Source organism: Petrimonas mucosa (assembly GCF_900095795.1).
In the GTDB taxonomy this organism is placed as follows: domain Bacteria; phylum Bacteroidota; class Bacteroidia; order Bacteroidales; family Dysgonomonadaceae; genus Petrimonas; species Petrimonas mucosa.
The window spans coordinates 230,687-288,357 of sequence record NZ_LT608328.1 but is presented as its reverse complement, the minus strand read 5'-3'; the positions used below and the strand labels follow the sequence as shown (position 1 = coordinate 288,357).

Annotated in this window: 48 protein-coding genes and 1 tRNA gene (1 of these 49 cut by a window edge); 14 read left to right on the top strand and 35 right to left on the bottom strand. The window is 46.5% G+C overall.

Annotated features, from left to right (window positions below; translation table 11 throughout):
* The 7 genes from dtd to ING2E5A_RS01185 form a co-directional block, all read right to left on the bottom strand.
* Positions 1-149 carry the beginning of a D-aminoacyl-tRNA deacylase gene (gene dtd / locus ING2E5A_RS01215; RefSeq protein ID WP_071135841.1) on the bottom strand. 304 nt of this gene lie to the left of the window's left edge, so 149 of the gene's 453 nt are visible here — the first part of the coding sequence; it begins with the start codon at positions 147-149; its stop codon lies beyond the left edge, outside the window.
* Positions 150-152: 3 nt separating this feature from the next.
* Complete coding sequence (gene uvrC / locus ING2E5A_RS01210) at positions 153-1,964, bottom strand: excinuclease ABC subunit UvrC (protein WP_071135840.1); 1,812 nt, start codon at positions 1,962-1,964, stop codon at positions 153-155.
* Positions 1,961-2,491 carry an adenine phosphoribosyltransferase gene (locus ING2E5A_RS01205; RefSeq protein ID WP_071135839.1) on the bottom strand — a complete coding sequence of 177 codons (531 nt, stop codon included), beginning with the start codon at positions 2,489-2,491 and terminating at the stop codon, positions 1,961-1,963. Before ING2E5A_RS01205 ends, uvrC begins: the two co-directional genes overlap by 4 nt.
* Before the next feature lie 61 nt (positions 2,492-2,552).
* Positions 2,553-4,427 (bottom strand): tRNA uridine-5-carboxymethylaminomethyl(34) synthesis enzyme MnmG, encoded by a 1,875-nt coding sequence (mnmG, locus tag ING2E5A_RS01200; protein ID WP_071135838.1) that lies wholly within the window; start codon positions 4,425-4,427, stop codon positions 2,553-2,555.
* Between the two features lie 74 nt (positions 4,428-4,501).
* Positions 4,502-5,458, bottom strand: a complete 957-nt coding sequence (locus tag ING2E5A_RS01195) for an endonuclease/exonuclease/phosphatase family protein (protein WP_071135837.1) — start codon at positions 5,456-5,458, stop codon at positions 4,502-4,504.
* Positions 5,459-5,514: 56 nt separating this feature from the next.
* Complete coding sequence (gene ybeY, locus ING2E5A_RS01190; protein ID WP_071135836.1) at positions 5,515-5,934, bottom strand: rRNA maturation RNase YbeY; 420 nt, start codon at positions 5,932-5,934, stop codon at positions 5,515-5,517.
* Between the two features lie 42 nt (positions 5,935-5,976).
* Positions 5,977-7,209 (bottom strand): nucleoside recognition domain-containing protein, encoded by a 1,233-nt coding sequence (locus ING2E5A_RS01185; protein WP_071135835.1) that lies wholly within the window; start codon positions 7,207-7,209, stop codon positions 5,977-5,979.
* A 140-nt stretch (positions 7,210-7,349) separates the two neighbouring features.
* Here ING2E5A_RS01185 and ING2E5A_RS01180 point away from each other — a divergent pair, with 140 nt between their 5' ends.
* The 3 genes from ING2E5A_RS01180 to pbpC all read left to right on the top strand — a co-directional run bounded on the left by ING2E5A_RS01180 (position 7,350) and on the right by pbpC (position 15,970).
* Positions 7,350-8,027, top strand: a complete 678-nt coding sequence (locus ING2E5A_RS01180) for a helix-hairpin-helix domain-containing protein (protein ID WP_161941921.1) — start codon at positions 7,350-7,352, stop codon at positions 8,025-8,027.
* A gap of 78 nt (positions 8,028-8,105) precedes the next feature.
* Positions 8,106-13,649: an alpha-2-macroglobulin family protein gene (locus ING2E5A_RS01175; RefSeq protein ID WP_071138116.1), complete on the top strand. Its 5,544-nt coding sequence runs from the start codon at positions 8,106-8,108 to the stop codon at positions 13,647-13,649.
* Positions 13,646-15,970 carry a penicillin-binding protein 1C gene (pbpC, locus tag ING2E5A_RS01170; RefSeq protein WP_071135833.1) on the top strand — a complete coding sequence of 775 codons (2,325 nt, stop codon included), beginning with the start codon at positions 13,646-13,648 and terminating at the stop codon, positions 15,968-15,970. Before ING2E5A_RS01175 ends, pbpC begins: the two co-directional genes overlap by 4 nt.
* A 5-nt stretch (positions 15,971-15,975) precedes the next feature.
* On the opposite strand, the gene ING2E5A_RS01165 is transcribed toward pbpC, so the two are convergent.
* Together ING2E5A_RS01165 and ING2E5A_RS01160 are read right to left on the bottom strand one after the other, a co-directional pair.
* Positions 15,976-16,833 (bottom strand): fructosamine kinase family protein, encoded by an 858-nt coding sequence (locus tag ING2E5A_RS01165; protein WP_071135832.1) that lies wholly within the window; start codon positions 16,831-16,833, stop codon positions 15,976-15,978.
* 428 nt (positions 16,834-17,261) lie between these two features.
* The gene (locus tag ING2E5A_RS01160) at positions 17,262-19,880 is read right to left on the bottom strand and encodes a valine--tRNA ligase (RefSeq protein WP_071135831.1); all 2,619 of its coding nucleotides are present in this window, start codon (positions 19,878-19,880) and stop codon (positions 17,262-17,264) included.
* A gap of 120 nt (positions 19,881-20,000) precedes the next feature.
* On the opposite strand from ING2E5A_RS01160, the gene ING2E5A_RS01155 reads away from it, so the two are divergent.
* Positions 20,001-20,372 carry a nuclear transport factor 2 family protein gene (locus tag ING2E5A_RS01155; protein ID WP_071138115.1) on the top strand — a complete coding sequence of 124 codons (372 nt, stop codon included), beginning with the start codon at positions 20,001-20,003 and terminating at the stop codon, positions 20,370-20,372.
* A gap of 17 nt (positions 20,373-20,389) precedes the next feature.
* On the opposite strand, the gene ING2E5A_RS01150 is transcribed toward ING2E5A_RS01155, so the two are convergent.
* The 6 genes from ING2E5A_RS01150 to ING2E5A_RS01125 all read right to left on the bottom strand — a co-directional run bounded on the left by ING2E5A_RS01150 (position 20,390) and on the right by ING2E5A_RS01125 (position 30,154).
* Positions 20,390-21,538: a TlpA disulfide reductase family protein gene (locus ING2E5A_RS01150; RefSeq protein WP_071135830.1), complete on the bottom strand. Its 1,149-nt coding sequence runs from the start codon at positions 21,536-21,538 to the stop codon at positions 20,390-20,392.
* 1 nt (position 21,539) lies between these two features.
* A complete protein-coding gene (locus ING2E5A_RS01145; RefSeq protein ID WP_071135829.1) occupies positions 21,540-23,093 on the bottom strand; it encodes a RagB/SusD family nutrient uptake outer membrane protein in 1,554 nt (517 codons plus the stop codon).
* Between the two features lie 23 nt (positions 23,094-23,116).
* The gene (locus ING2E5A_RS01140) at positions 23,117-26,704 is read right to left on the bottom strand and encodes a SusC/RagA family TonB-linked outer membrane protein (protein ID WP_161941920.1); all 3,588 of its coding nucleotides are present in this window, start codon (positions 26,702-26,704) and stop codon (positions 23,117-23,119) included.
* 26 nt (positions 26,705-26,730) lie between these two features.
* Complete coding sequence (locus ING2E5A_RS01135) at positions 26,731-27,657, bottom strand: FecR family protein (RefSeq protein ID WP_071135827.1); 927 nt, start codon at positions 27,655-27,657, stop codon at positions 26,731-26,733.
* A 95-nt stretch (positions 27,658-27,752) separates the two neighbouring features.
* Complete coding sequence (locus ING2E5A_RS01130; protein ID WP_161941919.1) at positions 27,753-28,304, bottom strand: RNA polymerase sigma-70 factor; 552 nt, start codon at positions 28,302-28,304, stop codon at positions 27,753-27,755.
* A gap of 686 nt (positions 28,305-28,990) precedes the next feature.
* Positions 28,991-30,154, bottom strand: a complete 1,164-nt coding sequence (locus tag ING2E5A_RS01125) for an IS4 family transposase (RefSeq protein WP_071135825.1) — start codon at positions 30,152-30,154, stop codon at positions 28,991-28,993.
* 150 nt (positions 30,155-30,304) lie between these two features.
* On the opposite strand from ING2E5A_RS01125, the gene ING2E5A_RS01120 reads away from it, so the two are divergent.
* The gene (locus ING2E5A_RS01120; protein ID WP_154670015.1) at positions 30,305-31,633 is read left to right on the top strand and encodes an IS5 family transposase; all 1,329 of its coding nucleotides are present in this window, start codon (positions 30,305-30,307) and stop codon (positions 31,631-31,633) included.
* Between the two features lie 261 nt (positions 31,634-31,894).
* Here ING2E5A_RS01120 and ING2E5A_RS01115 read toward each other — a convergent pair whose 3' ends face one another.
* Together ING2E5A_RS01115 and ING2E5A_RS15170 are read right to left on the bottom strand one after the other, a co-directional pair.
* The gene (locus tag ING2E5A_RS01115) at positions 31,895-32,386 is read right to left on the bottom strand and encodes a 3'-5' exonuclease (protein WP_071135823.1); all 492 of its coding nucleotides are present in this window, start codon (positions 32,384-32,386) and stop codon (positions 31,895-31,897) included.
* Between the two features lie 91 nt (positions 32,387-32,477).
* Positions 32,478-32,547 (bottom strand) — tRNA-Ser (locus ING2E5A_RS15170).
* Between the two features lie 496 nt (positions 32,548-33,043).
* Here ING2E5A_RS15170 and ING2E5A_RS01110 point away from each other — a divergent pair.
* Both ING2E5A_RS01110 and ING2E5A_RS01105 read left to right on the top strand, forming a co-directional pair.
* Complete coding sequence (locus tag ING2E5A_RS01110) at positions 33,044-34,117, top strand: tyrosine-type recombinase/integrase (RefSeq protein ID WP_161941918.1); 1,074 nt, start codon at positions 33,044-33,046, stop codon at positions 34,115-34,117.
* Between the two features lie 316 nt (positions 34,118-34,433).
* On the top strand, positions 34,434-35,297 hold the full coding sequence (locus ING2E5A_RS01105; RefSeq protein ID WP_071135821.1) for a restriction endonuclease: 864 nt from the start codon (positions 34,434-34,436) through the stop codon (positions 35,295-35,297).
* Positions 35,298-35,438: 141 nt separating this feature from the next.
* Here the strand turns inward: ING2E5A_RS01105 and ING2E5A_RS01100 are convergent, their stop codons facing one another.
* The 5 genes from ING2E5A_RS01100 to ING2E5A_RS01080 all read right to left on the bottom strand — a co-directional run bounded on the left by ING2E5A_RS01100 (position 35,439) and on the right by ING2E5A_RS01080 (position 39,830).
* On the bottom strand, positions 35,439-36,137 hold the full coding sequence (locus tag ING2E5A_RS01100; RefSeq protein ID WP_154670000.1) for a hypothetical protein: 699 nt from the start codon (positions 36,135-36,137) through the stop codon (positions 35,439-35,441).
* Complete coding sequence (locus ING2E5A_RS01095) at positions 36,134-36,721, bottom strand: glycoside hydrolase family 19 protein (protein ID WP_071135819.1); 588 nt, start codon at positions 36,719-36,721, stop codon at positions 36,134-36,136. The genes ING2E5A_RS01100 and ING2E5A_RS01095 overlap by 4 nt, the downstream gene beginning before the upstream one ends.
* 26 nt (positions 36,722-36,747) lie before the next feature.
* Positions 36,748-37,245, bottom strand: a complete 498-nt coding sequence (locus ING2E5A_RS01090) for a hypothetical protein (RefSeq protein WP_154669999.1) — start codon at positions 37,243-37,245, stop codon at positions 36,748-36,750.
* Positions 37,246-37,335: 90 nt separating this feature from the next.
* Positions 37,336-37,980 (bottom strand): DUF6266 family protein, encoded by a 645-nt coding sequence (locus ING2E5A_RS01085; RefSeq protein ID WP_071135817.1) that lies wholly within the window; start codon positions 37,978-37,980, stop codon positions 37,336-37,338.
* 899 nt (positions 37,981-38,879) lie between these two features.
* The gene (locus tag ING2E5A_RS01080; protein ID WP_071135816.1) at positions 38,880-39,830 is read right to left on the bottom strand and encodes a hypothetical protein; all 951 of its coding nucleotides are present in this window, start codon (positions 39,828-39,830) and stop codon (positions 38,880-38,882) included.
* Positions 39,831-39,999: 169 nt separating this feature from the next.
* Between ING2E5A_RS01080 and ING2E5A_RS01075 the strand changes: the two genes are divergently transcribed.
* On the top strand, positions 40,000-40,941 hold the full coding sequence (locus ING2E5A_RS01075; RefSeq protein ID WP_071135815.1) for a helix-turn-helix transcriptional regulator: 942 nt from the start codon (positions 40,000-40,002) through the stop codon (positions 40,939-40,941).
* 41 nt (positions 40,942-40,982) lie between these two features.
* Here ING2E5A_RS01075 and ING2E5A_RS01070 read toward each other — a convergent pair whose 3' ends face one another.
* The 3 genes from ING2E5A_RS01070 to ING2E5A_RS01060 all read right to left on the bottom strand — a co-directional run bounded on the left by ING2E5A_RS01070 (position 40,983) and on the right by ING2E5A_RS01060 (position 42,987).
* Entirely contained in the window at positions 40,983-42,125 is a 1,143-nt protein-coding gene (locus tag ING2E5A_RS01070) for a PDDEXK-like family protein (protein WP_071135814.1), read from the bottom strand.
* 42 nt (positions 42,126-42,167) lie between these two features.
* Complete coding sequence (locus tag ING2E5A_RS01065; RefSeq protein WP_071135813.1) at positions 42,168-42,389, bottom strand: DUF6140 family protein; 222 nt, start codon at positions 42,387-42,389, stop codon at positions 42,168-42,170.
* Between the two features lie 157 nt (positions 42,390-42,546).
* Complete coding sequence (locus ING2E5A_RS01060) at positions 42,547-42,987, bottom strand: hypothetical protein (RefSeq protein WP_071135812.1); 441 nt, start codon at positions 42,985-42,987, stop codon at positions 42,547-42,549.
* A 165-nt stretch (positions 42,988-43,152) separates the two neighbouring features.
* Here ING2E5A_RS01060 and ING2E5A_RS01055 point away from each other — a divergent pair, with 165 nt between their 5' ends.
* Positions 43,153-44,481: an IS1380 family transposase gene (locus tag ING2E5A_RS01055; protein ID WP_071135811.1), complete on the top strand. Its 1,329-nt coding sequence runs from the start codon at positions 43,153-43,155 to the stop codon at positions 44,479-44,481.
* A gap of 281 nt (positions 44,482-44,762) precedes the next feature.
* On the opposite strand, the gene ING2E5A_RS01050 is transcribed toward ING2E5A_RS01055, so the two are convergent.
* Positions 44,763-45,977 (bottom strand): IS4 family transposase, encoded by a 1,215-nt coding sequence (locus tag ING2E5A_RS01050; RefSeq protein WP_071135810.1) that lies wholly within the window; start codon positions 45,975-45,977, stop codon positions 44,763-44,765.
* Positions 45,978-45,994: 17 nt separating this feature from the next.
* Between ING2E5A_RS01050 and ING2E5A_RS15440 the strand changes: the two genes are divergently transcribed.
* Together ING2E5A_RS15440 and ING2E5A_RS01045 are read left to right on the top strand one after the other, a co-directional pair.
* Positions 45,995-46,219 carry a hypothetical protein gene (locus tag ING2E5A_RS15440; protein ID WP_161941917.1) on the top strand — a complete coding sequence of 75 codons (225 nt, stop codon included), beginning with the start codon at positions 45,995-45,997 and terminating at the stop codon, positions 46,217-46,219.
* 127 nt (positions 46,220-46,346) lie between these two features.
* Positions 46,347-46,697, top strand: a complete 351-nt coding sequence (locus ING2E5A_RS01045) for a hypothetical protein (RefSeq protein WP_071135809.1) — start codon at positions 46,347-46,349, stop codon at positions 46,695-46,697.
* Between the two features lie 135 nt (positions 46,698-46,832).
* Here the strand turns inward: ING2E5A_RS01045 and ING2E5A_RS01040 are convergent, their stop codons facing one another.
* The 3 genes from ING2E5A_RS01040 to ING2E5A_RS01030 form a co-directional block, all read right to left on the bottom strand.
* The gene (locus ING2E5A_RS01040) at positions 46,833-47,426 is read right to left on the bottom strand and encodes a metallophosphatase domain-containing protein (protein WP_071135808.1); all 594 of its coding nucleotides are present in this window, start codon (positions 47,424-47,426) and stop codon (positions 46,833-46,835) included.
* 188 nt (positions 47,427-47,614) lie between these two features.
* Positions 47,615-48,193, bottom strand: coding sequence for an acyl carrier protein phosphodiesterase (locus ING2E5A_RS01035; RefSeq protein ID WP_071135807.1), 579 nt, complete (start codon positions 48,191-48,193; stop codon positions 47,615-47,617).
* A 21-nt stretch (positions 48,194-48,214) separates the two neighbouring features.
* Positions 48,215-48,958, bottom strand: coding sequence for a dienelactone hydrolase family protein (locus ING2E5A_RS01030; protein ID WP_071135806.1), 744 nt, complete (start codon positions 48,956-48,958; stop codon positions 48,215-48,217).
* Between the two features lie 770 nt (positions 48,959-49,728).
* On the opposite strand from ING2E5A_RS01030, the gene ING2E5A_RS15165 reads away from it, so the two are divergent.
* Positions 49,729-49,938, top strand: coding sequence for a hypothetical protein (locus tag ING2E5A_RS15165; RefSeq protein WP_154669998.1), 210 nt, complete (start codon positions 49,729-49,731; stop codon positions 49,936-49,938).
* Between the two features lie 591 nt (positions 49,939-50,529).
* On the opposite strand, the gene ING2E5A_RS15160 is transcribed toward ING2E5A_RS15165, so the two are convergent.
* A complete protein-coding gene (locus tag ING2E5A_RS15160; RefSeq protein WP_154669997.1) occupies positions 50,530-50,673 on the bottom strand; it encodes a hypothetical protein in 144 nt (47 codons plus the stop codon).
* A 465-nt stretch (positions 50,674-51,138) separates the two neighbouring features.
* Here ING2E5A_RS15160 and ING2E5A_RS01020 point away from each other — a divergent pair, with 465 nt between their 5' ends.
* A complete protein-coding gene (locus tag ING2E5A_RS01020) occupies positions 51,139-52,353 on the top strand; it encodes an ISL3 family transposase (RefSeq protein ID WP_071135804.1) in 1,215 nt (404 codons plus the stop codon).
* A gap of 677 nt (positions 52,354-53,030) precedes the next feature.
* On the opposite strand, the gene ING2E5A_RS15815 is transcribed toward ING2E5A_RS01020, so the two are convergent.
* Positions 53,031-53,156 carry a hypothetical protein gene (locus ING2E5A_RS15815; RefSeq protein ID WP_262502191.1) on the bottom strand — a complete coding sequence of 42 codons (126 nt, stop codon included), beginning with the start codon at positions 53,154-53,156 and terminating at the stop codon, positions 53,031-53,033.
* 476 nt (positions 53,157-53,632) lie between these two features.
* On the opposite strand from ING2E5A_RS15815, the gene ING2E5A_RS01010 reads away from it, so the two are divergent.
* Positions 53,633-54,190, top strand: a complete 558-nt coding sequence (locus ING2E5A_RS01010) for a hypothetical protein (protein ID WP_071135803.1) — start codon at positions 53,633-53,635, stop codon at positions 54,188-54,190.
* A 221-nt stretch (positions 54,191-54,411) separates the two neighbouring features.
* On the opposite strand, the gene ING2E5A_RS01005 is transcribed toward ING2E5A_RS01010, so the two are convergent.
* The 4 genes from ING2E5A_RS01005 to ING2E5A_RS00985 all read right to left on the bottom strand — a co-directional run bounded on the left by ING2E5A_RS01005 (position 54,412) and on the right by ING2E5A_RS00985 (position 57,585).
* Positions 54,412-55,524 carry a DUF6371 domain-containing protein gene (locus tag ING2E5A_RS01005; protein WP_154669996.1) on the bottom strand — a complete coding sequence of 371 codons (1,113 nt, stop codon included), beginning with the start codon at positions 55,522-55,524 and terminating at the stop codon, positions 54,412-54,414.
* Positions 55,525-55,753: 229 nt separating this feature from the next.
* A complete protein-coding gene (locus tag ING2E5A_RS00995; RefSeq protein ID WP_071135800.1) occupies positions 55,754-56,971 on the bottom strand; it encodes an AAA family ATPase in 1,218 nt (405 codons plus the stop codon).
* 15 nt (positions 56,972-56,986) lie between these two features.
* Positions 56,987-57,244 (bottom strand): helix-turn-helix domain-containing protein, encoded by a 258-nt coding sequence (locus ING2E5A_RS00990; RefSeq protein WP_024994747.1) that lies wholly within the window; start codon positions 57,242-57,244, stop codon positions 56,987-56,989.
* On the bottom strand, positions 57,241-57,585 hold the full coding sequence (locus ING2E5A_RS00985; protein WP_071135799.1) for a helix-turn-helix domain-containing protein: 345 nt from the start codon (positions 57,583-57,585) through the stop codon (positions 57,241-57,243). The genes ING2E5A_RS00990 and ING2E5A_RS00985 overlap by 4 nt, the downstream gene beginning before the upstream one ends.
* Positions 57,586-57,671 lie beyond the last annotated feature (86 nt).

The window sequence follows — 57,671 nt, the reverse complement described above, 5'->3', positions numbered from 1 at the left end:
ATGGTCTTTTTACACATAAAATCGATATCTTCCTTCTCGTCTGTCTCTTCAAAGCCAACCAAAAGCAACAATCCCTGCGAGATGGAGCTCTTTACCCGGCCATCAATGGTGACTGACGCTGCTGAAACACGTTGAATCAAGAGTCGCATGGTTTACTGGTTATAATTATCCTGTTTGTCGCTGAAATGTTCGATGATCAGTTTTGCCTTGCTTTTTCCAATAACCGATATGATCTCCTCTTCACTTGCCTCCTTGATACGCTTAACACTTTTAAAGTGGGTGAGGAGTCTCTTCTTGCTCTCTTTCCCTACTCCTTTAATCTGGTCGAGTTCGGAAGTAACTTGAGATTTGCTCCTCCGGTTTCGATGATGGGTGATACCGAAACGGTGAGCTTCGTCGCGGAGCTGTTGAATGAGTTTTAAAGTTTCGGAATTTTTGTCGATGTAGATCGGAACGGAGTCTTCAGGGAAAAAAATCTCTTCCAGTCGCTTCGCAATTCCGATAATGGCAATTTTGCCATAAAGACCAATTTTCTGAAGCGATTTTGCTGCAGCGTGTAATTGGCCTTTACCACCGTCAATAACAATAAGTTGCGGCAAAGATTCACCCTCGTTAACTACGCGAGAATAGCGTCTATGAATTATCTCGGCCATTGATGCGTAATCATCGGGTCCTACGACGGTTTTAATATTGAAATGGCGATAATCTTTTTTGGATGGTTTTGCCTTTTTGAAGACTACACAGGCGGCAACCGGATTTGTTCCTTGAATGTTTGAATTGTCGAAGCACTCGATATGCCAGGGGATCTCCTTCAAGCCAAGATCTTTTTGAACCGTTTTTAAAATACGGGTGGTTCGTTGTTCAGGATTTAACATCTCTGCCTTCTTCAGTTTGTCGACCTTGAACTGTTTGACATTCTTTTCCGAGAGATCGAGGAGTTTTCGTTTGTCACCACGCTGAGGAACCGTAAATTCCACTCCAGTAAGCGTAAGGTCGGGGAGAAAGGGGACAATGATCTCTTTCGATTCACTGCCAAATCGTTGACGCATTTCAACTATTCCCAGACCGAGTAGCTCTTCCGGAGTTTCGTCGAGCCTCTTTTTATACTCGAACGTGTATGCCTGGATGATGCCACCGTTTACCACATGCAGGTAGTTGATGTAGGCAGCGCCATCGTCGTCGGTAAATCCATACACATCGAGGTTGTAGTTTATATTGCTGACAACCTGCGATTTTTCCCTGAAATTACGGATCAGTAGCAGCTTCTCCTTGAGGCGATGCGCCTCTTCAAAACGGAGATTATCGGCACAATGCTGCATCTCTGTCATTATCTGCTTCTCAATGAGGGAGATGTTACCCTTCAATATCTCGATGATCTCTGAAATATTCCTGTTGTAATTTTCCAACGTCTGGTTACCTACACAGGGACCTTCGCAACGTTTGATATGGTATTCCAGGCAAACCTTAAATTTTCCGGCCTTAATATTTTCAGGAGTTAGGTTAAGTCTGCAGCTTCTTACCTTGTAGATTTTCCGGAAAATTTCAATCAGGGCTTCAACTGCGGCAACAGAGGTATAAGGTCCAAAATATTTTGATCCGTCTTTTACAATATTTCTTGTTTTGAAGACCCTAGGAAAAAATTCATTTTTCACAACGATGGAAGGGTAGGATTTATCATCCTTCAGCATCACGTTGTACCGTGGCTTAAGCTCCTTGATAAGGTTGTTCTCGAGCAGGAAAGTATCCTCTTCAGAGTTCACCACAATATACTTTATCTGGCGAATCTTGCGAACAAGGATACGGGTTTTGGGATTCTCCTGTTGTTTGTTGAAATACGAGGATACCCTTTTCTTCAGGTTTTTGGCTTTACCGACATAGATTATTTTGCCTTTTTCGTCTAAAAACTGGTAGCAACCAGGTCCCTGAGGAAGTATTTTAAGCGTATCCCGTATCTCCTGTATCATATTTCGAATTTAAGAATAGTCTCCAGTTCCACCTCTTCTGGAAACAATGAACGTCCATTCAGTGCTTCCAGTTCGATAAGGAAATTGATGTATACTTTCTTAACTCCCATTTTTTTTACCAATTTGTGTGCAGCCACCATTGTTCCTCCAGTTGCCAACAGATCGTCATGAATCAGCACAACGTCATCCTCTGTCAAGGCATCTTCGTGAATTTGGATTGCATCCTCACCATACTCCTTCGTGTATCGCTCCTCAATAACCTTGTAGGGGAGTTTTCCCGGTTTACGGATAGGCACAAAACCGGCGTTTAACCGAACTGCCAGCTGCGGACCCAAAAAAAACCCCCTCGACTCGATGCCTACAACCTTGGTGATCCCTTTATTTTTATACTTTTCATAAAGAATGTCAGACAACTCTTTCAAGTGAGATGGTGACTGGAACAAGGTGGTGATGTCTTTGAATTGAATCCCCTTGATCGGAAAGTCAGGAATATTCCTGACGGCAGCGGTTAGTGTTTCAATACTCATTGTTTTCTATTTAAATAAAATATCTATAATTTTTGTATGTTCCACGTGGAACATACCTGTTTTATCTTCCCAAAAGCACAAGCAGTACAGAAATGTCATTTGGAGAAACTCCGGGAATCCTGCTAGCCTGAGCAATGGTTTCGGGATTGATGGCGGTCAGTTTCTGCCTGGCTTCGGTAGAGAGCGACTGTATTGCGTTATAGTTGAATCTATCCTTGATGCGGATGTCTTCCAGCCGGTTTATCTTGTCGGCCATCATTTTTTCGCGTTTGATATAGCCTTCGTACTTAATTTTTATCTCTGCAGACTCGATAATCTCCTCTTTCCTGTTCTTGATGCTATCCAGCACTTCCCTTAAAGGAGCAATTGCATGTGACATTGTTTCGAGATCGATATGTGGCCGGGTGAGCAGTTCGATAAGTTTTACACCATGTTTTAGCGGAGCCGTTTGCAAGGTTTCCAGGTAGGGATTTATCCGGTCTGCCTTGACGGAAAAATTGCGTGCGAAATCGATAATCCTTTCCACCTCCCGCTGTTTTTCCTCCAGGAGGTTCATTCGTTCAGAAGTGGCAAGGCCGAGTCTGTAGGCCCGTTGTGTGAGGCGTTCATCCGCATTGTCCTGGCGGAGAAGAATGCGGTATTCGGCACGCGAGGTAAACATCCGGTATGGCTCATCCACCCCTTTTGTGATCAGATCGTCGATGAGTACTCCAATATATGCTTCATCCCTGCGGAGGGTGAAAGGAGCACCTCCATGACAATTGATGTGGGCATTTATTCCAGCAACAATTCCTTGCCCCCCCGCCTCCTCGTAGCCGGTGGTCCCATTGATCTGTCCGGCAAAGAAGAGGTTCCTTACCAGTTTTGTTTCGAGAGTGGGATTGAGTTGGCGTGGATCGAAAAAGTCGTATTCAATGGCGTATCCCGGACGGAAAATATGGACATTTCGGAAAGCCGGAATGGCTTGCAGGGCATTTAACTGGATCTGGAGGGGTAGGGAAGAGGAGAATCCGTTGAGGTAGTACTCGTGGGTTGTTTCTCCTTCAGGCTCCAGAAAGAGTTGGTGACTCGTTTTCTCCGCAAAGGTCACAATTTTTGTTTCAATACTTGGGCAGTAGCGTGGTCCAATACTCTGTATCTGTCCGTTGTAGAGCGGAGATTCGCTCAATCCGGTGCGGAGCAGGCTGTGAACCTCCTCCGATGTATAGGTTATCCAGCAACTGCGTTGCGTGAGTTCACGCTGTATCCTATCCATGTAGGAGAACTTGTGAAAATCGTTATCTCCTTTTTGCTCCTCCAGCAACGAAAAGTCTACACTTCTGCCGTCGATGCGTACAGGTGTACCTGTCTTCATCCGGTCGGTCTTAAATCCGATCTCCCGAAGCTGTTCGGTCATTCCCGCCGAAGCGGGTTCCGACATGCGTCCGCCACCCATTTGAACGCGGCCGATATGAATCAGTCCGTTCAGGAAGGTGCCATTGGTCAGAACAACAGACTTGGCCGAAAACTCAACTCCCATGCGGGTTTTAACGCCTGTAACCTCTCCATTCCGGAAAAAAAGAGCGGTTACTGTATCCTGCCAGAGGTAAAGGTTTGACGTATTTTCGATGATTGAACGCCACTCCTCGATAAACTTTATCCGGTCGCTTTGTACACGTGGGCTCCACATGGCTGGACCCTTGGAGCGGTTAAGCATGCGGAACTGGATGGCTGTCTTGTCGCTCACGATACCCATCTGGCCACCCAACGCATCGATTTCACGCACAATCTGCCCCTTTGCGATGCCTCCCACTGCCGGGTTACAACTCATCTGGGCAATCTTGTTCATATCCATCGTGATCAATAAGGTCTTTGAACCCAGATTGGCAGCGGCGGTGGCTGCTTCGCATCCTGCATGTCCGGCGCCTACCACAATTATGTCGTACTTGAAATCCATCTTTTCTCTTTAGCGGCTGCAAATATACGAAAAAGATACTGCTAATCTGCTTATAAGATGTTAATTGAGTGAAATTAAACTTCTTTCACGAAGATCTTAAGGTAGATAGGAAGGTGGTCGCTAAACCCGCCGGTATAGTGGCTACGGTAGGTACGGTTGGTAACCGGTCGTCCGTTTTTATTGAAATGGAGCAGATATTTCGGATTGAAAACATCTGCATATTCCGGTCTGCAATCAATTTTTGAGGAAATGAGCATCTGTCCGGAAACAATGAATTGATCGAACAGTAACCACCCCTTGTGGAAGGTTGAGCCGATGCCCTTTTTGTGTCTCGGATATGTGAGGTTATAAAGTTGGCTGCTGCTGATGTTTTCGACCGTTTTACGGGCGCCCAGCACCTCGGCAACGCTTTTGTCGTCAGGTGTATCGTTGAAATCGCCCATGATGAGGATATTTTCGTCAGGATTTTCGTTCAAAACCCGATAGACAGCGTCGTGTAACAGAGTTGCCGCAAAATTGCGTCTGCGTTCAGATTTCTCTCTACCTTCCCTGCGTGAAGGAAAGTGGACGATATAGATATGAATTGTTTCGCCGAACGAAGTATTTCCCTTCACGTAGAGTATATCCCGGGTACGATCCTCAATGCCGTTGAGATGTACCAGAATCGGCCTCGATTCGAGAACGGTAAACGATTGGGTATTGTAGATCATGGCCACATCGCTGCCACGTTCGTCGGGACTGTCATAGTGGACGAAACTGTACCTCTCCATGCCATGACGCCGCATGTTGTCGAGAATGCAGGTCATCACGTTCTTGTTTTCTATCTCGGCCAATCCTATGATATCGGGAAATGATGGTTTTACAATGTCTTGAAACAGAAAGGTTAACTTTTCAAGTTTATCGTTAAATTTCCTCTCGTCCCATCTCAATCTACCGGTTGGGGTGAATTCATCATCCATTGTTTCAGGATCGTCGATGGTGTCGTAAAAATTCTCGGTATTGTAAAATATGAATGAAAATTGCTCCATCATGGATCGATTTATATAACTGTTACATTTTCAAGTGTATGACGTGAAAACAGCGATTATCACATGCCGATCAGTTCAAGTGCCCGGTTTTCCGCCTCTCTCATCTGGCGAGAGGCAGTTTCATCCTTGTCATCAATTCCGCAGAGATGAAGAATTCCGTGAATGATGACCCGGTGAAGCTCCTGCTCGAACGGGTTGTCGTACTTTTCCGCATTGGAGCGGACTGTCTCCAGGCTGATGATGATATCGCCAGAAATCATATTGCCTTCGGTATAGTCGAATGTGATGATGTCGGTATAATAATCGTGTTGCAAGTAGTGGTTGTTCACCTCCAGTATCTTTTCATCCGTACAAAAGAGGTAGTTGATCTCGCCGATCTTTTTGCCGTGGAGACCGGCAACCTGCCTGATCCAATGTTTGACGTCGCCTCTCCGGATCTCCGGAAAACCGATATCTTCAGCTTGAAATGTAATTGCCATATGTTTATTATTTACGTTTACAGAATAGGGAAAGGCTCTCTGTTACCCGAAAAAGAGGTAAGCCACGAAGATTGCTGCCACTACGCCGGCCAGATCGGCTAAAAGGGCATAGGGAACGGTATACCGGCTGTTTTTGATGTTCACGGCTCCGTAGTAGACCGCCACGATGTAGAAGGTGGTGTCGGTGGCTCCCTGCAGCAGGCAGGAGAGTCTGCCGGCAAACGAGTCGGGCCCGAAACTCTTCATCGCATCGATCATCATTCCACGGGCACCACTGCCGCTGAGAGGTTTCATGATGGCCGTGGGCATGCCGTCCACCCAACGGGTATCAGTACCGGTAAGCGCTACCAGGCTGCGTATCCCATCCATGAGGAAATCCATGGCTCCTGACGCGCGGAAAACGCCGATACCCACCAGGATCGCAATGAGGTAGGGGATGATGGTGACAGCGGTCTTGAATCCCTCCTTGGCACCATCGATAAACGACTCGAAGATATTGACCCGCTTGCGCATCGCTACCAGGATAAAGAGGATGATGACCGAAAGCAGGAAAATATTGGCTATCAGGCCGGAGACGATATTGGCATTCTCTTGCGGCATCGTCTTGAATGCGAGGATAGTACCCGCAATGATGGTCACCATGCCGATAAAAAACCCCATGATGGCCCGGTTGAAGATGTTGATACGTTGTTTGAGACAAACGGCAATCACCCCTACAAGGGTTGCGACGAAAGTGGCAATCATGATGGGGATGAATATGTCTGCCGGATTGGCTGCTCCCAGCTGGGCCCGGTATACCATAATGGTGACCGGAATCAGGGTCATCCCCGAAGCATTCAGCACCAGGAACATGATCATCGGATTTGACGCCTGATCTTTCCTTGGATTGATCTCCTGCAACTCCTGCATCGCCTTCAGACCGAAAGGGGTGGCTGCATTGTCGAGCCCGAGCATGTTGGCCGAAACATTCATCAGTATGGATCCAGCGGCGGGATGCCCTTTGGGAATGTCGGGAAAAAGCCGGGTAAACAGCGGAGAGACTCCACGCGAAAAGAGATCGATCATGCCGCCCCGTTCACCTATCTTCATCACACCCAGCCAGAGTGATAGCACCCCGGTCAAGCCCAGGGAGATCTCAAATCCAGTTTTGGCGGACTCATATGTAGAGTCCATGATTTCGGTGAAGACGTTGATGTCGCCAAAGCAGACCAGCCTGACCAGGGCAACCACGAACGCTATTAGAAAAAAAGCAATCCAGATGTAATTCAGGACCATAACATGAGAAATTCACAATTGTTCAGTCAAAGGTAACACTTTCGAGGAAATATTTTTATCTTTACCCTGTAGAAGTGCAACCGTCTATGCATTGGAAGGATTTTCTATATTATCAGAAAAGCGAGAAAATAGCGGTAATATTGCTACTAATCCTGATCGTGCTGATGTTGTGCCTAAACCTGATACTATCGCAACGCAACAGCAGGGATATAGACCTTCTCCAAAACGATTCGCTGGTAAAAGTGTTCGAAGAGTTCCAGAAGAGCCTCAATTTGCGGGAAGATCTGAACGATACTGGCCATAATGCTGTTATATCTGGACACGACAGGAAAAGCAGAGACCGTACCGATACCCGGCTTCTCTCCAGGGAGAGGATCCCGGAACGGAGGATTCTCTTTCGGGCCACAGAAAAACTGGCTGCAGGTGAAACGATCCTGTTAAACAGTGCCGATACGGCCGACTGGAAAAGGATTCCGGGAATAGGTAGCGTGTTTGCCAATCGAATTGTGAAGTATCAAAACCTGTTGGGAGGATTTGTGTCGGTTGAACAACTCAGGGAGGTCTACGGGATCGACGATGAGTTGTTTCTGCGGATCTCCCCCTATATCCAGGCAGACGATAATTATAGTAAGCTTCAGATCAACAGGATGGAATTCAGGGAGTTGCTTAAACATCCATACCTCAATTACAGACAGGTACAAGCCATTGTAAATCTCCGGAAAAAGAGAGGAAAAATTGCTTCAATCAACGAGTTGGCCATGCTGGATGAGTTTACTTCGGAAGATATCTTCAGGATCGAGCCTTACCTGGAGTTCTGATCGCGGCTTGCCAGTGGCAATTTAATACGGCGTTATGGGATGATCATCCTGCTTTTAAACTTTCAGATAAGAACCGATATGAGAAAACAACTTCTATTATTTTTGGGGATCACACTCCTCTTCCTGGCTTCATGCAAGCAGGAAGGTGTGAAGCCTGATCCTGAATTTGCTCGTTACATTACGGCATTTACATACGGAAATGTGTCGCCCGACGCATTTATCGAGATAGAGCTGGCGCAGGAGTTGCCAGCTGTAGAGCTGAACGGTGCAATACGGGAGAGGCTCTTTACCTTCTCCCCGTCAGTCAAGGGGAACAGCTACTGGATAACCCCTAGAACCATCCGTTTCGTGCCAGATTCCGGGCAGTTGAAGGCAGGGAAGAGCTATACGGCAAGGTTTCACCTGGGGAAAGTGCTGAAAACGGAGCAGAAGTTCAATACTTTCAACTTCGTTTTCCGGGTGAACGAACAGAATTTCACCTTCGATCCGTTGCCCTACTCGCCAATGGGCAGCGATGAATTGAAGTGGAACCAGGTTACCGGTACATTGCGGCTGGCCAACAAGGTGTCGCCCGAGAAGTTACTCCGGCTTTTCGAATTGAAAGGGGCCAACCGGGAGGCCAGAGTGAGTCTGACCGCCACATCCGACGGTAGATACCGGGTTTCAGTTGACAGCCTGCTGCGAAGTAACAAACCGGAGAGCTATGAGTTGATTCTCAATGGTAATATTATAGGAGCGAAGCGACGCGAGAAATTCAACATCGAACTTCCGTCGCTCCCCGAAACCGAATTTCAGGTGATCGATGTCAGGATGATAAATGAGGGTACACCCCATATCAGGATAACCTTCAGCAGTCCCTTGTCGCGGGATCAGGAAATTGAGGGACTTGTGGTAGTTTCGGGAGTCACCCATTTCTCTTACCAGATGGATAAGAACGTGCTGAAGCTCTTCCCCGAAACCTACCCGGAGGAGGAGATAACCGTGCAGCTTCACCAAGGATTGCGCAGTTCCGGAAACCTTGCCCTGGCGAAGGATCAGACCTGGAAGTTACGCGGCGAGCGGGAAAAGCCGCAGGTGAAGCTGGTGAAGAGCGGCAATATCCTGCCCAATTCCGCCGAACTGATTCTCCCTTTTAGCGCAGTCAACCTCTGGGCAGTTGATGTAAAAGTGATCAAGATCTATCAGAACAATGTTCTCTACTATCTTCAGTCGGCTTCGATCAACACCCAGTCTAGCGGGGAAGTACGCCGTTTTGGACGACTGGTTAAAAAGAGACAGTTCCGCCTGGATACGGACAGATCGATCGACCTGACCCGCTGGAACAACTTCGCCATCGATCTGGCTCCGTTGATCAGTGAAGAACCGGGTGCAATCTATAAGGTTGAACTTTCGTTCAAGCCTGGATATTCACTCTACAACTGTGGCGGAGTCTCACCACAAATTCCTGATGGACAGTCGATGAGTACCATGGCGGATGAAACCGTCAGCAACGAGGATGCTGCACGGTGGGATGAGACGTCGCCCTATTACTACGATCCGGTCGACTGGTCGGAATATAACTGGGAAGATCGCGACGACCCCTGCAAGCCCTCCTATTACATGAGCAGGGAGCGGATGGCCGAGACCATGGTGATGGCATCCAACGTGGGAATTATCGCCAAGCGGGGTGACGATAACCGGATCGAGGTGGCGGTGACCGATATCCTCTCCACTTCACCGATTTCAGGAGCCGAAGTCACCGTATACAATTACCAGATGCAGGTGATAGGCAGGGGAAAAACCGACGGAGAGGGCTTTGCCGTAATCGCTTATACCAACGGAAAGCCGTTTGTGGTAACTGCTGCCAGCGGCAAGGATGTTGGCTATCTGGAGGTGAGGGAGGAGCAGTCGCTCTCGCTTAGCAATTTCGACGTGAGCGGCAAGGAGCTACAGAAAGGGATGAAGGGTTATCTCTATGGCGAGCGGGGTGTCTGGCGACCCGGCGATACCATCTACCTCTCGTTTATTCTGGAGGAGAAGACAAAGAGACTGCCCAAGGGCTATCCTGTCACGCTTGAGGTCTACACACCTGCACGCCAGCTTCATCACCGGCAGGTAAGCAGTGAAGGTGAAAATGGGTTCTACACCTTCCAGGTAACCACCGATCCGTCTGCTCCGACCGGGATCTGGCAAGCCTATGTGAAGGTGGGTGGAGCTGCATTCTACAAACCGCTCCGGATCGAAACGATCAAGCCGAACCGACTGAAAGTAAGGCTCGAGACCGATTCAATCATCGATGCCACCCAGGGACGTTTCTCCGGAAGACTCAATTCGCAATGGCTGCACGGTGCGCCGGCGTCCAATCTGAAGTCGGAGGTGGAGATCACGCTTTCCCGTGCTGAAAACCCCTTTGCCGGGTACAGGGATTACCAGTTCAACAATCCGCTCTTCAACTTCGAATCCAGTCGCTACAAACTGTTCGAAGGGCTACTCAACGCATCGGGAGCCGCAGTGGTGAATTCCCCTATTCCAGTAGCCGAAGCTGCTCCGGGCATGCTGCGGGGCAATATTGTCTCGCGTGTCTTTGAGGCCGGAGGAGAGATGAGCTTTTATGCACAAACCGTCTATTATTCTCCCTACAGTGTCTATGCCGGGGTAAGAGCGCCCGATCCCGGGCCGTCGGGATATCTGGAGAGCGACAAACCGATCCTTTTCGACGTGGTAACCGTTGATCCTTATGGCAAAAAGGTCTCCCGCAATAATCTGGAGTACAAGATCTACAAGCTCAACTGGTCGTGGTGGTGGAACAGCACCCGGGAGGATCTGGGTTCCTATGTGAACAATACGGCAGTTTCGCCGGTGGCTACCGGAGTGATCCAGACAGCTGGCGGCAGCGGCAAGGTCAGCTTTCAGGTCGATTATCCCGACTGGGGCCGTTATCTGCTCCTGGTGAAGGATACCGGTAGTGGACATACTGCCGGAACCATCTTCCATGTCGATTGGCCATCGATGTACGGACGGGCAGGTAAGAGCGACCCGGACGGGTTGACCATGCTCTCATTCTCGACCGACAAGGAGCGATATGCAGTGGGTGAAACGGTCAGGGTGCTCATTCCCAAAAGCTCATCAGGAAGGGCGTTGGTTGCCGTCGAGAACGGATCACGCATCTTGAGGAAAGAGTGGGTGAAAACTTCGGGTACCAGCGATACGGAATACCGTTTCGAGGTCACTGAGGAGATGAGTCCCAACTGCTACCTATTCATTACTTTACTTCAACCCCATGCCCAGACAGGAAATGATCTGCCTGTCAGGCTTTATGGGGTAAAGAATATCAGCGTGGAGGAGAGGAGCAGCAGGCTTGAGCCGATTATCCGGATGCCCGACCTGCTCTCGCCCGAAAAGGAGTTCTCACTCTCGGTTTCTGAAAAATCGGGGAGAGGAATGACCTACACCCTTGCCTTGGTGGATGAGGGATTACTGGATCTGACCTCTTTCAAGACCCCAAACGCCTGGGATGAGTTCTTTGCCCGCGAGGCACTTGGCGTGCGCACCTGGGACCTGTTCGACCGTGTACTGGGGGCAAACGCCGGGATGATCGGGCCGTTACTGACCATCGGCGGCGATGAGGCACTGAAAGTTTCCGGCGATCAGGTAAACCGCTTCAAGCCGCTGGTGAAGTTCATGGGTCCTTTCACGCTAAAGGCCGGCGAAAGCAAAAGTCACCAGATGAAACTTCCAGCCTACGTGGGATCACTTAGGGTGATGGTGGTTGCCGGTGGCCATGGTGCGTATGGTAGCGCCGAGAAGCAAGTCGAGGTGAAAAGCCCGCTGATGACTCTCAGCACGCTCCCGCGCGTGATGGGTCCAGGCGAGGAGATCTCGCTTCCGGTCAACCTGTTCGTGACAGACCGGAAGATCAGGACGGTACAGCTGTCGGTTCAGAGCGAGGGGGTGTTGAAAACGGAGGGCGAAACCATCAAATCGCTGTCGTTCAGTACTGTCGGCGATACGGTCATCTTTTTCCGCCTGAAAGCAGCGGAGCGTACCGGGGCCGCCCAGGTAAAGATCAAGGCGTCGGGTGGGGGAGCATCCACGACGGAGACGATAGATATTGCCGTCCGCAACCCCAATCCTCCCGTCATTATCGGCCGATCCGCACTGATCGACCCGAACGGGGAGGCAGAGCTTCTTCTCCGTCCAGGAAGTGTAGGCCAGGGCGACTGGGCCCGGCTGGAGCTGTCGAGGATGCCGACGGTCAATCTGAACAGCATCCTTGCCTTCCTGGCCGACTATCCGCACGGATGTACCGAACAGGTTATTTCACAGGGTTTCCCGCTGCTGTATCTGGAGCAGTTTGCCTCTCTTTCCGAAGGGCAGAAGGAACAGGCACGTCAAAAAATTACCTCGGTGATACAGATTCTCGCCTCTCGTCAGATGCCGGATGGAGGCTTTCTCTACTGGCCGGGTCACTCTTTTGCCTCCGAGTGGGTATCCTCCTATGCCGGACACTTCCTGATAGAGGCTTTGAATCATGGATATGAGGTTCCACGGAGCATGATAAACCGTTGGGTGGAGTTTCAGCAAAGATTGGCAAGGAACTGGTCGCGTACCCAGCCAGAGAGAGGTTACCACGGAATCTCGATGACCGAACTGCAGCAAGCTTATCGACTCTATACGCTGGCATTGGGCGAACATGCCGAGCTGGGAGCCATGAACCGGATGCGCGAGATTGCCGACCTGAATCTTCAGGCGAAGTGGCAATTGGCGGCAGCTTATGCACTGGCCGGCAAGCCGGATGTGGCCAGTTCGCTGGTGTTCAATCTTTCGGACAGGGTAGAGGAGTACCGGTCCGACAACGATACTTATGGTTCGTCGGCCCGCGACCAGGCGATGATCATGCAGACACTACTCCTGCTGGGTAACGTGGAGCAGGCATTCCAGCTTGCCGGGGAGCTCTCCCGGGCGCTCTCCTCCGATTATCTCTCCACGCAGACTGCCGCGTTCGGTCTGGCGGCAATGGCCAATCTGGCCGGGAAGCTGGGATCGGAGGTGATTGATGCCGAGTGGACCTTAAACGGGCAGAAGATGGCTCCCATTTCAACACCACAGGCTCTCCATCAGACTGAGTTGAAGCTGGCGGCGGAACAGTCGGTACGTTTGGTCAACCGGGGCAAGGGGAAGATATATGCACGGCTGACCGCCTTCACTCAACCGCTGGAGGATACGCTCCGGAGTGTGGAGGGATCGTTGCGGTTGTCGGTCAGCTATCTCGATGCCGCCGGCAAACCGCTGGATGTGAGATCCATGAAGCAGGGGACGGAGTTTACGGCAATGGTTACCGTCCGTAATCCGGTGGAGCGTCCCTTCACCAACTTGTCGCTGACGCAGATCTTCCCCTCGGGTTGGGAGATCTATAACGATAGGCTGACCGGAGCAGTGGCGGAAACCTTTGATTACCGGGATATCCGTGACGACCGGGTGCTGACCTACTTCAACCTGGGTGCAGGTGAATCGGCCACCTTCCGGATACGGCTTCAGGCTGCTTACCGGGGAAGATTCTACCTGCCGGCAGTTTCGTGCCAGGCGATGTATGAACCGAGAGAGCAGGCTAGAACGGGCGGAATGTGGGTAGAGATAAGATGACCGGTTGGTTCACTTCACTGAAGCGTAGGGAGAAGGCTACCCTGATCACCGCTCTGCTGCTGGTGGCCGGCTACCTCTTTTCCTTGCCCCGACCCTGGTTTGATGCCACCTACAGCACCCTGGTGACCGACCGGAACGGTGAACTGCTGGGGGCACGCATTGCCCCTGACGGTCAGTGGCGCTTTCCGCCCACCGACACCGTTCCCGAAAAATACAGGATCTGCCTGATTCAGTTTGAGGACCGCTATTTTCGTTACCATCCAGGAGTAAATCCGGTATCGCTGGTGAGGGCAGCCTTCCAGAATTTCAAGGCGGGTCGTGTGGTCAGCGGTGGAAGCACCCTCACCATGCAGACGGTGCGGCTGATGCGTCAAAAGAGACGGAGTTACCTTGAGAAGGCGATAGAGGTCATACTGGCCACGCGGCTGGAGCTGGCCTCTACCAAGGAGGAGATCGTCGCTCTATACGCCTCGCATGCCCCAATGGGTGGCAATGTGGTGGGGATTGGTGCTGCTGCATGGCGCTATTTCGGGCACGATCTCCGATCGCTCTCGTGGGCGGAGGCTGCCACGCTGGCCGTCCTGCCCAACTCCCCGTCGCAGATCCATGTCGGCAGGAACCGGAAGGAGCTCCTCGCCAAGCGGAACCGGCTGCTCGCCAAGCTGCTCGATGCCGGCATGTTCACACCGGCCGATTACCGGCTGGCCATAGAAGAGCCGTTGCCCGACACACCCCATCCGCTTCCACAGATTGCTCCGCATCTGGTGGAACAGCTCCATCGCTCTCTCCCGGGAGCCCGACTGCGGTCGACCGTCGACAAGGGGTTGCAATTGCGGGTGGATGATGTAGTGGAACGCTGGAATGCCGACTTCTCGCAGAACAATATTCTGAACCTGGCTGCACTGGTGGTTGATCTTGAGCGGAACGAGGTGATCGCCTACACCGGAAATGTCCACTTCGGAACAGGACAATCTGGCAATCAGGTGGATATTATCCGTTCCCCCCGAAGTACGGGAAGTATCCTCAAGCCGTTCCTCTATTACGCCATGTTGCAAGAGGGCGCTCTTTTGCCGGCGGAGTTGCTTCCCGATGTCCCGATCAACGTAGGCGGTTTTTCGCCCAGGAACTTCAGCCACCAATACGACGGGGCCGTACATGCCGACGAAGCGTTGGCCCGTTCACTGAATGTACCGTCGGTGGTGGCGCTGCGCCGGTTCGGTCTCCCCAAATTCTACGATTTTCTGAAGCGTGCCGGTATCACCACCTTGAACCGTCCGGCTGATCACTACGGTCTCTCGCTGATCCTGGGCGGGGCGGAGGGAACACTTTGGGAGATTGCCAACGCCTATGCCGATATGGCCGCTGCAGTGACCGGACAATTCAGGAGGGGTCCATTTGCACTGTTGCATGAGGAAGGAGAGCCTGACAACAAGCGTGAACCTGGCTTTACCGATGCCGGTGCGGCATGGTTGACGCTGGAGGCGCTGACCAACGTCAACCGTCCCGAGGAGATCGACTGGCGATTTCTTCCTTCGGCGCGGAAAGTGGCCTGGAAAACAGGAACCAGCTTCGGTTTCCGCGACGGCTGGGCGGTAGGGGTGACTCCCCGCTACCTGGTGGGGGTTTGGACCGGGAACGCAAGCGGTGAAGGGCGTCCGGGGCTGACAGGGGCACAGACGTCGGCCCGGGTGATGTTCGACCTCTTCAACCTGCTGCCGGCCACATCGTGGTTTGAAACACCCTACAGTGGATTGACCGAGGTGGTGGTATGCCGCGAGAGTGGCTGTCTGATGGGTCAACATTGCCCCGCTTCGTCGGCCGATACCGTACTGGTTCCGCTTAAAGCGGTACGTGGAAATGTTTGCAGGTATCACCGGCGAGTGCATCTTTCGGAAGATGGACGTTACCGGGTCTACGAGGATTGTGCGGGAAGCAGGGGAATTCGTGCAGACTCCTGGTTTATTTTGCCGCCCTCCTGGGAGTGGTACTTCAAGCAGCATCAGCCAGCCTACCGTTCGCTGCCGCCCTTTTCACCGGAGTGTATGGGTGGAGTAGCCGAGGAGATGATGCAGTTTATCTACCCCTATCCTCAGTCGGTGATAAAGATTACCAGGCAGCTCGACGGATCACGTGGTAACGCAGTGTTTGAAGTGGCCCACCGGAACCGGTCGGCCCGTCTATTCTGGCACCTGGATGACGAATATGTCGGCGAGACGGCAGATATACACCAGATGGAGCTTTCGCCTGAGCCGGGATATCATTCGGTCACCGTGGTGGATGAGGCAGGGAACAGGTTGATGATCCGTTTCAAGGCGGAGTGAAGCGGTCAGAAATAGCGCCGAAGGATAGCAGTAACGCTAGAAAGGTATCCGCCACCGAAGAGGTTGAGGTGAACCAGCAGATAGTAGAGCTGGTAGAGGTCGATTTGACTCCGCTCGTTCTCCGGCAAGGGAATGATCTCGTGATAGGCGTCGTAGAAAGGTGTTGCAAATCCGCCAAAAAGCCGGCTCATGGCGATATCCACCATCGAGTGGCCATAATAGGTTGCCGGATCGATCAGGTAGGGTGTCCCGTCGGCGGCGATGAGGTAATTGCCTCCCCACAGGTCGCCGTGCAGGAGTGAGGGTTTGACCTCGCCGAACAGCTCGCTGAACAGCTCCAGTGCCATTTCGGAGGAGGGTATCTCCCCGTGCTGGAGCAGTCGCCGGTCGCACGCCATCTTCAATTGCGGTGCGATCCGTTCCTTCCAGTAAAAATCGGCCCAATTGTCGCAGGAGTGGTTGCTTTGTGGCAGTGAGCCGATAAAGTTGTCAGAACCGAACCCGAAACAGCTTCGGGTGCATTGGTGCAATTGCGCAAGCTCTCTGCCGAACCGCCTGAAGTCGCTCTCCCCGGGCCGCCTGCTCTCCACGAAATCCATCAGCAGAAATGATTTTCCACCAAGTGAATCGACAATATGGACATGGGGTACGGCAATGGTGCCGGTTGCTTCAATCGCCTGCAACCCCTGCTGTTCTGCAATGAACATCTGCTTGGCGGAAGGGCTACCGTGTACCTTGAGGAAATAGCGCCTGCCACTGCCCTGCAGCAGATAGGCTGAGGAGATATCGCCACCCGATACCGGGCGGTGCGAGGTGATCTTCTCTCCCAGCACATGGGATATATGGGCCAGGATCTCTTCCATTTACAGCTGTTTTAACGTTTGTGTTTTTGGTGCACAACTGCTCGATGGGCAGCCGTGTGGCGACCCATCAGCCGCTTGCCTGCTGAAAGCAAAGAACTCGCTTTGCTCAGACAGCTTTGCTTTCCGGTCGCAGGGCTTCGCGGGATTTGTCCCCGCCCCTCGGCAAAATTATCTCGCAGTTTGTGCACCGTCTCTATTTGCAACTGCTCGATATGCAGCCGTGTGGCGACCCATCAGCCGCTTGCCTGCTGAAAGCAAAGAACTCGCTTTGCTCAAACAGCTTTGCTTTCCGGTCGCAGGGCTTCGCGGGATTTGTCCCCGCCCCTCGGCAAAATTATCTCGCAGTTTGTGCACCGTCTCTATTTGCAACTGCTCGATATGCAGCCGTGTGGCGACCCATCAGCCGCTGTTGTCAGTGCCCGGACAGCTTATGATTCAAGCGCCTTGATGCTCTCCCTAAGCAATGCGATTTTACCCTCGGCATCGGCCCTCTTCTTCCGTTCGTTCTCCACAATCTCAGGCTTCGCATTCTGCACGAACCGTTCATTGGCCAGCTTCTTCATGACCGATTCCAGGAAGCCGATCTGGTACTCCAGCTCAGCCTTCATCCGTTTCAGTTCGGCCTCCAGGTCAATCTTGTCGCTCAATGGGACGGTAAACTCGGTGGTGCCTACCAGGAAACCTATGGCGCCGGCCGTTTTTTCCGATACCTCCTCGATCGATGAGAGGTTGGCCATCTTGGCTATGACCGCATCGAACCGGTTGTCGTGGCTTCCGATCACCTGTAACGTCAACTCATCCTTGTTGGGGATATTCTTTTGCAGACGAATCGTCCTTATACCGGCGATGATCTGCTTGACAATCTCAAAGTCGGCGATCAGTCTCTCGTCTACCAGTTTGGCTTTCGGCTGAGTTGCAACCATGATGCTTTCACCCGCTTTTCTTTCGTACAGGGCCTGCCAGAGCTCTTCGGTGATGAAGGGCATGAAGGGGTGCAACAGGCGCAACAGGCTGTCGAAGAAGGCCAGTGTGGCCTCATAGGTGGCCCGGTCGATCGGCTGCTGATATGCCGGCTTGATCAGTTCGAGGTACCAGGATGAGAACTCGTCCCAGAAAAGTTTATAGATTGTCATCAACGCCTCCGAAAGGCGATACTTGCTGAAGAGGTCGTCCAGTTCGACAATGGTCTTGGAGAGGATACCGTCGAACCAGTTGATGGCGATGGCGGCCGTTTCGGGCTGTTCTGCCCTGTCGCTCACCTCCCATCCCTTTACCAGCCGGAAGGCGTTCCATATCTTGTTGTTGAAGTTTCGTCCCTGTTCGCAGAGCGACTCGTCGAAGAGCAGGTCGTTGCCTGCCGACGAGGCGAGCAGCATCCCCATCCTGACACCGTCTGCACCATGTTTTTCCATCAGTTCGATGGGGTCGGGGGAGTTGCCGAGCTGTTTCGACATCTTCCGTCCCTGGATATCGCGGACGATACCGGTGAAATAGACGTTGCGGAAACAGGGGGTCTGGCGATATTCATATCCCGACATGATCATCCGTGCTACCCAGAAGAAGATGATATCGGGCCCGGTAACCAGGTCGTTGGTAGGATAGTAGTAGTTGATATCCGGGTTGTCTGGGCGGTTGATCCCGTCGAATACGGAGATGGGCCACAACCAGGATGAGAACCAGGTGTCGAGACAATCCTCGTCCTGACGCAGATCGTCGATGCTCAAGGGGTAATCCACCTTCTGCAGTGCCTTCCGGTAGGCCTCCTCCCTGGTCAGGGCGACCACTACACCCCCCTTGGGGAGGTAATAGGCCGGGATACGGTGTCCCCACCATAGCTGGCGGCTGATGCACCAATCCTTGATGTTCTCCATCCAGTGGCGGTAAGTATTCTTGTATTTGGCCGGGTGGAACTTGATGGTGTCGTTCTCAACCGCCTCAAGGGCAGGTTTGGCAATCGCCTCCATCTTCAGGAACCACTGCATGGAGAGTTTAGGCTCAATCACCACGTTGGTCCGTTCGGAGAAGCCCACCTTGTTGGTGTAGGGCTCCGTCTTTTCCAGCAATCCGGCTTCAATCAGATCCTTCTCGATCAGCTTGCGCACCTCGAAGCGCTCTTTGCCGGCGTACATGGCTCCATGTTCGTTGAGCGTGCCGTTATCGTTGAAGATATCGATGGAGGGCAGGTCATATTTCTCGCCCAGCAGATAGTCGTTGACGTCGTGGGCAGGGGTCACCTTGAGGCATCCCGTGCCGAACTCCATATCCACATACTCATCCTCGATCACCGGAATGACCCGGTTGATCAGCGGCACAATCACCTTTTTCCCTTTCAGGTGTGCCGTTTTGGGATTATCCGGATGGATACACATCGCCGTGTCGCCCATGATGGTCTCGGGGCGGGTAGTAGCCACTACTGCGTAGCCATCCTCACCCTCAATCCGGTAACGGAGGTAGTATAACTTGCCGTTCACCTCCTTGTGGACAACCTCTTCGTCCGAGAGGGCAGTGAGTGCCTGCGGATCCCAGTTGACCATGCGGACACCCCGGTAGATCAACCCCTTCTCGTAGAGATCGACGAACACCTTGATCACGCTTTCGGAGCGCAATTCATCCATGGTGAAGCAGGTCCTGTCCCAGTCGCATGATGCTCCCAGTTTTTTCAACTGCTCCAGGATGATTCCGCCATGCTTGTGGGTCCACTCCCAAGCATGAGCCAGAAACTCTTCGCGGGTAAGGTCCGATTTTTTTACTCCTTCGGCTGCAAGTTTGGCAACCACTTTCGCTTCGGTGGCGATGGAGGCGTGGTCGGTCCCAGGAACCCAACAGGCATTTTTTCCCTCCATCCGGGCCCGGCGCACCAAGATATCCTGGATGGTGTTGTTGAGCATATGGCCCATATGCAGAATGCCGGTGACGTTGGGAGGAGGGATGACGATGGTGTAGGGTTCACGTTCATCGGGTTCGGAATGAAACAGTTTCTGCTCCATCCAGTAGGAGTACCACTTCTCTTCTACCTCAGCGGGGTTGTACTTGCTTGAAATTTCCATTATGCATCTGAATTAAAGTGCAAAAATACAAAAAACCATTTAGCGATGAAATCCTTTCCGGAAAATCAGTTACTTTTGGAAACAACTACCCTCAGGGTAAGAATCCTAAAAAAGAGAGATATGACAAAAAAGGAGATCGCACAGAATTTTTTAAAACTTGCTAGTGGCGGGAACCCCCGAAAGGCGTTTGAATTATATGTAGCGGAGGAGTTCAAGCATCATAACCCTTACTACAAGGGCGACAGGGAAACGTTGATGCTGGGAATGGAAGAGTCGCACATGGAAAGCCCTAACAAGGTTTTCGAAATGCTTCGGGCGCTGGAGGATGGTAATCTGGTGGCTGTCCACTCCCGGGTGCAGCAGCAAGGAAAAGATGGCTGGAAAGGAGCAGTGGTGCATATTTTCCGCTTTTCCAACAACAAGATTGTTGAACTTTGGGATATCGGACAGGCCGTTCCCGATGAGATAATCAACGAGAACGGCCTGTTTTGATTGTCTGGAGGTCCGGGCTATTTTCCGCCGAAGATTTCTGCCAACTTTTCCTCCAGGGCTTCACCCCTCAGGTTCTCGGCAATGATGATCCCTTCAGGGTCGATCAGGTAACTCTGCGGTACAGCCCTTACGCCATAGAGAAGGGCTACCTCGTTGTTCCATGAATTGAGGTCGGAAACCTGTGTCCAGGTGAGCCCATCCTTCTTGATAGCGTTCAGCCATGCATCCCTTCCATCTTTATTGTCGAGCGACACACCCAGGATCTCGAATCCTTTCTCCCTGTAAGCGGCATACGCTTTTACCAGATTGGGATTCTCCTGCCTGCAGGGTCCGCACCACGAAGCCCAGAAGTCGAGCAGCAGATATTTCCCCTGGAAATCGGAGAGGCTTACGGGATTACCCTCTGGGTCGTTCTGAGTAAAGTCGGGCGCTCTCTTCCCGATACCGATCATTTTGGCTGCCTCGATCCGTTGAGCAAATGCCTTTCCCGGAAATGTAGAGCGATGCTCCTCATCGATCGACAAAAAGAGCGGTTCAATCTCCTCCACCTCAAAATCGGATGAAACCGACTCGGATAGGGCAACTATACTGAAGTAGGAGTCGGGGTGTTCCCGTACATACTGCTGCTGTTTCAGCGCACGCTCCTCCAGCATTTGCCGGTATTCCCGGTTCAACTGCCCCATAAAGGCGGTGTCGTTCAACTGTTCGGGCGTTGCACGCATCACCTTTTGGTTCATCCGGGCAGCCAGATCCTGAATCTGCCCTCCCACGTAGTCAAGATATGCCAGGTATTCATCGTTGATGGGTGAGTTGATGAACTGGCTGTTATGCAGGGAGTCGGGCGATTTCAGTTTCACTGTACCGTTCTCCAGATAGAGATAGAGGATATGTCCCGCCTGTGCGGCTCTCCCCATGCCCTCACCGGCATAGTCAAGTATCAGCCGTGCGGGGGCAGGTTCTGAAATTGCCCCGGTAAAGGCAAACTTGCCATCCTGCAGGCGGATCGTATCCAGATATTCGCTCCCCTCATTCCAATAGCTCAGGTAGAGTGTTGCGGGATCGTTCCAATTGCCAATATTCCCTTTGAGGGTAAACGACTGTTCCTGCTTATCGGCACAGCCTGTCATTAAAAGCGCGGCAAGGAATAGAGTTGTTGTTTTGTTCATCTTAGTCATAATTTTGTGTGAGATTTGGATTGTAATTGGTGGCTGCCTGCGGGAATGGGAATATCCAGAGCGGCGAGTCGGGACGCAATATATAGCTCTTGGTAGTAACCGGCGGAATGGGATCCCACCCGATCATCGGATTTCCTCCCCTGGGCATAAAACCTTGTGGGGCCAGTGTCAACGTTTTCGTCAATGTGGTTTGCCACTCCGGTTCGGTGGCGTTCCACCGTTTCATGTCGATGAAATTTTTTGAGGTGGCAAAGTTTTCGCAGCGGGCTACCTGTTTCAATGCCGCGATGGCTTCTGTCTTTGTGCTGACGTTCAGTGGAGTATAACCAGCCGGGTCGATACGCCGTTCACGCAATTTTTCCAGGATCTCCATCGCTGCGGGAATGTTGGCATCCTCTCCCCGTAGCAGGCATTCAGCGCGGGTCAGATACATATCTGCCGTAGTCAGACTGTTGATGCTGTAGTGTATTTTGAAGTCGCCCGCCATTACATAATGGAACCAGGCCTGAACGCCGGCGAGCGATGTCATGTTGCCCCCCTGGTTCAACAGCACGCCTCCTGTCAGGTAGGTGGCCACATTGTTCTCCAGTTCGCCATACTTCAGCATGAGGTCGTTTGGATCGAAACTTGCCAGGAGGTCGGGTGAGAAGATGTAGCGCATGGTGAAGGAGGAGACCTGGTAGAAGAGCTCCTCTTCGTTGAATCTGGGCCTTTCGAAGAAGGGTATGTCGAACGGAGGCATCGGGATGGCCAGCCTATCGTCTCGATGATCCAGCAATCTGTCGTTGATTGCCAGGGAGGCGATGGCGGCCTGGTCGGCACCGGCATAGTCGCGCATGGCCATCAGCACCTTTGCTTTTACTGCATAGGCAAAAGCTTTTCCCACACGCATCCCTGCCGGGTTTTCGGGCAGTGCGTCCAGTTCAAGGGCGCTCTCCAGATCTTCGAGGATAAACTGATAGACCTCCTGGACGGTTCGCTTTTCGGCAAGTCCGTTAATAGGGAAATCTTCAAGCATATAGGGAACCCCTCCGTCGCCGGCAGCCGTGGCCGGGTTATAAGCCCTTGCGTAGAAGTTGACGGCCAGGTAGTGGAAAAAGGCCCTCAAGACATAGGCTTCGGCTTTGATCTGCGCAGCTTTTGTCTTGCTGCCCGTGGCTTGATCCACATTGGCGATGATGGGATTGGCTATCCGGCCAATAACCCCGTAAAAGGCTCCATAGAGATTTTGTTGGGGATCTTGTGTGATGGTGGTGCGGTCGACCGTCTCATCCCAGGTCAGCAGCACCGATTCAACTGTCGGCATGCCATTTTCGTGTCGGGTGATCAGGTCGAGTATGTTTTGAGCCGGGATGTTGTCATTGACCAGATACATGGCCTCCCAGCTCTGCAGTTGGGTATACTCGTCGTTCAGGAGGAGTTCCAGCTCCTCCACCTTGTTGAGGATGCTTTGACCCTTGGGCGTGATGTCGGTGAAATCACTGCAGCCGATAAACAGCGGGAGCAGCAGAAAGAATCTGTAATATTTCAGATCGATTGTTCTCATACCAGCAATGTTAATGGTTCAAGTTAGAAGTTGAGTGTCAGCCCCAGAATGAAAGAGGCGGGACGGGAGATTCCCCCGGTTTCGGGATCCACCCCTATCCGGTTCTTTTTCCAGAGAGGTGGTAGGTTGTCTATCTGGAAACGCAGGGTTGCGTTCTGGAGGCCTCCTTTTACCTTCCATGCAGCTGGCAGGTCATACCCGAGTACGATGTTGCGTATCTTGATGAAATCGGCCGGCTGGACGTAGATATCCAGGAAGTTGTATGCCCCTGCTCCGTCCGTGGTGGATGATCTGTCGTACTGGAAGATTCCGGGCACAGTCGTATCGGTATGGTCAGGTCTCCATGCGTCCAGCAGGTAGGAGCGCATCGGTTCAGGGTTATAGGCACCGGCAGGACTGCTGAGTGTTCCCTCCTGGAGGCTGCGCATATGGTTTTTGCCGTAGTAGACAGCCATTGCCGAAAGGCTGAATCCCTTATACCTGAAGGTGTTGATCATACCCATTGTGATCTTGGGATCTCTTTGTCCCGAAAAGATCACGGCGTCAACGTCCCTTCCACTAATCTGATTTCCGGTCAGTTGGGTACCATCCTGGTCGAGAAATGTCCTTTGCCCCTCATCGGTCAATCCGCCAAACCGGTAGGACCACATGGCACTGATGGGAGATCCTTCCCTGTAGCGGTAGTCACCTGCCAGATCTCCGGCCGTTTTGGCCAGCGATTCGATGTATGTGATCTCATTGTGGTTGTATGCCATGGTCAGGTTGGTGCTCCAGGTGAGCCGGTTACGGTCGCCCCCACTCGAAAACCAGTCGTAAGTAAGATCCAGCTCCACTCCCTTGTTGTATAAACTGGCCATGTTCATCCACATATTGGAGAACCCGGTTGTGGGCTCCAATGTTTTGAGTGCGTAAACATCATCGGCCCGCTTATAGTAGAAGTCGATCGCCCCCCGCAGTCGCGTATTGAGGAGTCCGAAATCTACCCCCAGGTTGGAGGTTGCGGTTTTCTCCCAGGTGAGAAACGGGTTTGCCGGCCTGGTTATCTGTGCCCGCGGTTGCTGGGTCCAGGTATTTACCGGAATGTTGGTTGTGGCCACCATGATACTGGTGACGTTCGGGACAATGTTACCGGTGATGCCGTAACTTGTGCGTAGTTTCAGGTAGTTGACACAGCCCGTCGCCTCCATGAACGGTTCGTCGGAGATGACCCAGCTGGCTCCGGCAGACCATAACGGCTTCCCGCGGTACTTGCTGTTGAGGCCATACACATCGGCATAATCTTTTCTGAACGAACCGAATAGGTTATATTTTTTATTGTAGGTATAGGTCACGTTTCCGTAACCGGAAGCAAAACGGTGCCACTCTTCGGGAATCAGCCCCATGCCATTTTCGATCAGACTGAAAAACGAGATGGTGTTCATGTCGTAATAGTAGGGATTCGTTTGCCAGGCCCGCAATTCCACCAGGTCGAGATTGGCCGTGTTCTGTGTCTGAAGCTGGTCGTCGTAGCCCATCAGCAGGCTCCGTGTTCCCTTGTGGCGTGTCTCCCTGAACTCCAGACCGGCAAGCAGGTCGATGGCATGTTTTTCAGCAATCAGTCGCGAATAGTTCAACTGTCCGCGGGTGGTCCAGTAGTCGCCCTTGCGGTTTTCAGTCACCAGTCGCCCTCCGGTTTCCGGAATCATATACTCCCAGTTGTCGCCACTCCTTCGGGTGTAGGCATTGCGCATCATCCGCATCAGGTAGCTCTCCGCTTCGGAGAAGCGGCTGTTGTTGCTACGCTCCGACTCATAGATAAACTGTGCCTGAGCCGTCAATCCCTCCATGAGGTAGAAGAGCAGCCCGCCGTTGTAGCGCGAACTCTGCCGGTCGTACCGGGTCTGATCGTAGCCCATCTCCTCCAGCGCATTGTAGTGCGAGGGGCGAAAGGCGGGATCATCTTCGAACAGTCCGTTGCTGAACCGGCTATGGTCGGCATAGCTTCCATCATCGTTGATCAGTCTGGAGTATGCAAACTCGGAGAAAGGATCCTTGGCCTTGTTGAGCCAGCCATCGTAACTGGAGTAATGGCCGTTCTGCAGGATACTGTTCACTCCGAAGCTCAGGTTCAGCCACCGGGCCATCCTGTACTCTCCCTTGTAGAAGATGGTAAACCGGTTGTCGTTTTCGTTGATGTAACCCGAATTGTCATGTTTGTAGTTGAAGACCAGGTTCGACTGGTATCTGTCCGTCATGTTGCGGACGGCTACGTTGTATTGCTGCACGATCTGGTTGCGCAGGAGATGTTCGGCATACTCCTTGGCGTAATTGTTCTGTCGCAGCTCTCCCAGCAACTGGTTCACTTCGGATTCGGTAACGAGGTTTTCACCCAACCGGTAGTATGCATATTGTATGGGGGAGAAGGGGCGGTTTTTATTGAGGGTATTGTCTCTGAAAGAGACCCGGTTGTTTACAGCCGTCTCTTCGGTAATATATCTGTACTTGTAGTAGTCGGCCTCGGCATCCACCTGCTGGGCTGGAGTCATATAAAAGTTGTCGGCATAATCCAGGTTCCGTTTCTGATGGATGGTGAAATTTGCCTGTACATCAACGCTGACACGATCTGTCTGGCGCGGTTTTTTGGTGTTGATCACAATGATGCCGGCAGAAGCCCGCGATCCATACATGGCGGTTGCCGCCGCATCCTTGAGGACGGTCACACTCTCAATGTCGTATGGGTTCAGGTCTTGCCACGAGCCCTCGATAGGCAGTCCATCCACTACGACCAGCGGGTTGTTTCCGGCATAAAGACTTCCTGCACCTCGGATGGTGATCTTCTCCCCGTCGGTCACCAGACCGGCCACACGTCCTTCCAGGTTGGAGATGATGTTGGTGGTATAACGCTCCTGTAACGCGTCGGCATCTACTGTCGAGACAGCTCCGGTCACCTTTCCCCGTGCAATGGACTGATAACCTGTCACCACCACCTCTTCCAGGAGCTGTACCCCCGGGCGCAGCAATATATACAAGGGTGCTGTGGCACCGTTGATGGCAACCTCCTGGGTTTCATAGCCCACGAAAGAGATGAGTAGAATTCCGTCTGCCGGAAGATCGGACAGGATGAATTTCCCGTCCAGATCGGTGACAGTGCCGTTGATTCCGGACTCCTCTTTAGGCATGACTACCGCACCGGGCAGCGGTTCACCCTTCTCATCGGTTACGGTACCCCTGACGGTTACTTTTGTCTGATTAACCGGGAGATTGTTTTGTCTGTTTTCCGGGTAGAGAACAATTGTCTTTCCACTTTGCCGGAATCCGAGACCAGTCTCCCGGAGAATCAGCTGCAACGTGACAGCCACGGTCCGCTCCTCCTCGGGCAGATCGATCAGATGGGCCGCATTCACCGGTTCGCTTGGAAAAACCAGTTGAAAACCTGAGCGCTGTTCAAGTAACAGTAACGCATCAAAGAGCCTCTCCTGCGTGAACCCCAGCGTGACAGTCCTGGTGTGGATGTCCGCTTCGGATTGTCCATGGGCGGCGATGCATAATATTAGTGCAGAGATAAGCCAACCCCCTCTTTTAAAGAGTGATCGACGTGCTACCGCTCGTTCGTGGGGATAATTTTTTTTCATACGATTCTTCATTTTCATTCATTGGGTTACTCTTCCTGTGACTTTATCAGGTATCTCTCGCCATCCTTTACAAAATTGGCTCCTTGAGCTACACACAACATCTCCAGGATGCTCTCCAGGGAATCCTGGAGATCGAGCGTTGCGGTGATCTGGCGATGTTTCAGTCTCTCCTCCTCAAACAGTACCTGAACCTCGTAGATGAGTGAGATCTCCTGTACGATCTCTTCGAAGGTGCTGTTCCGGTAGACCAGTTTGCCTGGTTTCCATTCCGTCTCCCTGTTGTTGTCTGCCTCTTTTTCAGTCACCTGGTTTGAAGTGGTATGGTAGACCAGCTCCCGGTCTGCCTCAAGAGTGGCCAGCAGGCTCCTCTCATCTTCCACCTTCACCTTTCCGCGGGTCACGGTGACGGTAATTACCGGGTCGGAGGGATTTGCCTTGATGGTAAAGGCGGTACCCAATACCGTGGTTTTCACCTTTCCGGTATGGATGATAAATGGTTTCTCCGGATCGGCGACGACATCAAAAAAGGCTTCGCCCAGCAGTGTCACTTCACGGCTTTTCACCGCAAAGGAGCTGTCGAGATTGAGCCGGCTCCCCCCACGAAGCATGACTGTGCTTCCATCGGGCAGTTTTACCCGGGTGATACCTGAAACTCGGCTATACTCTGCCCGGTGAACCAAAGATCGGACGGTCTCGTTGCCCTCTTTCCGGATAAAGAGTGAAACGGTCAGCAACAGCAGGACGGCCGCAACTACCCGTAGCCACCGATTAGACAATTGCCGGAAGGATCGAGAGGCACCTCTATTCCACTCCTGCTCCAACAACTCCTTTAATCTGTCGTCATTTCTGCCTTCATCCACCAGGTCCAACAGTTCGTCGAACTCCTGTCTGCTACAGTTGTTGTCGAGGTATTTTTTGAAAAGATTGTCGATCGCTTTTCTCGAATCGGCCATGTTGTTGGATGCTTTTTATATTAAAGACACTGAAATGGGCGGGAGGGAGTATTCGTCAGCTGTTTTTTTTTTCATCTTCAGCTGCATCTTGAATCTCAAAGGAAGAGCTGGCCGAAATATTTCAGGTTAGCTTTGAATATTTTCATGGAGTTGGCGACATGTTTTTTGACTGTATGTCTGGAGAGGTTTAATTTTTCTGCAATTTGCAGGTGCGATAACCCCTCTTCCCTGTTCATCCTGAAAATCAGCTGCTGTTGAGGGGTGAGTTTTGCCAGAATCTTTGCAAAGAAAGCTTCAGCCTCTTTGATTTCCAGTGCACTTGTCATGTCGGCAGCCTGTTGTTCCAATGCTTCCCAGAGTTGTTCCCTGCGGCGCTCTTCAATTGCTGCGGCGCGTAAGTGATTAAGGGCATGATTGCGTATCAGGATGAAAAGATAATCTTCGGGATTTCTGATATCCGCCAATGTTCCCCTATTTTCCCATATGCGGATAAATACCTCCTGTACAATCTCTTCTGCAACATGGGGCAACTTCACCACCTTCCCTGTAAATGTAACCATGCGTTGGTGGTATCTCCTGAAGAAAAGATGAAAAGCTTGCTCTTCCCCCTCGCTTATACGCTCAAACAGGTGTCTGTCTGAAAGCATTGATTTCTTATTAATCACCTTCTGTCTCATTGCGGTCGGGTAAAAAACCGGCGATATGTCTCTCCTGTTAAAATGACATATTTAATCGCTCGATAATAATCAAAAAGTAATCAGCTGTGCTCTTTATAGTGCAAAGATAATTCTGTACAGGTAAAAACAATATAAAAATGTAAATTTAACTATTGATGCATTGTCAAAATATCAGAACATACGCTCGTTTTTTGATTGGATAGAACCGGATTCAACCGGAGAGCTCTTTGCTTTTCCTCACGCTGTTACTATCAAGCAGGCATACGGTACTCCTCATTAAATCCACATGCTGATTGATCTCGATCAATAATTGTGTAAAAATTCTACACTTGTTAAGTATCAGTGAGACAGATAAATAGTTAAATATCGGACCTGGTACGGCTGATGTAGTATATTTGTAGTATCCTCAAATTTCGCCTCTTATCCCTCAAAACATAATTTTGCAAACCTTTTCTTACACATTGTCAGTATTTGATAACGAAATTTCGGTTTTGATTAGCTAAACTCTCATCACAGGTTTTGTTTTTATTGAGGATTAATGTTTGTTAAATAGTCGCTCCTTAAAAGCGTATATTTATCAGATATTCAGTAAAATAATCTCATAAACAGTTGTGTTTTTTTGCAATATTTTGTATCTTTAGGTCACTACTGTCCACTTAAAATAAATTGAGCGTCAGTTGATTATCATTTCGATCTTTGACATCATTGATATCTATATTGGTAAATAGTTCATTTACAGGAGTTCTATCTAAAAGAGAGATTCCTAAAATTTGCAAAATCTCGTAAGTTGTTCGCTTGATTTGTAAATCGTGTCCTACAATCGCAACCAAACAATATGCGATAATTGCGCTGTATATTTGGATTCTAACCGCATTCCGGGAAGTTCCCCAAAAAGATTTGATCTTTAGATGCTGTTTGATCCATTTGAAGAACAGTTCTATTTGCCAACGGTTCTTATAAAGCATTGCAACCTGATCGGCTGTGAGTTCAAAATTATTTGTAAGGAATATGAGCGTCGTGTTCTTATCCCTGTCATAAAATGCAACTCTCCTGAGGCTTTCAGGATAATCTTTAGATGTGTAGAATCCTTTCAAGAAACCTGTCTGATCGGTCATGACACCTGTAGTTTCATCTACCGGATTATGAGACTTAACTTCAAACTTCAGGTTCTTTTTGGCTCTGACTACAAATGAAGATTCCAGTTTTGTAATCCTATAAAGACGGGTGTAATCAACATATCCTCTGTCGAAGATATAATAGGCACCCACCTCATATGGAATTACATCCATTGCATTCATGTCATTAACCGAAGCAGTTGTAATATGCACAAAAACCGGTATTTGTGTGGTTATATCCAGAAGAGTGTGGATTTTTACTCCACCCTTATTCTTGCGAAACTTAGCCCTCCAGAATACTGACAAGCATAAATCGACGGTTGTGGAATCGAAAGCATAGACTTTACCTTTTATCTCAAAATCATTGTTTTCCAGCTTTTGTCTGGCAACTCCGATGAGATAATAAGCAAATTCTTCAAAGATCCTATAATCGCGATTTTCATTTGCTTTTGAAAGATTACTACGGGTAACACTTTTTCCAAAACCGAGATGGTAACTTTTTCTGCTGTGGGCTTCAATTGCCACAATCAAATCACGTAAACTGTCACGGTTGGTAAGTTGCCCGAACACCATTACAAGAAGTTGATTCCAACATGTAAAATGTTTTACATATCTGTTACCATCATACTTTAAGACAATGGTGTCAAAAACTCGCTGAGGTAAGAATTCTACAATCTGAGCATACACGAATTTGCCTTTGTTCATTGTTCCTTCATAATAAAAAGAACAAAAATAAAAATTCAAATCGTCACGCCGAAAAAAGTCCTGTAAAGTATAGTATATCAATAATTTCAAAGAACATTTTCTAATTTTTAGTGGACACTAATGTCTTTAGGTACTAAAACTCTGCAAATCATGTTAGGGAAATTACCGGAAAAAGGACAACGCGATTTGTTTCGCCCGATGCTGAAAGATTTCATCGATATGGGGCATGAACTCGTTCTTTTGGCAGACAAGATCGATTGGTCATATTTTGAGGAAGAATTTACACCTTTGTATTCACAACGAGGTGCGCCAAGCGTTCCCATCCGTTTGATGGTCGGCTGCCTGCTTTTGAAGCACCTGTACAATCTTGGCGATGAGCGTATTCCCGAGTATTGGGTTCGGGATGTTTATTTCCAGTACTTTTGTGGATGCGAGTTCTTCGAACATGAGTTTCCTTTTGATCCGAGCGATTTTGTCCATTTCCGTAACCGTGTGGGAGAAGAAGGGATAGGAAAAATATTCGCTTACAGCGTACAACTTCACGGTAAAAAACTGCCGGGACAAACCGGGTTTGTTCTTTCGGACACTACTGTTCAAGAAAACAACACCACCTTTCCTACCGATGCCAAGCTTTGCAAAAAGGTTATCGACAAGTGCAATGCCATTGCAGGGAGTGAAGGCATCATGCAACGTCAGCGGTACACCCGTGAAAGTAAACAACTGCTGCGAGACACTTACAACGGCAAGCATCCCAAACGTAAGAAACGGGCAGACAAAGCCAAACGTCGCTTGAAAACGATCGCCAATATCCAACTTCGGGAACTTGAACGTAAAATGACAGAGGAACAAAAGAAACGATACGAACAGACGCTTTCACTCTGCAAGCGTGCAGTGAATCAACAGAAAAACGACAAGGATAAAATCTACAGTCTGCATAAACCCTTTACCCGCTGTATTGCCAAGGGAAAGGCACACAAGCAGTATGAGTTCGGCAATAAAGTGGGGATGATCACCACGGGCAGAAAAGGGCGGAAAATCATCACGGCGGTAAAAGCATTTTTGGGAAACCCATACGACGGCGACACCATAGAACCGTTACTCGAACAGATGGAAGAGAATAAGTTGAAACTACCCAAAGAACTCATTTATGACCGTGGCGGGAAAGGACGAAAGCAGATAAAAGACGTAAGCATTATTACACCCGGCAAGCCCAAAGTCAAAGACACCCCTTGTCAAAAACGGCAGAAACGGAACAAATGCAGAGCCAGAGCGGCAATTGAACCTATTTTCGGACATCTTAAAAAGGATTTCCGTATGGAACAGAATTACTTGTGGGCTGAAAAAGGCATACAAATCAACGCATACCTGGCAGCTACGGCTTGGAACTTGAAGAAAATGATGGAAAAGTTGAAAGAAAAATTTTTATATTTTATTTTCCGATGGTTTTTCCACCAAGATAAAATATATTTTTCAGCTTAATTCGAATTTATAAGGAACGACTAGTTATGAGAATGAACCGGAGAGTTTTGATATGATGGAGTCGTTTGCCGGTCAGGCGAATTTGATCCGTAAATCCAAAACACATAGGGAGATCTATCTCGGAGATGTCAGAAAGGTGTCGCCAGATAAACTGCGGACTGTGTTGAGATTCACTGTTGAGCGTTTATCCTCCTGAAACGGGTAGTATCTATCAGCCATCCAGTGAAAAACAAAAGGGGGGTGGATGCAATCTCTATTTTACTAAAAGATCTGTATAGCAATCCATGCACAGGCTTCAGCATCGGCCAAGGCGTGGTGGTGGTCCCTTAGCGAGAACCCGCAATGTGCCGAAACGGTCTCGAGCCGGTAATCGGGTAACCCCTTCAGTTGTGATCTTGCACCCCGCAGGGTACAATGGAACTCGTAACCGGGATAATCCATCTGGTAGGTCCGGAAGCAGGCCTTCAGACAGCTTTCGTCGAACGCCTTGTTATGGGCCACTAGTGGCAACCCTTCAATAAGAGGTTCAATCTGACGCCAAACCTGTGGAAATAACGGTGCATTCATGGTATCGCTGTATGTTATGCCATGTATCTGAGTGTTCAGATAGTAATAATACTCCGGTTCGGGACGGATCAGGCTGTAAAACCTGTCAGTAATCACTCCGTTGCGTACAATAGCCACACCTACGCTACAGACACTCGACCGATGGGAGTTGGCTGTTTCAAAATCGATGGCGGCAAACTCTTTCATGAATCAACCAATTTCAAATTATGAACGATAACTTGGCGAAATGTAAAAAAGAAAAGCGCTCAAATATTTGATATTCAAGCGCTTCATCTTGTGACCCCGGAGGGGCTCGAACCCTCGACCCATTGATTAAGAGTCAATTTTAGCATATTATATATAACATCTGATATATTCATATATTGCTGTATTATTGCGTTTTAAGCTAATTAACAATGTTAAATATACCTGATAATTCGATATATATATAGATGTTTTCATACATTTGTTTACCCATTGTTTACCCAACTTCCAATAGATAAAAGTATGAAAAATAGCGGACTTACAACCAACAAAAAATCTGTTTATAAGTACAAAAACAGAAATATTTCGGTACAATTGACGAGGAAATATCGGAAAACGAGTGATGAAGTTGCGCCGGTATTCTGGAGAATCACCTTTAACCGGAAGTTAAAGCACATTTTCACCGGATTTGAATTCTCAAGTGATGACTGGGATGATTTTGTAAACAGGGATTTAAGAAAGCACAGTGATTGCAAACAAACCCTTGATCGCTATTTACGATTAACCCTAATACCGGCAATCGATGGCCTTGCTGAAAAGAATAGTTTTTCATTTGACGCTTTGGATAAACTAATCAACAATTCACCAGATTCAATAGGATTGAATGAAGCATTTGATCAAAAAATAGCTCTTTTAGAAAGTGAGTACAGAATTGGGAGTGCAGGGGTATACAAGGCTACCATCAAAGCGTTGATGCGGTACAAGTATTTCAGGCAACTCAGAAATCGTGTTGATAAAAATGCTTTCATCGCGCTTTGTAAAGAGAAGCGGCATATAACCATCGGGAAAGAGGTCCTTGATATTGCTCAAACAATCCGTTTTGAGGAGATAACCCCGGAGTTCCTGGAAGAGTGCGAGAAATTCTGGTTCGAAACTGAAATTACTCCTGCCACAATGGGAATTTACATGAGGACATTGAGAGCAATCATTAACAATAACAGGGGCGATAAACCATATATCGATGCAGAGAAGTACCCATTTGGTGTGTCAAGGGGAAAATATGCCATTCCGGAGGGAGGCAGAAGAGAGATCGCGTTATCGATCGAACAAATATGGAAGATTGAAGATTACCAGACAGAAAATATTACGCTAGCCACCGCGCGTGACATATTCGTTTTCATGTTCTACTGCAACGGATTGAATTTCGGGGACCTCTGCCGATTGCGGTATGAGAACATCGATGTGTCGAACGATGAAATCGTCTTTCAACGAAAGAAGACACTGAGAAAGACAGCGAAACCAACATTCATCTACGTGCCGATCCTTCCCCCAATGATCGAGATTATAAACCGGCAGGGGAACAAAGAACAGGATGGATACATTTTCCCCTTCCTGAATGGCATTGAACCTACAGACAGTAATGAGCGAAAAATCATCAACGCGATGAGGCTCAGTTTAGACCAGATCAACACATCACTCAAACAGATAGCGAATGAGCTGGGGCTGGATCCAGATCTATCGACCTCCTATACCAGGAACAGCTATATCACCCACCTCACCAGTGAATTACTCGTGAACCCCATCGTGGTTAGAAAGATGGTAGGCCATAGTACCAGGAAAGATGTCACTGCCGGCTATGTGAAGTTGACAGCTAAAAAGCGGAGAGAGATTAATTTGAAGCTGTTGAATCCGGAGAAGAATTATGCGGCGATTAATTCAGGGAGAGTAATATAGGATTTTGAAGATATTAGGGGCTTATTTTTTAACCTTTGGAGAGAATATATCGATATATTTCGTTGTTTATATAAATTATTGTTAGTTTTGCATCTATAATCCTGGTACTGATGAGAAACATAGGTTTCCGAGTTGCAGTAACCTTAACTGCTACATAAAAAGACTGTATACGCAATTGCATTAAAATACACAATTATTTATAAAGTATTAGTATTCTACGAATTAGCAAAACAAGGACGGTGGATATATGAAATATATACGCAATTGTGTTGCGTATATACAAATGTTACCCTGCATTTAAAAAAGACACCAACTAATGGACAAACATTTTAAATATAAATATGACGACCTCTTTAACCCTACATTAAAGGCACTGAAAAAACTCGGAGGTTCAGGAGCGGTAAGTGAAATTGAAGAAGAGGTTGCTCAACTATTAAATTTGTCTGAGGAAGCGACTAATGAAATTCACCGAGAAAGCACCACTAAATTGGCTTACAGACTTGCTTGGGCAAGAAACTATCTCAAAAGATATGGACTTATAGAAAACTCTTCGAGAGGTGTTTGGGCATTGACCGAAGAAGGACAAAAAACAACTGAAGTAAACCAAGAGAAAGTTAAAAAGGCGGTCGTTAAAAAAGACAGAGAAGAGCGACTTCAAAAGAAAACCGAAGAAAATGGTTCACCAGAACTTCAAGACACAACAGAAGAAATAGAAGAGTTTTCTTGGCAAGACAAATTACTTGATACAATAAAAAGCATTCATCCAGACCAATTTGAGCGGCTTTGCCAAAGACTTTTAAGAGAGTTAGGGTTTGTGAACGTTGAAGTTACAGGAAAGACAAATGATGGTGGAATTGATGGAAAGGGAATGATTAGACTTGGTGGTGTTTTATCATTTCACGTAGTTTTTCAAGCTAAACGATATCAAGGTTCTGTTTCATCTTCTGTAATTAGAGACTTTAGAGGTGCAATGAGCGGACGAGCAGACAAAGGACTTATTATGACCACCGGAAGTTTCACTCGGGAAGCGAAAAAAGAAGCACAAAGAGATGGCGCGACACCAATTGACTTAATTGACGGTAACGACTTTGCTGAAAAACTGAAAGAGTTAAATTTAGGAGTGACAGTTGAATTGGTTGAAGAGGTTAAAATAAAACCAGATTGGTTCAAGAATATTTAAAATAAAAAAAACGCAGGGTAACATTGTATAAGCGTAATGCGGGCTGAATTGCTAAAATAAGCATTTTTGCTCCTAAGAAACTTTGCGGTAGGCGGACAGATAATCGCTCCGAAATCCCCGCACTACGCTTATACTTGACCGTTATAAATTGCTCGGTTTTTTGAGGGATAAAATTTTGTTTTTAAAAGCAATTGAAATAAGTATAAGTACAATACCGAAGATCATACCTGCAAAGAAAAGTTTGAAATTAAATCCGGTTGTTGGAGTGATTTTCTCTTTAAGAGAATGGTTTTCCTCTTTTAAAGTTTCAAGGGAGTATTCAAGGTTTTGGTTTTCCCGTGTTAGTTTGTAAATCTCATTGTTGTACTCCTGTTCCTGGATCTCAAATTCTTTGATCGTTTTTTCAAGAAAGCTTTTGCTTTGGGTGATTGTTTCACTAGCAATGGGGTATTTCCCAGTGTGGGGATTCACAGGGGCTGCGGTGTCATAGTTTATGGTGTGGCTTGAAGCCTCGCTCATCAACCGGGTGTTCCCATCGCTTAGGCGCTTAAAATCGGTTTTGAGGTTTTCTACCTGGATCTCCTTTGCATGAAGCTCATTCTTTAAAGAGATCACAGCTGTACTGTCGATCTTTGTCACCACCTTTTCAGTGATGATTTGTTTGGGTTTACAACCCACCAGGAAGAGTAGGGTTGTGAAGAGCAACAGGACAACCGGTGTTGTTCTATTTGGTGCAACCACTGGTGCAATCACTGGTACAACCACTGGTACAAAAATTGGTGTAGCATTTGGTACAACAATTGTGAGTTGTGAAGCTGTAAGTTTGTGTTCGTTCATCATGATGCTTTACGGATTGCTTCCAGGAATTTGTAATGATAGCCGGCAATGGTGTGGGCGCTGTCGAGGCCGTTGATGATCCTGCGGGCACCGAAGGGATCGTCGCGTTGGGGGTTGAAAAAGTTCTCAAGCGAGTAGCCGGTGAAGTCGCCCCGGTTGGATTTACCCAGGATCATTCCCTCAACCAGGATCTGGGCAGAGATCTCGGGATCGAGAGCGAGCTCCGGTTGTTCCAGGAGCGGCAGGCCCATCAGATCACCCATCCGTTCGTAATTCTCATACCAGGTGAGCTGGACATCACCCCGGCCATAATAGATCTTGTCCGGCCAGGTGTAAGGCTGGCCACTTTGTTTGATCTTCTTCCCGTAAGATTTCCCCATGCCTTTCCCCCACTCCTCAATGGGTTGCATGGTATGCGCGGTCTCATGATAAGAAGTGGCCAGCATGTAGGCGCACCAACTGTCGACGGTCACCTCGAACTTGGCGAACGCAGCCAGCTTGTGGAGGATCCCCTCCCGCTGGCGGTCGTTCAGTTTCCTGTTGAAGAGCGAACGATTGATTTCCTGAAAGAAGAGTTGCCGGTTCATGATGTTTGGAAATTTAGTTAGTGGGCTTATTGTTGTTCCTCAACCCGTTTGAAAGTACCACGAGGTGGTAAACGGTTTGGGCAATCGACCACTAAGCAGTAGTGATCATCCCCATCCTTGCGCCAGCGGATCTCCCGCTCCACCGTTTTCTCGAGACCGGTGATACGCCGGTGATCTTCGGTTATCTGCAATTGAAGCAAGGCGAGATCCTTCTTCAGCTTCTCGTTGATGCCCTCCTTCTCCCTCAGGAGTCTCAGCAGTTCTTCGGAGTTGGACTTGTTGTAGGAGTTCATCTTCTCCATATGGGCCACCGTACGTTCCAGGAGACCCATCATCTCCGTCGCAGCCAGGGCATCCTCCCGTTTGGCGGAAGCCTCCGATTGGAAAGCTTCGCTTTGCTTGATTCGTTTGTTCTCCTTGCGATTCACCACCGCAGAGATCCATCCCCCCAGGGCGCCACCGCCCAGGAAAGAACTCATGGTGACCAGCCATTCGCCGTTCACCGGAAGTATTTCCATCAACATAACCATCATTGCAATTAATTAGATTCTCCAGAGCGCGGAAACACGTAGAGGGAGAAACGGAGCCGCCCGTGGGGCGGCTCCGAACAAAGATCAAATCATCGAAACCTCAACCCGGCCCGTGTGGATCGAGTTAGAGACCAGCTTGCCATCCGCCGAAGTGAGCGCCAGATAGGTATCCACCAGCTCGCCATCCCAAGTGGGGGGCACAGCCAGAGAACCACTGCCGTCGGCCCTGGTAGCCGCATCCATGTTGTAGGATGCATCACCGGTGATCGGGTTGAATGCCATCAGGATCACCTTGTCGGTGGCTGCCGCGTTGTTGAGCAGATCGGAGTCCCACACGAAGTCGAGACTCCCCCCAGAGCTTGTCGCGGACGCATTGCCGGCACCATAGAGCTCACCAGAAGTCAACTTCACCAACGGGAAGTTGATCTCGAAGTCGGGATAGAGGTCGATCACCGCGTTTCTGACGTTGTAGGACATCGCCACGCTGAAGGCACTCTTGCCCGTACCGACGCTTCCTGCGAAGCCCACCCGGATGATCGGGATGAAGGCCTTCAACATCTTGGCCACGAGAGAGAACCTGTTCCGCTGCGTCATCTGCGCCTCGGTACGCGGGTTGTGCACGCTGGCAGGCATGCTTCTGATGTAATCGATGCCTCTCCAGGAGGCTCCGACTATGTTCCCCACCTTGCCGGAGAACCCGCCTAAAATACCTTGCTTAATTGTACCCATGATAGATAAAAATTAAAATGTTAAACATATGGTTTACTAAGAGATGGTACGGAGTTGGTACGGACCTGGTAGTAGGGTGATTCAGAAATTTAGGGTTTACGGAATCGTAAACTGATGCCGGCCGGAATCAACCAGGCTCCAGGGCAGATACCTATCAGGCCATCTCCGGAAATAAAAATACAAAGTGAAATCAAGGCACAATTAAACAGGTGAGGATTACGCTTTTATGCTTGTAAAAGCATTGGATTGCAGGGGAGAGAAAGGGTGAAATCTAACAATACTCTAATAATTTGGAGCGAAAAAAATGGAACTTCAATGGAAGTGAAAAATATAGGATCAGAATCTTTTAATTCTAATTAATCGTCGATCATTAGAATAAGTGCGAACAGAAATAGATCGAAGGAATAAATGAAACCATAGCGATCAGCAAAGGGTGGCTTTGTAATCGGCAAGGTTTTCCGGTGAAATACGATTTCCGAAGGAGCGGAGCGGAGGCGGAATTGGAGATTTCATCGGAAACCCGGAGGGCTTGACCTTGTAAGATTACAGCGGAAGCCACCGTATCTTTGCGGTGGCTTCATTGATCGAGTTAGAAAATATTTGTAATCAAATATGCTTTATAAGATGGAGATATGTAGATTACCTTTTTTTCAGTATTATTCGTTTGAACATTATTTCGCCTCGTATTGGGAGTGGCTTATCAAGAATCTGTCCGACATCATAACATTTTATACATAAACTAATTTAGCAGTCTAATCAAAGACTGTCCTAAAAAGGGGTAGCTTACAAAAAGGGAAAGCTTACAATTGTGAGTCCCAATTTTCTACAAATACATCAAAAGTTATTCAAATTAATTTACCATCTGCTAATTAATGGAATATGTGTGTCGATGCAGATTATCATCCATACTCCGGGTAAGGATCAATCCACCTACTTTTTTCTTCACCAAAACAGGCAAGATTCACCATGTCTCCAAGTAACAATGGTTCATCGTTATCCAAACCCTCATTCCACCGGTCCAGATAGCTGGAATGCAATAAAGAGAGGGTAATGGATCCAAGTTTGTCATCAATAATTTCCAAATCTTTGTGAACAAGCTTATCATTCTTATCGAAAATAAAATTTGTTTCAAACACTTTTTCTCGCACGAATGTTCGACACTGTGAAGTACGCCAGGCCATGCTGCCATCGGGTAAATAATGAACCGAAGAAAGGCGGTTGTTATCTTCATCAAACTCTTGTACTGTTTTCAGGACAAATTGAAGTCCTGCATCGAAAATAAATCTTTCAGTCTCGTTCCCATCAAAATATTTAGACAGCAACAACAAGATCAGATTATTGTCATCATCTGCCATCATCATCTTCTTTATTCTTCTTTCTTCAAAAAAATACTGATTGATCCACGATCGAGTTTTCTCATTCCAGTATTTACGCGCTATATAATTTCCATTACAATCATATTTAAGAAACAATTTGTCTCCGAAATTTTCTATGCGGTTACCCACCTCATCGTATGTTTCCGTAACTTCGGGTACGTCAGCATACACAGAACAGGGTCCGTCGGGCAATAAATTAACATAACCTTGTGTTTCCATATCAAAACGGATATGCATCAGTACTTTTTCAGAATCAATTTCCTCATCATCGTCTTCTAAAAACATGTCAGTCTCATAAGCATCATAAAGCTTCCCATCGCCATAATAGGAACATAGACTAGATAAATTATTATAACAAATATAGATCTTGCTAATGAAATAGTCGCCAAATTTCCCATTTTCGGTTCCATATTTTTTAGTGATCTCAGAATAGGTATTCGTAAGTTTATCAATCTGTGAATTAAATTTTTGCATGGCACATATTCTTTATATTTGGGTCAAATATATATTGCGCATATGCCAAATTATGACATAAGCATTGAAAGTTTTTCATCTTATGCTATCATTTGGCATACAATTATCATACCTTTGAAAAAAAAGGATAGTTTTGTAATCTTCCTACACCATATAAATGAGTAACCAAATGACAATCAAACGAAAAAACAGCAAAGAGAGCACATCAAACCTTTTTAATCGTTATGTATGGCTCATAGATTTGATATACAGGAAAAAGAACATCACCTTCGAAGAGATCAACGAACAGTGGCAACGATCGTCTCTGAACTATGCATATGACGATTTACCGCTGCGCACATTTCATAACCACCGGAAAGCAATTGAACAGATGTTCGATATCAACATCGAGTGCGACAAGCGTAACGGCTATTCATACTACATTGAGAATTCCGAAGATATGGAAATGGGAGGCGTACGAAGCTGGCTACTAAACACATTTGCTATTAATAATCTGATCAATGAGAGCCACAAGCTGAAACACCGGATTCTGTTTGAAAAGATACCCCGGGGACAGGAGTACTTAACTACCATAATCGAAGCCATGCGGGATAATTTCTCGTTGATGATCACCTATAAGGCATTCTGGCAAGACAATCCGGCAACATTCGAGATACGCCCTTATTTCATCAGAGTATTCAAACAACGTTGGTACCTGATCGCATTCAATCCCTTTAGAGAAAAAATACAAACATACGCGCTGGATCGTATCAGAGACATGTCGATAACTGAAAACAAATTCACACTACCTGCAGATGTCGATTTTGAATCCTACTACGATGACTGTTTCGGCATTATTACAGACAACAATATTTCCACTGAAAAATTGTTGATTAAAGTCGGCAACTACCAGGCTGCCTATATAAAGGCCCTCCCACTCCACGGTTCACAAAAAGTGGTTAAATCCGATGCAGATTACACCCTGTTTGAATATTTCATCAAACCCACCTACGATATCCGGCAGGAAATACTCTCCCACGGTGACGATGTGGAAGTCCTCCAACCGGAATGGTTCAGGGAGGAGATAGCTGCGATAGTCAGGAAGCAGGAGGAGATTTATAAAAATGAGTGATGATTGGAAATAATAAAGTGACGAACCGCAGCGAAAATTAATCAATAATTTTCGTTATTTAATTTATCGTTAATAGCTTTTATAAAATCTTTTGCTCTTTCTTTTGCTCGACCTGTGCTAACATCAATCCAAAAATCTTTATCAATCTCTATATTGCTGTAGAAAAATTGATACATGGGCCACCATTCTGAAACCATGAATTGTTGCTGAAAAATATTTTCTATTTCCGATAGCCTCGATCTATTTATATCTGGAGTGATTCTTTTCACGCCATAAATAATTCCTCCACGTTCAAAACTAAAACCAATTTTGTGTTTAGACCATTTACTAGGTACCAAATAAATTCCCTCAACTTTAATATTCAACTCTCTACCTATTTCTTCAATTTGCTCATTAAATTTCTCCTTCAATTTATATTTAACTTCTTTTAGTGAGTTTGCCACTAGGAAGGATATTTCTATATTTTCCTTATTTTCAAGTATTAAATCTTTAATTACTTGTTTCGAATTTACATTTTCTTCTCCCATATACATTTTTTTTAATTTTTTTTCTAAGTCACATAAAAATGATTTAACTCTGTAGTTTTGCGTAATATTTCCGAATTCTCTGATACATTCAATCAAATGATCTTCATAAGTCAATTGTTTTAGCCTTTGATCTGAAATATATTGAAATCTATTCTCTTTACTAATGCTTTCATTTGAAATTTCTTTACTCGCAGGACTCAAATAGATTAGACAAAAATTACCATTTGTTTTCTCTAGTAAATATTCATAATAGTCATTTATCTGATTATGCTGATCCTGAGTCCATGTATAAATCTTATTTTCAATACCGATAGCTTTTTCATAATTATTCTTCACAATAACTATATCAATTCTTCTATTGTTTTCTGTGGAACTTTCACAATGAACACTTATTTTATCCGTCTCTGAATAATTAAAGAAATCAAGGTCAAACTTCTTTAGAAAAAGTCTTAAATAAGCATCTCCCTGTTCATGACAGCCATCTGGGTTTAAAAAGAATGCAATTATTTCAGATACTTTGTTTTCATCAATACTCCAAAAATCAAAGGAATTAAAATTTACGGCTAATTCCTTACCATAAAGATATCTGATTTGTTCAACCAGTTTCTTTTTCGTAGCTACGAGAGAGAAAAAGTTTTTGATCTGAGTGTTTGTCATTTTTTTATTTTTTAGTTCTTATTCCAGTTCTCCAAGTCAAATTTAATCTAACTGCTCCACTTCAAAATCATTCTTATTACAATTGGCTCTCTGATAATCAAAGCGGAAAAGACGCAAATAAGCTTCTTTGATTTCTTTCGCTCCATTGTAAAATGGATTGTTAGTGTGTTGCAGGGTTGTAACTGTAATCACCATATCTGGTGTCAATAGAGTTCCATTTGTACGTTTAACACGTTTCGGTGTTATTCTAAATACTTTTGACATAATTAATTATTTTATTCACAAGATATCTATCGCAATTCTAGTACAAGCCTCTGCATCGACCAGGGCATTATGATTAAACTGATCTATGGTTACAAATGATTCCATGAAAATATGACTTTCGGTCACAATTTTGTAAATGTATTATAATAAACTATATTTACAATGTCCCGGCATTAATTTTAACATGAAGTGCATTTGCTGTTTCTCCGCACGTTTCTACTCCAAAGAAGTAGTATTTTGGTTCGGAATTTTCTCCTTGTACCAACTTTAATAATTTCATCATGATTTCTGCCAGTTCGTCCAATAAAATGGGCTTTTCAGAAGAAAACTCAAAGAGAAAATAAAAGTGTGTGTAGTCAGATAGTTCTTGAAATTTATTGTGATATTGTCCTGTAGCCAATTCAACAATTTTGTTCGCCCTATCATCCATGTCCTCCGGACCTGAATAGATTGAAATGCTCATATCCCTAACAAAATGATGAATATCATCAATATCTTCTTTCGTCAAAGGAGATTTGTATACCGTACTGGAATCAGTTTGTTCATCATGCTGTTTCAACTCATCTTTTAACCAATATTCCCATTCTGCTATTCTCATAATAATGTTTTTACTACAAAGATATCAGATGGATATGCCAAATAAAGACACATGATCCAAACAAATTTTTAAAGTTATACCTAAAAGTCTCAAATAAAAGTTGCATATGTCAGGTAAAGTATTTATTTTTAAAGTGTTATACAAAAACAAACATTCACCCGACACATGCAAGACAAAAATAGTAAAAAAATCTCATTTACTGCCTGTTCAGTAAAGAAAAAGTTCAGTTCAGAACAATTAACATCATATTCAGGGTTAAGCGTAACCTCTGATTTTATCAACCATTGCGGTATTTATGGCAAGCTGGAACATCTTTTTCCAACCATCCGCCACAATGCAAGCCGTTTCAGCACAGCCCAAATACTCTCAAGTATCCTGTTGGCATCGTTGTGCGGTGTTCACCGTTTGAAGCGGATTGAAAACTTCACCTTTGACGCCTTGGTTGCCCGCTTGTTGAAGTTACCCAAGAACATTGACGAGGACACCATACGCCGCCATTTGACAGGTTTGGGTGAAAGGGGCGCCCGTTCGCTTCACGAGCTGTTGTTGGGTTTTACAGGCATGCAAGTTTCCCGTTGCGGTTTAAGCCGCTTGACACTTGATTGCGACTCAAGCACATTTACCGTTTACGGCAACCAACAAGGGGCTGAGGTGGGTTATAACTCGCATAAGAAGGGTTCGAAAAGCTATCACCCCATCTTATGTTTTGTCACGGAGATGAAACTGCTTGTCAATTCATGGCTCCGCCCGGGTTCAGCTTACACCTCAAACGGAGTTTGTGAGTTTGTCAAAGAAACCTTGGCCGCTCTTCCCCAAAAGGTGGAGAAGGTGTTTTTCAGGGCCGACAGCGGTTTTTTCAATGGTGGATTATTTAATTTGTTAGAAGACGGTAAACATGAATATTTGGTGAAAGTAAAGCTGAAAAACCTGAAAGATTTACTTGCCGGGCAGACTTGGCAGCCGATTGGCCCACGGACGGCGACCTGTCAGTTTACACATCAATGTAGCGGTTGGAGGAATCCCCGCATGTTTTATGCCGTGCGCATCATAAAGCAAATGGTTGAAGTCGATTATTTTGGCGAAAAACAATTTGTACCCGAGTATGAGTACTTTTGCTATTGCTCGAACCTGAAAGGATTGGATGCCTTGCAGCTCCATACCCTTTATGGATCCCGATCAGAGAGTGAGAATTGGATCGAGCAAACCAAAAACTCGCTTTGTGCGGGAAAAACCATCACGCATGATTTTTGGGTAAACGATATTCTTTGGCAACTTTCGTCATTTGCCTACAGTTTATCGGTGCTCATGCGATACCGGGGCGACTTTTGGGTTTGGCGTCAAGAGCACTCTACCTTCCGAGAATGGTTTATCCGAGTGCCGGGTAAAGTGGTGAAATCCGGCAGGCAGGTCACGGTAAAAATGCCTAAGGAGTATTACCGAAAAGCGGGGTGGCGTGATTTTGAGCAGCGAATAACGACAACGATGACCGGATGACGGATTTTCACTTAATCGTCCATCGCCATCTTTCGTGTCGTAAAAGGGTTTATGACAAGGAATTGCCATGCCTTGGAAGAGTGGTAATGTTAATATATATAAAAACGCCACCATAAAAAGTAAATCAACACGTTAAACGTGCAAGAAACAGTGAAGATGAAAAGAAAATAAAACGGTATCTCTCGAAAAAAAACATTGCCGTCCGATAAAAACCGATTTTGATTCTTCGTTACTTTTAACCGGCTTATTATCAGTCGTTTCTTTTTATAATTTTTCTATTTTCAAAAGTAAGCCCCCCTGAAAAGGGTAAGCATCTCTAAATCCTGGTCATCTCGTTGCCAATCTCGTTCCGGGTTTTCTAAAAATTTTATCAAGTGCAGGTAATTAAACAGGTGTATCCTGCAAAATGACACCAGGTTGGAGAATGCCCAAGGCCGTTTCAACCGCTTCTGTATAACCGTGAGCAAGAGGTTCACGATCAAAGCGCAATATACCTGTATTTTTATCGCGTTCTCGTTATCCCCGAGGAAGTACTTCAGGGGGAAGTTTGATTTTAACTGCTTGAATAACAGCTCTATTTGCCATCTTATTTTATACAAGGCCGCTATCATGTCGGGCCGCATCTCGAACAGGTTGGTGAGGAACTCGAACTTCCTTTTCAACACCCTGTCGTAGAACACCACCTTGCGCAACTTCAGCTTGCTCCCGCCATCATCTTCCTTCACGGTCACCTCGATGATAGTGTCTTCCAGCACGCCGCTGTGGATGCATTCATCGATGTAAAGTTCTTGCTCCACCTTGTAAACGGCGTTCTCCTTGATGCGGGTAACGAATCCGGCTCCCTTTTCACAAAACAGCTTGAAGGCTTTATAATCGTTGTATCCCTTGTCGAAGACGTAAATAGTGTTGTCATCCGGTTCCAGTTTCCTCAACAGCAGGTGATCGTTCGTGGCAGCGGATGAGAACCATATCATCTTGGGAACGGGCTCGTCGACATTGATAACGGTGTGCACCTTGATCCCCCCTTTGCGTTTACCGTTCGAGGGTGTTCTGCCGACGCACTTCAAGATGTCCTGGAACAAACTGATAACCGTGCTGTCGAAGATCTCGACCTGCTTGTTCAACACATCTTTAAAGCGGGTGTCCGAGATCACGTGTTGGTACTCGCGAAGCAGGTCGTGGTACACGCCCGAGAAGAAATCAACGCTCCTGCGCTTGTTGGCGTCCGACAAGGTGCTCCGGTAGGGTATGTGGCCGAGCTGGAAATGCCTGGTCTTGCCTGAAAGACCGAGCATTGCACCCGCCACCTCGCGCAGGGAGGAGCATTTGGCGAAGACGCAAAACAACATGCTTATAAGGTGATCCTTAGCCGTGAAACGTTTCACGTAATGATCGGCCTTGTACCGTTTGCTGTTTCGGGCGATAATCCTTGTATCTACCATAGATATGAGCTGTCCGAATACCGATTGTCCAAAAAAATAAGTACTTTTGTTCATTGTAGACTTGTTTTGTGATGAATACAAAGCTACAATTATTAGTACGACGGGCAAAACTCAAATTTGCCCGCGTACTTTTTCTAAAAAGTTTTTATCGGACAACAGTGATTGTAGACTTGTTTTGTGATGAATACAAAGCTACAATTATTAGTACGACGGGCAAAACTCAAATTTGCCCGCGTACTTTTTCTAAAAAGTTTTTATCGGACAACAGTGGAAAAAAAAGAGAAATTCCGCTTTGAAAACTATTAACTTGAGTTGGGAATTTTAAATGAGATTTTTAAGTTATAAATAAAATAATCCGGTGCCGTTATATGGCATACCCTGCGCTTTACTTTGAATCATGATATAATAAAGATAACACTGAAGATGATGAAAAAAGTTAAGTTTGATTTCACAAATTACCCTGTATCAAAATTGGAGAAAATAATTTGTAATGGTCGTTTTGAAGGACGTGAGAAAGTCTTTCATACTGCAACTGTACGGTGCAATAAATTAAACCAGGACTTTGTCTTTAACGATTATTTCTTTGATCATTTTGTATTGATAAACGATCGCTTAACCATTCTAATGAGTGAATCATACGACAAAAAGTTATCAATCAGAACATCCTTGAAGAAATTGATTGACGAAAAACAAATTCTCATCGATGACTTTGATTTAGAGGGATTCATCGATTATGAAGATCAGGATACAATGGATATTGAAATTCCCAAATGACTTTGTAGCATGGAACATTCAGGTCTGTTACATGATGCATTCTCTTTATTGCGATGGCTATCTCTCTTTACCCGATTTAATGGCCATGAAACTGGAATGTTTTTATTTATCGGTGAAAACTCATTTCATCTTGAACTAATATGCAAAACCAAAAGGCTGATTTACTAATTTGTAATGCATATCAACGAGAGAGGCATTCGAAAACTGCGTGTGCTTATTTTCTGAAATACCGTAAGAACCATGTATATGACCAAAAAGATGATAATCCGGTCTAATTTTTAATACGGCATACAGCAGATCAAGATCGCCATAATTTATACCTTCTGAGATATCAAGCAAGCCAAAGGGTGGTTGATGTGTGATTAAAACATTTGTATCAGAAGGAATTTCACTGACATGTTTGGAACATTTTCCCGACACAAGATCAGCCGTGAACATGGGTATTCCATGAAATTTGATATTTTCAATTTCAATGCTTGAATTACATAGATAATAACATCCATCAGGTAGTCCATCAATTTGAGCTTCAAACAAACAATCATCGTGATTTCCTGCAACGAAAATCTTATACTTATATGGAAGAGCACCAAACCACCTGATAAAATCCAGCACCTCTTCTACTGTTCCATCGCATGAAAAGTCGCCCGAGTGAATAAGGAGATCGGCTGCCGGCAGGTTGCTCAGTTGATTGTGCCTGTTGTGTGTATCTGATAAGTGTAGTATTTGCATCGATACTATATTACTATGAAGGAATTCTGAATGCTTGTTTTTGCTAAGTGGAGATTACAAATAAGCAATATTTTAAGGTCATCTGTCGCACAACCATTTCTTTGCAAGTTAACGATTGGAAAGTAAATCTACAAACTTTTTATCAATTATTCTTGTTAAAAAGAATTTTTAATTAATTGATAAGGCAATTATCTGCGAAGGGGAAATTTTTGCAGTGCCTCCATCATGAATTGATCGAAATGGTTTCTCAGTTGCGATTCATTGGCTGCAAGGAACTCGATGCCAAGGGTGGGGTTGATTGCGGAGCTCTTGTGAACAGACATGATTTCGAGCGATTGTTGCAGTCCCGCGAGGGTTCCATATTTCTTCAGCCGGTTGGTCTTTATGAAATGGAAAATGAACCCTTTCACCTTTTTGGGCAGCCACCAGTAGTAAAGTAAAACAGACCAGTAAAAATTTCGGGCAAATTGGTCGAGGCTCCGCCCATTGCCATATCTATCAAAATCGGAAGCGAGCAGATAATCATAATACATGTCGGCCATGATTCCCGAATAGCGTCCGAATGATGGCCGGAGTAGCTCCACCGTCTCCTTGAATGCAGGATGGTTGTCGGTAAAATGATCGATTTGCCTGTGCAACAGGATTCCTTTTCTGATACCCGAAGGATATGCCTTGTATCTCCGACCTTTGACAAAATCTCCGATGAAATTGCCGACGGCTACCTGACGACAGCTGTCCGAAAAATAAATATGGGCAAGGTAATTCAAATTATAATAAAAACAAGTGAACTAATTCAATACCTCTTCCAGAAACAACAGTGTATGATTCCATGCTCTCATTGCCATCACGTCGTTGTACTCTGGAGACTCGGGATTTGTGAAGGTATGGCCGGAGTGGGCATAGGTGATGATTTGCCAGTCGGCATTGCCTTCATTCAATTCTTTTACCAGATTGTCGAGATCCTCCCGCGATACGCTCTTATCTTCTGCCGGGTGCTCCACCAACACTTTCGTTTGTATGGGCTTGTTTGGCCGGCTTGCATCTTTACTCAATCCGCCGTGTATGGAAACCACTCCCTGCACGTTGAATCCTGCCCGTGCAGCTTCCAGAGCTCCTGTCCCGCCAAAGCAGTAACCGATCACCGCTATTTTATCTGCTTTCGCGCCTTGTGCTTTCAACTGCTCCAAAGCCAGTGATATCCTGTATTGATATGCATTGTAGTCATTCTTGTATGTGCCGGAAAGTTTTGCAGCTGCTTCATTATCCGAAGGTATGTTTCCTTCGCCATAGATATCGGCTATGAAAGCAATGTATCCTTCTTTCTCAAGATTCAACGCGGCCATGCGCGCTTCATTGTCCGCACCCTTCCAGGCGGGAAGAATAAGAACGCCTGGCAACTGCTTGCCGGCATTTGAGGTGACCAGTCCATTTAATTTCTGGGTTCCATCTTGATAAGAAACTGTTTTCAGTGATTGAGGCAGTATTGTTTGGAAAATACCCATAAGCAGGAGTAAAATGATGAATCCTTTCATTTTCTTGATTTCTACGTTGTTTCAACTATAAACAACACACAACGCATTTTTGTTGGTGACTACAGACGTGTTCATTCCTATAAACTAATGGAATGAGTTAAAAGGAAATATAAGGGTATCGAACAAGAAGATGGTTCTATATGAAATACTGTAATTGCAAGTTTAATTATATTTTCTGATACAATGAAATTATTTGTTGTTGATTTTCTCAACGGATTAAAATCTGAAATTAATAGGTTATGCAGCCTTGAGCAGGAACGGAGCAAAGGAAAAACCGGGGAGCGCAGCGACCTGTTTTTGCTTGCGGAGTGACCCGGCGCGAGCCGTTGCGAGTGGAGCGAATGTGGTGGCAGGAAGGAGCCCGAAGCATGAGGGCGCCTGACGCCTACTGCCCCAGCAGGGGTGGCGGATTTTTTGTGCTACGGAATCCGGTCCTGGCAATTGCGAAGTGGGTGAGGAAGGTAAGCGGCAGAGGTATCATGATTTGGCAACCTCAAATTTTACCTGACGAACGGAACGAAGCATTTGCCATTGAACAGCTGAGCTGTGCGAATTGAGCGAACGAAGGAGTTGATGAGCGAAGCATGAGCGAGCATAACGACTGAGAGAGCGAGGAATGAACACAGAAAGGGTATCGGGAGTGAATGGAGCAAACCAGGTGATTGTTGAAACGAAGCATGAGTGAGACATACACCTGATTTGCGGAATGAACGCTAACAGAGCGATGCGGTGTTTGTGCAGAGAACGCAGGCGCTTGTCCGACCTGAAGCATGAAGGTCGGCAAGCGGTGGAGTGAACGGAACAGACACGGCAATAGCGGCGGTTGTAATCGCGGGGAGCGTTGCGGTGAGAGCGTAGCGAAAACCGGAGGCAGTCCGACCCGAAGCATGAGGGTCGGCTGCCGACAGAGAGAGAGAGAGCCGAAGCGAGCATGGCAGAAAAGCGGGAGGTGCACCATTGGGGTGAGCGAAGCGATGTGAATGGAACGAGAGGAGGAACCGGTCCGACCCGAAGCATGAGGGTCGGGCGGTGAGGGAGCGAGTGGAATGAACATGGCAAAGCGACGGGATTAGAAAGGGACAGCGGTGATGTGGCGGGACGATATATTTACAAAAAGTGTGACACCCCGATCAGCACGAGCGACCCGCAGGCGAGCAGAAACACTGAGTGGCGGTTGCCCCCTTTAACAAATACATGAGCGAAGCGAATACCTTATTGGGGTTTGAGGGGGCAAGAGTAGCCACGCGTGAGGATTGAGCGAGCGTTGTGCAACAAAACAAGCAGCCACGCAGCGATGAGCACCAAACGAAGCGATCTTAGACTGGCCGTGATTGGGAACGCTGTTGGGTTGTAGATGCCAATTACATTGTAGTTGAGGGGAACGGTAGCGAAGTGAATTGGAGCGCAAGAGCTAAGTGTGGATGCGGTGTGTGCAAGGGTGGCGAAAAAAATACTACCTTTTGAAAGAGAGGAGCCGCAGGCGGATCTCCAAAAGGTGGAGATTTTTTTCAAGCCACTTGCTTGCCCTTGCACACATGTTTTGTGAACTAAGTGAGCGATTGACGAACACCTTATTTCCTGTTCAGGTTGGACTTTGTGGGGCGGTGAGAGAGATGGGGCGGAGAAAAATCGGCTTCGGATGGGAAACGGGGAGACCGGTTGATGATTGGGAAACCGTTGAGATGCGGTGTGAAGGGGGATGTTGCAAGGAACATAAGTTGGTACATGGATTTCACTACCGGTAAGGCAAAAACAGCCAGGGAACATTGGTGTTAGGATATTGGAACTTGTAGTAGTCTTGGAATATATAGAACGGTCTTTATAGGATTAGCTGTTTTTGCCGGGGGGGGTCATAAATATCATGTGCCAGGTGCTTTAACTTTGCAACTATATCAGCCATGAAGAAAAAAGAATTTGTAAGATTATCTGTGTGTGATCGTATCGATGTATTCATTTACACTGTTGATGAGTTTTTTCAATTCAACAAATGACTTATCTCCTATTCCATTGATATTTCTCAATTTATCTTCTGGATTTAAGAGAATCAAATTTTCAAATGTATCGAAAGAATAATCATCGCAAAGATACTTTCTAAGTACATTTTTTAGATGTACAGAGAGTAAACTAATGGTTCTATATGATATTGTATGGGTAAATTAAAATTGAATTAACTTTGTGGAATGAATTCAATAGCACTTTTCACTTTAGCATTAGGTTTGGAAAAACCGTGGATCATTACCAAAATAGATATTGATCCAAGCATATCACAGTTGGATATCCACATAGACTTTGAGCGAGGCTCAAAGTTTTTAATGCCCGACGGAGCTTATTATACAGCTTATGACAGTAGCGATCATACATGGCAACATCTGAATTTTTTCCAGTATCGCTGCTATTTGCATGCGCGCATACCCCGGGTAAAACAATCTGACGGCAAGACGGAGGTTCAAAGTGTACCTTGGGCACGAAAAGGAAGTGGTTTCACTTTATTGTTTGAAGCGTTCTCTATGTTGCTGATAGAGAAAGAAATGCCTGTAAGCAGCGTTGCTTCCACGTTAAAGGTTTACGCACAACGTATCTGGGGAATTTTCAATTATTGGGTAGAACGTGCACATAAAAAAGATATCCCTGAAAACTTAACTCAAATCGGTTTTGATGAAACTTCACAGAAGAAGGGGCATAACTACATCACACATTTGGTCGATTTGAACGAACGGCGTGTACTTTACGCCTGTCAGGGCAAAGGTTCTGATTGTATCGAAGAGAGCGTAAAGTATTTAGAAAGCAAACATGTAGATACCACTCAAATCGAAGATGTTTGTATAGATATGTCACCCTCTTTTATCGCGGGTTGCACAGCGTATCTTCCAGAGAGTCAAATAACATTTGATAAGTTTCACGTGGTAAAAGAGGTCAATAAGGCGATGGATGAACTCCGTAAATTAGAACGAACAGGAAATGAGCTGCTGAAAGGACATAAGTATACTTTTCTGAAAAAGAAATTGAGCGACAAACTACAAACAGAGAAGGATATACTACTCGAGATGTATCCAAAGCTAGGGCAGGGATATTGGCTTAAAGAAATGTTTGAGGACTTTTGGCAGATAAAGGACACGGAAGAAGCAGAAAGCTATTTGGCCTTTTGGTGTGACTTTGCCATGGAATCTAAAATACAACCTTTTATCCGATTGGTAAATACCATTAAAGCCCACTGGAGAGGCATTGTGAGATATATAAAGAGTAAAATCTCAAATGGCATACTCGAAGGAATAAACTCAAAAATTCAATTGGCTAAAAAAAGAGCAAGGGGTTATAGAAACTCCCGGAATTTTATTAACATGATTTACTTTACCTGTGGCAAACTCAAATTTGACTACCCACAGTATTTCATATAGAACCAAACTAATTTTAATGTTGATGAAGTTAGAAAAGATCATCTTTTGCAAATGAGTATATTTTTCAGGAATAGGCAGTTCTACAAGAGGTGAATCGGGTTCCAAGTCTGGTAGTTCAATGTGTACTACATTATTTGAATGGTGGAGAGATCTATACTTTTTTGAAATTTGCACTAGTTCATTATTGGTCTGTAAACCACAATTTCTAATGTCATGAAAGTGGCCATGTGAATTATAGTAATCCAGTATTTGGAAGAGATTGTTGAGGTTGTTGTATTTGCAAATATTAAATGTCCTATTACTCAAACCCTCAATCTCAGATAGTTGTTCAATGGAGGTATCCAGGCAAACATAATCCATAGCAAAAGGACATTTTCAGCATTCGCAATTATCCTTCAAAAGCATTGAATTCAAAATTGGCAAAGGAGCCAAAGACAAGAGATCAATAATACAATGATGTAACAATGCAAAAATAAAAGAAAATATTGAGGATGAGAAGGATTATATTGAAAAAACTGATTTGCGTGAATGAGAAATGAAAAGAACTGATGGTTTTATCAGAGGTTTATTTTCCTAATGACAAAGGTTGTCAAATTTTTAATTGTTCTTTGTCTATATTTGTTTATTGAGAATCATAACCTGGAAATAAATCAGAATTGATGCAAGAAGAGAAAAATTCACACCATGTCGTACTGGAAAGTGGTGAGGGAGAAGATCAATTGCGATTTCACGTAGGAGTAAGCGATGAAGCGTATCAGAGAGCCATCGAGTTGATGGATCTGGAAGAAGGAACGATTAGTCATGATAGGAGGACAGACTTGTTCTTCCAGGCGATGAAAGAAACTTCAAAGGAAAATCGAGAGAAATAGCACAAATTGGATCAAAGAATTGATAGGTAAAGCAGAAATGTTTTCGTAAATTCGTTGCTCGAATCAATTGCCAATAGTTAGAAATGGTGGAAAGTTAACTCATATCATTGAAATCCCGTTGAGAACTAAACGAGTAGTGGTCATTCTCACCTAGGTTAATATTGAAGAGAAGGCATAACCTATGAAGAATCAGCTCAGGGAAAATTTCTGTATGTGCAATTACACAAAAACAGACAGTCTCCATAAAGTATTTATAATATGAATATTATAAAAACAAAAAGGTAGCATATATGAAATGTATATGCAATAGTATGGCGTATACACAGATGTTAGCGTTCATACCAAAAGACCGAGCAATTAGACAAATAAAACTTTAATTTTTAACATTTATATTTAAACAAAAGCAAGAAATGAGAAAACTATTTTTACTAATCACTTTAACGATTAGTTTGACAAGCTTTGGACAGGAAGTAACCAACGATTTGAGTAAAGTATTTAGAATAAATGCCTTAAACCCTGGACTAGAATTTGAGATGCCGATTTCAAATAAATCGACTATTGCAATAAATCCAGGAATTGGAATTCATGGTAGTTATATGCACCTTGAGTATGATTATTTGGTAAGTGGAGTAACATATTATATTTCGCCGTTTTTGGACTTGTCATACAAAAAGATTTACAATCGGACTAAAAGACAATCAAAAGGGAAAAATTTAAATTATAATTCAGGAAATTATTGGGGATTAAGACTCTTAACCAACTTCAAAGAAATTGAATCAAAAAATATTTACCGAATTGACGATATAAGTTTCGACTTTGGACCAACTTGGGGAATACAAAGAGCTTATGGAAAGATGCACCTACTTTTTGATATGGGACCTGTTTATTATTTCGACACAAAAGGTAACAGTGGATTTTTCCCAATTATGTTACAATTGAACCTTGGATTCAATGCAAAGAAATGGTAAACTATGACTGAAAAATAAAAGTACGAAACGCTAACATTTTGTATAGTGCATAGGGCGGATATGCTATATTTGAATCTTTTGCGCTTTCTTCAACTCCGCCGAAGCGCAGCTTCGACGGTTAGTCAAATTGTAGCTGTCAAACCTGCGCTTCGGCTACTTAGCGGTTTGACAGGAAAGTGCTTTCTGATGCCCTACGCACCATACAATTTACCGTTTATTTTTTAAATGATGTAGTCGGCAAGGTCGTAGCCGTGGTGGGTTTGCTTGGGGGTTGCGAAATGCTCCAGGAAGGCAGAGACAGTGAGGTGGAGGGGGAGCTCGCGGTTGATCTGTTCTGCTTTCCGGAGCCATCGGTCGTAGCAGCCGGCATCGGGATAGAGGATGACGGTTTTGTTGCGGAGGACTATTGATTTTTCGACGTTGAGGCCGTTGAGGTTTCCGGCTGCAAGCCAATTATAATCGTGGTAGATCATGCTTGCGATCACCGCGGTTTTCTCTGCCTCAACGATTGCTACCGGTTTCTTGGGATAGAGACGGAGGAGGTGTTCGCCAAAGTAGCACTGAGAGAGGTTAAAGTCGGAGAATGAGGGGTTGGATTTCTTCAGCTTGTGGTGGACCCAGTTGATGCCACCATATCCATTTTTTACTCGTCGGCCGGACTGCGGGTTGTACTTCATGATCTTACCGGTACGGACTTTCCCATGGATATCGACCTGCCAGAATATCACTTCCTTATTTGTCGTGGCACCCAGCAGGTAGTTGTTGGCTGCCTCGGCAATCTGAAGATCGGAAAAATATTTGCGGAGGAACCGGACAAAGTTAGAGTTGTAGGAGAGGGAGCGTTTCAGGTATTTGCGAGGAATATAATCAGGAGTTTTGGGTTGGGAGGGTTGAGGTGCAAGAAAGAGTGCACCGGGATCCGGGTAATGGTGTAAAGGTTGAGGAGCGGTTGGTTGGCTTATGAATTGTGGAGTAAGGTGATTGGAACCCCTGGCCAAAGGTTTACCGTGTTGAGGAAAATTTGAAGGTGATATCATGGATTCAGAAGTGGCATGTTGAGTTGAGGGAGAATGGAGATCCGGGTACCAGGGGTCGAATTGATTTGTGGTTGGGGCATGGGTTTCCTGGCGTTTGATATCTGTGAAGTATTGCCGGGGGGTGTAGTGATAGCCACACTTGATTTCGCGGTTGCAGCGGCCGACGGTGGGGTGGATGGGTTGATGGGTCTTCCCATCGAGGTATCGAGTGAAGCTGTGGGGAGTCTTGCAGCCCGGGCAGGTGAAGCGGGTAGACTTGCCGGCATACTTCTGGAGATAGGGGGGCTTGTACATCATAAAGGATTTCAAGAGTGAAAGGTAACAGGGTGTTACCAATAAAATAGAGTCTAAACTCTGATATTCTTATAGTTATATAGATTGGTAACAAAGAAACATATATATAGGAGGGTTACCAGTGTTACCAGTGTTACCAGTGTTACCAACAATGTTACCAATCAGAATCTTGAGTTTAGGATTGACAGGGTCATGCTAGTGGAAACTTTTACGGATTGGTACACGAAGGGAATTATTCATCTCCATTTAACCGATCAAAATCTTCGGGATTGAAAGGATCCTGTTGATTGGAATCTACTTCATCGCAGAGATTGACGTCCTGGATGATCTTCTTATAGATGCGCAGGATTTTGATCTTGAAGCTGCTGAATTTTTTCTCCTCAGGGCAGAGACGCTTGGCGATTGCGTAAGCGGAAATAGAGGGTTCTTCCAAAATGCATCCGCGAACCTCCTCCTCCAGGATCTCCCTGTCGCGTTCCGTCACCATTTTGAGATGCTTATACTCACTGTCGAGATGCAAGAAGTTGAAGTGAAGGAAATTGTCCGGCTTTGTAATTTGGCAGACCATGATGTTGTAGCTGTCATAAATGTGTTCGGTTGAGCGGACCTTGATCATCTTGATGTAACGGAAAGAACTATCGGAAGAGCTCTCTCCTATCGCGAAGCTGCTGTCGCAGAAGTTCATCAGCACCTTACTCCCCTGAAGGTCGTTCCGCGTGAGCGGCTTTGTAAGATCACGCTTGGGCGTGTGCGCCAAGACCAGCAGGGATAGGTTGTACTTGTTTTTGAGACGTTTCAGGTGCTTCATCAGCGGCAGCGCATCCTTTGCCCGCTCGTTCTCGTGGCGGAGGTAGGTGATGTTGTCGATGATCACGATCTTGGCACCGGTGTCGGTAATCACCCTCTCGATCGCGTTGCTGAGGGCAAACTCAAAAGAGGCATCCTCGGGAAAATCAGCGTCCGGATTAATCTCCACCCTGAGAAAGTTGTCGCTGAACAGATAAGGATCTTCGTAGTTGCGGGAGTACCGGCTCTGGAATTGTTTGTCGTTGAGTTCAAAGTCGCAATAAATAACTTTCTGCGCTTTTGTTTCCAGCTTAAATCCCGGAATGGATTGTCCCCGGGATATGCTGTCGGCGATTTGTACCGCCAGGATCGTCTTCCCCACGTTGGTATCGGCAAAGAGGATGCAGAGCTCCTGTTCGAACCAGAACTCACTAAAGAGCATTCGGGGAATAGGTCGCCGGGAAGCCTGTTCGATCCACTTGTTTGCGGTTTTCACCTCAAGCAGATCGGCAGGTTTGGAAGCTTTAAGCTGTTGGAGGTTGTCGTTCAGATCATCCCCCAACAGCTTCACAAAGTTGTTGATCCTGAATTGTTCGATATCGACATCCAGGATATCTACCGACTGACTTTTCATTTCATCGGCAGAAAGAGCGTTCGCTTTCATGCTAAAGATGTTGAATCATCGAAATTCTACATTGCAATCATTGAACTCCGGTAACAATGACTTCCTTGTGCCATTGTAATTTTTCTGGAGGATGAGAAGAATGTCAGACTTCCGATAGTAGATCTTTCCGCGGATGCAAGAGTAGGGCAAAACCTTATTGGTCCGCCAGCTCTGCAACGTACGGACAGAGATGTGGAATTTCTGCATCACATCCTGAGAATCCACCCAGTCGGCCCACTCATAAAGAATGGCGTAATGTTTTTCTTTTTTCATGATCTTCTTCTTTTTTTGTTGGTTTGTAAAACGGGATTCGCGATAATTTCCTGCTGCAGTTCATCAGTATGCAGCCACTCATCGATCTCACATTTCAGGAACTGGAGTTTCTTCCCCTTCTTATGGTAGGGGATCTTCTTTTGGTTGACCCAGCTATAGACTGTTTGTTTTGCCGGCCGGTCGGGGAGGTAATCGCAGAGCTCCTCAAGGTTGAACCAGTCATTCTGATCAGGTTGTTGGAAGGCAGAAGTTCTGATCATCTCCTCCAGGTCGTTCATCTTTGTGATGAGGTAGTTCATTGCCTCAGGGATGTCATTGAAGGTAATCGTCTTTTCATCCATGGTAAAAAATAGCAATTGGGTGTTCTTCCGTGCCAATAGAAAAGAGCACCACTGCCTCAACGGTGAGACAGTGGTGCAAATATAGA

What these genes read in the sequence shown, in the direction of transcription:
- pbpC (WP_071135833.1), top strand. Translation starts at nt 13,646, where the DNA reads ATGACCGGTTGGTTCACTTCACTGAAGCGTAGGGAGAAGGCTACCCTG.
- uvrC (WP_071135840.1), bottom strand. Translation starts at nt 1,964, where the DNA reads ATGATACAGGAGATACGGGATACGCTTAAAATACTTCCTCAGGGACCT.
- ING2E5A_RS01010 (WP_071135803.1), top strand. Translation starts at nt 53,633, where the DNA reads ATGAGAAAACTATTTTTACTAATCACTTTAACGATTAGTTTGACAAGC.
- ING2E5A_RS01120 (WP_154670015.1), top strand. Translation starts at nt 30,305, where the DNA reads ATGTTAGGGAAATTACCGGAAAAAGGACAACGCGATTTGTTTCGCCCG.
- ING2E5A_RS01205 (WP_071135839.1), bottom strand. Translation starts at nt 2,491, where the DNA reads ATGAGTATTGAAACACTAACCGCTGCCGTCAGGAATATTCCTGACTTT.
- ING2E5A_RS01045 (WP_071135809.1), top strand. Translation starts at nt 46,347, where the DNA reads ATGATGAAAAAAGTTAAGTTTGATTTCACAAATTACCCTGTATCAAAA.
- ING2E5A_RS15440 (WP_161941917.1), top strand. Translation starts at nt 45,995, where the DNA reads ATGAATACAAAGCTACAATTATTAGTACGACGGGCAAAACTCAAATTT.
- ING2E5A_RS15165 (WP_154669998.1), top strand. Translation starts at nt 49,729, where the DNA reads ATGAAGGTCGGCAAGCGGTGGAGTGAACGGAACAGACACGGCAATAGC.
- ING2E5A_RS01145 (WP_071135829.1), bottom strand. Translation starts at nt 23,093, where the DNA reads ATGAGAACAATCGATCTGAAATATTACAGATTCTTTCTGCTGCTCCCG.
- ING2E5A_RS01075 (WP_071135815.1), top strand. Translation starts at nt 40,000, where the DNA reads ATGACAATCAAACGAAAAAACAGCAAAGAGAGCACATCAAACCTTTTT.
- ING2E5A_RS01165 (WP_071135832.1), bottom strand. Translation starts at nt 16,833, where the DNA reads ATGGAAGAGATCCTGGCCCATATATCCCATGTGCTGGGAGAGAAGATC.
- ING2E5A_RS01055 (WP_071135811.1), top strand. Translation starts at nt 43,153, where the DNA reads ATGCAAGACAAAAATAGTAAAAAAATCTCATTTACTGCCTGTTCAGTA.
- ING2E5A_RS01060 (WP_071135812.1), bottom strand. Translation starts at nt 42,987, where the DNA reads ATGAGAATAGCAGAATGGGAATATTGGTTAAAAGATGAGTTGAAACAG.
- ING2E5A_RS01030 (WP_071135806.1), bottom strand. Translation starts at nt 48,958, where the DNA reads ATGAAAGGATTCATCATTTTACTCCTGCTTATGGGTATTTTCCAAACA.
- ING2E5A_RS01100 (WP_154670000.1), bottom strand. Translation starts at nt 36,137, where the DNA reads ATGATGAACGAACACAAACTTACAGCTTCACAACTCACAATTGTTGTA.
- ING2E5A_RS01150 (WP_071135830.1), bottom strand. Translation starts at nt 21,538, where the DNA reads ATGAACAAAACAACAACTCTATTCCTTGCCGCGCTTTTAATGACAGGC.
- ING2E5A_RS01195 (WP_071135837.1), bottom strand. Translation starts at nt 5,458, where the DNA reads ATGATGGAGCAATTTTCATTCATATTTTACAATACCGAGAATTTTTAC.
- mnmG (WP_071135838.1), bottom strand. Translation starts at nt 4,427, where the DNA reads ATGGATTTCAAGTACGACATAATTGTGGTAGGCGCCGGACATGCAGGA.
- ING2E5A_RS01020 (WP_071135804.1), top strand. Translation starts at nt 51,139, where the DNA reads ATGAATTCAATAGCACTTTTCACTTTAGCATTAGGTTTGGAAAAACCG.
- ING2E5A_RS15815 (WP_262502191.1), bottom strand. Translation starts at nt 53,156, where the DNA reads ATGACTAATCGTTCCTTCTTCCAGATCCATCAACTCGATGGCTCTCTG.
- ING2E5A_RS01095 (WP_071135819.1), bottom strand. Translation starts at nt 36,721, where the DNA reads ATGAACCGGCAACTCTTCTTTCAGGAAATCAATCGTTCGCTCTTCAAC.
- ING2E5A_RS01115 (WP_071135823.1), bottom strand. Translation starts at nt 32,386, where the DNA reads ATGAAAGAGTTTGCCGCCATCGATTTTGAAACAGCCAACTCCCATCGG.
- ING2E5A_RS01050 (WP_071135810.1), bottom strand. Translation starts at nt 45,977, where the DNA reads ATGAACAAAAGTACTTATTTTTTTGGACAATCGGTATTCGGACAGCTC.
- ING2E5A_RS01160 (WP_071135831.1), bottom strand. Translation starts at nt 19,880, where the DNA reads ATGGAAATTTCAAGCAAGTACAACCCCGCTGAGGTAGAAGAGAAGTGG.
- ING2E5A_RS01130 (WP_161941919.1), bottom strand. Translation starts at nt 28,304, where the DNA reads ATGCTTTCAGACAGACACCTGTTTGAGCGTATAAGCGAGGGGGAAGAG.
- ING2E5A_RS00995 (WP_071135800.1), bottom strand. Translation starts at nt 56,971, where the DNA reads ATGAAAGCGAACGCTCTTTCTGCCGATGAAATGAAAAGTCAGTCGGTA.
- ING2E5A_RS01065 (WP_071135813.1), bottom strand. Translation starts at nt 42,389, where the DNA reads ATGTCAAAAGTATTTAGAATAACACCGAAACGTGTTAAACGTACAAAT.
- ING2E5A_RS00990 (WP_024994747.1), bottom strand. Translation starts at nt 57,244, where the DNA reads ATGAAAAAAGAAAAACATTACGCCATTCTTTATGAGTGGGCCGACTGG.
- ING2E5A_RS01135 (WP_071135827.1), bottom strand. Translation starts at nt 27,657, where the DNA reads ATGGCCGATTCGAGAAAAGCGATCGACAATCTTTTCAAAAAATACCTC.
- ING2E5A_RS01005 (WP_154669996.1), bottom strand. Translation starts at nt 55,524, where the DNA reads ATGATGTACAAGCCCCCCTATCTCCAGAAGTATGCCGGCAAGTCTACC.
- ybeY (WP_071135836.1), bottom strand. Translation starts at nt 5,934, where the DNA reads ATGGCAATTACATTTCAAGCTGAAGATATCGGTTTTCCGGAGATCCGG.
- ING2E5A_RS15160 (WP_154669997.1), bottom strand. Translation starts at nt 50,673, where the DNA reads ATGTTCCTTGCAACATCCCCCTTCACACCGCATCTCAACGGTTTCCCA.
- ING2E5A_RS01085 (WP_071135817.1), bottom strand. Translation starts at nt 37,980, where the DNA reads ATGGGTACAATTAAGCAAGGTATTTTAGGCGGGTTCTCCGGCAAGGTG.
- ING2E5A_RS01155 (WP_071138115.1), top strand. Translation starts at nt 20,001, where the DNA reads ATGACAAAAAAGGAGATCGCACAGAATTTTTTAAAACTTGCTAGTGGC.
- ING2E5A_RS01185 (WP_071135835.1), bottom strand. Translation starts at nt 7,209, where the DNA reads ATGGTCCTGAATTACATCTGGATTGCTTTTTTTCTAATAGCGTTCGTG.
- ING2E5A_RS01125 (WP_071135825.1), bottom strand. Translation starts at nt 30,154, where the DNA reads ATGAACAAAGGCAAATTCGTGTATGCTCAGATTGTAGAATTCTTACCT.
- ING2E5A_RS01090 (WP_154669999.1), bottom strand. Translation starts at nt 37,245, where the DNA reads ATGTTGATGGAAATACTTCCGGTGAACGGCGAATGGCTGGTCACCATG.
- ING2E5A_RS00985 (WP_071135799.1), bottom strand. Translation starts at nt 57,585, where the DNA reads ATGGATGAAAAGACGATTACCTTCAATGACATCCCTGAGGCAATGAAC.
- ING2E5A_RS01175 (WP_071138116.1), top strand. Translation starts at nt 8,106, where the DNA reads ATGAGAAAACAACTTCTATTATTTTTGGGGATCACACTCCTCTTCCTG.
- ING2E5A_RS01140 (WP_161941920.1), bottom strand. Translation starts at nt 26,704, where the DNA reads ATGAAAAAAAATTATCCCCACGAACGAGCGGTAGCACGTCGATCACTC.
- ING2E5A_RS01070 (WP_071135814.1), bottom strand. Translation starts at nt 42,125, where the DNA reads ATGACAAACACTCAGATCAAAAACTTTTTCTCTCTCGTAGCTACGAAA.
- ING2E5A_RS01105 (WP_071135821.1), top strand. Translation starts at nt 34,434, where the DNA reads ATGGACAAACATTTTAAATATAAATATGACGACCTCTTTAACCCTACA.
- ING2E5A_RS01040 (WP_071135808.1), bottom strand. Translation starts at nt 47,426, where the DNA reads ATGCAAATACTACACTTATCAGATACACACAACAGGCACAATCAACTG.
- ING2E5A_RS01080 (WP_071135816.1), bottom strand. Translation starts at nt 39,830, where the DNA reads ATGCAAAAATTTAATTCACAGATTGATAAACTTACGAATACCTATTCT.